Raw genomic sequence first — 57,671 nt, 5'->3', positions numbered from 1 at the left:
AGACCGTTTGTCGCTCATTTCCGCGAACCCTTGAACAGACGATCACCAGGAACCACCATTTCAGCATCATATGTCTGCGAGAGGTGGTGTGCGCCATGGCCGTGGAGACCCTGCTGCCGTCCGTGTCGCCGGTGCGGTTCGTCGCCGAGGACGGGACGCGCGCCGACCAGCACGGCGAGTACGCCGAGCCTGCGAAAGACCGCCTGAAAGCCGCTTACCGGCTGATGGTCCTGGGCCGCCGGTTCGACGTCCAGGCGACCGCGCTCACCAAGCAGGGCCGCCTCGCCGTCTACCCCTCCAGCGCCGGCCAGGAGGCCTGCCAGGTCGCCGCCGCGCTCGCCCTGCAGGACAACGACTGGCTCTTCCCCACCTACCGGGACTCCGTCGCTCTCGTCGCGCGCGGCCTGGAGCCCGGCGAAGTCCTGACGCTGCTTCGCGGCGACGCGCACTGCGGCTACAACCCCACCGAGACGCGCGTAGCGCCCCAGTGCACTCCGCTCGCGACGCAGACTCTGCACGCCGCCGGTCTCGCGCACGCGATGCAGCGACGCGGCGAAGACGCCGTCGCGCTCGCGATGATCGGGGACGGCGCCACCAGCGAAGGCGACTTCCACGAGGCGCTCAACTTCGCCGCCGTCTTCAAGGCGCCCGTGGTGTTCTTCGTGCAGAACAACGGCTACGCCATCTCCGTCCCCTTCGAGAAGCAGAGCGCGGCGCCCGCGTTGGCGTACAAGGGAATCGGCTACGGCATGCGCTCGGAGCAGGTCGACGGCAACGACGCCGTCGCGGTCCTCGCCGTCCTCGACGACGCGGTGAAGCACGCCCGCGAAGGCAAGGGACCGGTCCTCGTCGAGGCCCACACCTACCGCATCGACGCCCACACCAACGCCGACGACGCCACCCGCTACCGCGACGCGGACGAAGTCGCGAAGTGGCGCGAAGCCGACCCCCTCAAGCGCCTCGAGACCTACCTCGGCGACGCCCTCACCGAGAACGAGATCGAGCTCTGCCACGCCGAAGCCGAAGAGTTCGCCCAGTCCGTCCGCGACACCCTGAACGCCGACGCCGAGCTCGACCCGATGTCGCTGTTCGACCACGTCTACGCCGAGCCGACCCGCCAGCTGCAGCGCCAGCGGGCGATGGTCGCGGCCGAACTGGAGGCCTGATGACGACCACGATGGCGCAGGCGCTCAACGCGGCCCTGCGGGACGCGCTCAAGGACGACGACCGGGTGCTCGTGTTCGGCGAGGACGTCGGCACGCTCGGCGGCGTCTTCCGGGTCACCGACGGCATCACCGCCGACTTCGGCGAAGACCGCTGCTTCGACACGCCGCTGGCCGAGTCCGGCATCGTCGGGTTCGCCGTCGGGATGGCGATGGGCGGCTTCCGCCCGGTCGTCGAGATGCAGTTCGACGCCTTCGCCTACCCGGCGTTCGAGCAGATCACCTCGCACGTGGCGAAGCTGCGCAACCGCACCCGCGGCGCGCTCTCGCTGCCGATGGTGATCCGCATTCCCTACGCCGGCGGCATCGGCGGCGTCGAGCACCACTGCGACTCCAGCGAGGTCTACTACACGCACACGCCGGGCCTGCGCGTCGTCACGCCGGGCACCGCGCAGGACGCCTACGACCTGCTCCGCGACGCCATCGAGTCGCCGGACCCGGTCGTCTTCCTCGAGCCCAAGGCCCGTTACTGGTCGGGCGAGGACGTCACCTTCACCCGCAACGGCCCGGCCATGGACAAGGCCGTGGTGCGGCGGCCGGGCAAGGACGTCACGCTCATCGCGTACGGCCCGATGGTCGCCACCGCCATGGAAACCGCCGAAGCCGCGACCGCCGAGGGCTGGGACGTCGAGGTCGTCGACCTGCGTTCCTTGAGCCCGTTCGACGACGAGACCGTGACGGCGTCCGTGCGCCGGACCGGGCGGGCCGTCGTGGTGCACGAGGCCGCCGGTTTCGGCGGCTACGGCGCCGAGGTCGTCGCTCGCGTCACGGAGCAGTGCTTCCACCAGCTGCACGCGCCGGTGCTGCGCGTGACCGGGCTCGACATCCCGTACCCGGCGCCGAAGCTGGAGCGGCACATGCTGCCCGACGTCGACCGGATCCTCGACACGATCGCGCGCCTGCAGTGGCACGACACCCCGGTGGTGGCCGGTGCCTGACTTCCTCCTGCCGGACCTCGGAGAGGGCCTGACCGAGGCGGCGATCCTCAACTGGCACGTCAACGTCGGCGACACGGTCAAGGTCGACCAGATCGTCGTCGAGGTCGAGACGGCGAAGGCGGCGGTCGAAGTGCCCGTGCCGTTCGCGGGCGTCGTGTCGGCGCTGCACGGCGAGCCGGGGCAGCTGCTGCCGGTCGGCGCGCCGCTGCTGTCCGTCGGCGGGTTCGCCGAGCCGGGTGTCACGACGGCAGCGGCGTCGTCGGGGAGCGGCAACGTCCTCATCGGCTACGGCACCGCGCCGGCGACCCGGCGCAAGCGCGTCCGCCGCGTCGAAGCGCCCGCGCCGAAGGCCAAGGCGCCCGGCGTGATCTCGCCGTTCGTCCGGAAGCTGGCTTCCGACAACGGGATCGACCTCGCCCGGCTCACCCCGAGCGGCCCCGACGGGATCATCCGCCGCGCCGACGTGGAGGCAGCCCTCAAGAACGCAACACTGAAGAAGCCCGCCGCGAAGGGCAAGCGCATTCCGCTCACCGGGGTCCGCAAGGCCGTCGCGGACAAGCTCACGACGTCCCGGCGGGAGATCCCCGAGGCCACGGTGTGGGTGGACGTCGACGCGTCCGGGCTGGTCGCCGCGCGGGCGGCCCTGAACGCCAAGACGGACCGGCCGGTCAGCCTGCTCGGGCTGATCGCGCGGTTCGCCGTCGCGGGGCTTCGCCGGTTCCCCGAACTGAATTCGCGCGTCGACGGCGACGAAATCGTGCTGCTGGAAGAGATCCACCTCGGCTTCGCGGCGCAGACCGACCGCGGGCTGGTCGTCCCGGTCGTGCGGGACGCGGGGGAGCTGTCGACCCGGGACCTCTCGGCGGCGATCGGCGACCGCGCCCGCACCGCGCGCGACGGCAAGCTGACGCCCGCGGATCTCACCGGCGGCACGTTCACCGTGAACAACTACGGCGTCTTCGGCGTCGACGGCTCGGCCGCGATCATCAACCACCCCGAAGCCGCGATCCTCGGCATCGGCCGGATCATCGACCGGCCGTGGGTGGTCGACGGCGCGCTGGCCGTGCGGAAGGTCTGCGAGCTGACGCTGGCGTTCGACCACCGCGTCTGCGACGGCGGCACGGCGGGCGGGTTCCTGCGGTTCGTCGCGGACTGCGTCGAATCGCCGGTCACGGCCCTGGGCGAGCTGTAACGACTCACCGCGCGCGTTGGCCGGTGGGGACGCTCGTGGCACTTAAAGTGTTCGCGTGACGACTCCAGCCCAGCACGACCGCGATCAGGCCGAAGCGCGCGTGGGCCGGCTCAAGCAGGACCTGCGGGACGGGCTGGCGACCCCGCCCGCCGACGTCGACGCGATGGACGAGCTCGTCGCGACGGCCCACCGCCTGCTCGACTCCGAGGTGGCGTTCGACGAGGCGAAGCACCGGCTCGCGAACGCCGAGCTCGAGTCGCGGCACGCGGCGACGCAGCGCGCGGTCGTCTACTTCGCGGCCGCGCCGGTGCTGGTGCCGCTGGGCGCCGCGGCGCTCGTGCTGTTCGACGTCCTGTCGCCGGTGTGGCTGCTCGCGCTCGTCCCGCTGTTCGCGGCGGGTGCGTGGATCGGTTTCGGCCCGGTCCGCCGCGTCGGCGACGTCATCCGCGAGCGGACACGGGCGGCGTGGGCGGGCTCCGGCACGGCCGGGGTGCTGGTCTTGGCGCTGGTTCCGTGGTCCGGGGCCGTCGTCTGCACGATCCTCATGGCCCTGGGCGTCGCGGTCACGTGCGGCTTGCTGTGGCGGGAAAGCCGGATCCCATGAGCCACGGCTACGCGACCTACGGCGAAGATCCCGAGTTCACGCAGGAGTACGCGGAGCCCGTCGACTCGACGCGGCGCGACCTCGACGAGCTGTTCGCGGCGGTCGACGGGTTGCGCGCGGCCGTCGAGGAGTCCGACGACCGCTTGCGCCAGGGCGTCGCCGACCTGACCGAGCGGCTCGAGAGCGGCGGCGGCCACCGCCAGGAGGACCGGATCGACCTGCTCGGCCGCCAGCTGGAGCGGCTGCAGCAGCAGGTGCAGGCCCTGGAGCGCGCGGTCCGCGTGGCCGACGGCGTGCCGCGGATCAACCTCGACGACGTCGGCGCGGAGACCCGGGCGCTCGCGAAGGAGGCGGCGCGCTGGGACGACCTGCACAAGGAGCTCGTCACGAAGGAGCAGCGCGCCCGGCACGAGCAGGAAATTGTTCGTTTGGATTCGGTGCTCGCGGCGCACGCGCAGTGCGATGCGGACCTGCTCGAGGTGATGCGCGTCCTGGCGTCGACGGACCGTGCTTCGCGGGCTCGCGGAGATGCGGAGTCCCGGTTGCGGGCGTTGTCGACGCGGCGCCGGACGCTGCTGGACGAGGAGATCCCGGCGGCGGCCGCGGCGGCGGACCAGGCGCGGCTGGCCTTGCGCGAAGCGGACGCGGTCGAGGCGCGGATCGTGCCGCAGCTGGAGCGCGCCGAGCGCGCGTGGCACGACCTGCAGGTGCGGCTGCGGACCCGGATCACGGACGCGCTGGGCTCGAACGCGCTGCTGCCGACGTGGTTCGGCCACGCTCTCGGCGTGTCCCCACCGGCGGGTGCGTCGGGAGACGCGTGGATCCGCACGGCGGCGTCGGTGCTGGCTTACCGGGTGACGTTCGGGATCGTCGACCCGGCGTTGCCCCTGGGCCCACCGGCGGGCGAGGACACGGACACCGGCGACCGGCGCTGGACCTGGCGCGCGAGGCTGGAATCCGACCTCGGCGAACTGGCCCTCTAGCGAATTCCGCCCCGGCCGGCGACGGCGATGAACTACGTTTCGATCATGTCCTACCGCGCCGCAACGGCCCACTACACGTCGCCCAAGAGGCGCGACCCGGTCAAGACGATGCTGGAAGAAATCGTCACCCACCGCGTGCTGCGTGACGCCATCACCCGGCTCCGGCCCGAGCCCGGCCGGCCGCTGCGGGTGCTCGACGTCGGCTGCGGCACGGGAGACGGCCTGGCCCTGCTGACCGAGCCGCACGGCCCCCTCGCCCCGCTGACCGGCGAGAACACCCTCGACTACCTCGGGGTCGACCTCGACCCCGACATGGTCGACACGGCACGTGCGCTCCACGCGGGACGGCCGGCCACGTTCGCCGTCGCGGACATGCGGGCCGAACTCCCCGCGGGCGACTTCGACCTCTACCTGTCCTGCGGCGTGCCCTACTCCCACCTGCCCCACGAGGACGTCGTCGAGGTCCTGACCGGCCTCATGCGGCGGATCGTCGAGACCCGCGACAGCGCCGTGATCATCGTCGACGTCCTCGGCCGCTACTCGGTCGAGTGGACGCCGAAGTGGCCGGAGACCCGCTGGTCGTACAACATGAGCTTCTTCGAGGACGCGACCGAAACCCTGCAGGACCAGATGAGCTTCTTCGACCGCAGGTCGCTCGACGAGGCGCTCGTCGAAGCCGCGACCCGGGCCGGTGCCCGGCTGGGCGGGACGACGTTCACCGACCGGTCCGTCCTCGCCGGCCGGCACACCGCCACCCGGTCGTTCAACCCGGCGATCCCGCCCTACCGCACTCTCCTCAACGAACTCGCCCGCGGCAGCACCGACATCGTCCCCACGCAGCTGCGCTTCGACCCTCCCGCCGGACACGCGCCGCGACAGGTCGAGCTGTTCTTCGCGGCCTTCGCCGAACGCTGGAACCGGATCATCACCACGGCCGCCCGCGACGGGCAGGGCTTGCCGTCGGCCGAGCACGCGAAACAGCTGGCGACGGAACTGTTCGCGTGCGAACAGCAAACGCAGCAAGGCCTCGGCGTCGGGCACTCCCTGATGGCCACCGTGGTCGTCGAACGCCCGACCGTCACCTGATCGCTCAGGCGCGGAGAGCCGACTCCAAGCGGCGGTGCAGTTCGCCCAGGCGGGTCCGGCCGGGCTTGCCTTCCGGGAAGCGGCGCAGGATGTCCCGGACCGCCGGTGGTGCGTGGTCGAGCGCCCAGCCGAGCTCGGCTTCCGCGTCGCCGCCGGCCAGTTCGTGAGCCAGCGCCGACTGCTGCGCGGGGCCGACGATGTGCTTCACCTGGTGCGGCGACTCCAGCGGGTGCAGGTAAGCCGCCCCCGCCGCACCGACGGCGGCGCGGGCCGCGGCGGCCGCCACCGCGTCGGAGGTTTCGCCGGCTGCCGCGAGCGCGGCCCAGGCGACCGTGCGAAGCAGCTTCGTGCGCGGAGCGCCCGAAGCGAACTCCTGCGCAGCCGAGATCGCTTCCCGGGGACGAGGATCGCCGGGGACCCGCGACTCGTACAACGGCAACGCCCGCGAAGCGCAGTCGGCCGCCCAGCCCGTCAAGGCCCGCAGCTCGGCCAAGGTCAGCTCCATGTGCCTGAAGCGTATCTTTGAACCGCCGGTTGAGACTTTCAGGCAGCCGCCTGAACGCGAAGCGGACGTCGGAGCCGGTTGAACAGTTTCGGGTTGTTCAACGCGAACACGCCGACGGTGGCACCTTCGCGCGCCCAGACGGCCACGAACGACGAGGACGCCGGGTCGCCGTCCACGAACGAGAGCGAGTCGCCGGGACGCGGGTGGCCGGCGAGCTGCAACCGCCCCGAATACTGGTCCGACCAGACGTAACCGCTCGGTGTGTAGGTGCGCTCGGTGCGGCCGGCCAGCAGGTTCGCCACCGCGACGGGTGCCTGCTCCGACGCGTTCGTCCAGTGCTCGTGCCGCCGTCCGGCGCCGTCGGCGTGATAGCGCGCGACGTCGCCGATCGCGACCACCTGAGGCAGGTCCGTGACCAGGCCGGCGTCGGTGTGGACGCCGTTGCCGACCTTCAACCCGGACCCGGCCAGCCAGTCCGTCGCGGGGGTCATGCCGACGCCCGTCACGACCACGTCGGCCGGCACGAGCGAGCCGTCGGCCAAGCGGACGCCGGCCGCGTCCATGCCGGTCACCGACACCCCGCAGCGCAGGTCCGTGCCGTGGTCGGCGTGCAGCCGGGCGCACACCGAAGCCAGCTCCGGGCCCAGCACGGGCGCCAAAGGCGCGGCCAAAGCCTCCAAGACGACCACTTCGAGGCCCAGCGAACGACACGTCGAGGCCACCTCGGCCCCGATGAACCCGGCCCCGACGATCGCCACCCGGACTCCGGGCACCAAGGCCGCGCGCAAAGCGAGGGCGTCGTCGAGCGTCCGCAGCGTGTGGGCGCCTTCGAAGCCCGGCAAAGTCCGGGCACGACCGCCGGTGGCGATGACGACGCCGTCCGCGTGCACGGAACCGCCGTCCGACAGCAGTACTCGACGCGCGGCCGGCTCCAGGGCCGTGGCCCGCACGCCGAGCCGGAAGTCCAGCGCCAGCGACGCCAGGTCGCCGGCGTCGAGCAGCTCCAGCGAGGCCCGCGAGGCCGTCCCGGCGAGGAACGCCTTCGACAGCGGCGGCCGGTCGTAGGGCAGGTGGGGCTCGTCGCCGATCAGCACGATGCCGCCGTCGTAGCCCTGCGCGCGCAGCTCTTGCGCGGCGCGGACCCCGGCGAGCGACGCGCCGACGACCGCGACGCGCTTCACGCGGCGTCCTCTTTCGCGGCACTCCGCACGTAGATGACACCGTCGTCGACGACCACGGAGTACGTCCGGACCGGCTCCTTCGCCGGCAGGCAGCTCGGCATGCCCGTGCGCAGGTCGAACATCGCCGCGTGCAGCGGGCACTCGACGAAGCAGCCCTCGAGCCAGCCGTCGGCCAGGGAGGCGTCCTGGTGGGTGCACGTGTCGTCGATGGCGTACAGCTCCCCGTCTTCGGTGTGGAACACCGCGATGGCGGGAGACCCGGGGACTCGGACGGACTCACCCGGGGGCAGCTCGTCCACCGTGCACGCGCGAATCATGGGGTCCTCCGAGACTGTTGCGCATAGGGGAACATCAACTGTGATCCGCAACAAAGTCTGAATCCCGGGAAGGGCGTCGTCAAGGGGGTACGCCCCGGTAGTTTCCGCCCACGTCACCGAGCAATCCGGGCACGCCAAACCCGCCACTTTCGTCCTGAAAGTGGCGGGTTTGGGGGCCGAAGGCGGAGCTTTCCCTAGGAAAGATGCATTTCGTCAGTGACGTAACGGTTCGCCGTGGCGGTAGAACGGCGTCTTGACCGGGGCGAGCGGGGTGTTGCCGAGGATGAGGTCGGCCGCCTTCTCGGCGGTCATCATCACCGGCGCGTAGATGTTGCCGTTGGGGATGTAGGGCATGACCGACGCGTCGACGACGCGCAGGCCCTCGGTGCCGTGCACCCGCATCGTCTGCGGGTCGACGACGGACATGTCGTCCACGCCCATCTTCGTCGTGCACGACGGGTGCAGCGCCGTCTCGGCGTCCTTGGCGACCCAGTCGAGGATTTCCTCGTCGGAGTCCACCGACGGCCCCGGCGAGATCTCCCCGCCGTTGTACGGCTCCAGCGCGGCCTGGTTGAGGATCTTCCGCGCCACCCGCACGGCTTCGACCCACTCGCGACGGTCGTTCTCGGTCGAGAGGTAGTTGAACTTGAGCGCCGGGTGCTGCCGCGGGTCGGTCGAGGTGATCTTCACCGAGCCGCGGGTGTCGGCGTACATCGGGCCGACGTGCACCTGGTAGCCATGCCCTTCCGTGGGTGCCGAACCGTCGTAGCGGATCGCCACCGGCAGGAAGTGGAACATCAGGTTCGGGTACTTCACCTCGTCGTTCGAGCGGACGAACCCGCCGCCCTCGAAGTGGTTCGTGGCAGCGGGTCCGGACCGCAGGAACAGCCACTGCGCGCCGATGTAGGGCCGCTTCCACTTCGCCAGCGACGGCTGCATCGACACCGGTTGCTTGCAGGCGTACTGGATGTACACCTCCAGGTGGTCCTGCAGGTTCTCGCCGACGCCCGGCAGGTCCTTCACGACGTCGATGCCGAGCCTCTCCAGGTCGGCCGCGTTGCCGACGCCGGACAGCTGCAGCAGCTGCGGGCTGTTGATCGCGCCGCCGCAGAGGATGATCTCCTTGCCGTACACCTCACCCGGCACCCCGCGGCCTTCGGCGTACTCGACGCCGATCGCGCGGGTGCCGTCGAAGAGGATCTGCGACACGAACGCGTGCGTCTTCACCGTGAGGTTGGGCCGGTTCTCCACCGGGTGCAGGTAAGCGCCGGCCGCGGACAGCCGCCGTCCTTTTCGGACGTTGCGGTCGAAGGCCGCGAAGCCCTCCTGCCGGTAGCCGTTGACGTCGTCGGTGCGCGGGTAGCCCGCTTGCTCGGCGGCGTCGAAGAACGCCTGGAACAAGGGATTCGACGCCGGGCCGCGTTCCAGTTCGAGGGGCCCGTCGTGGCCGCGCCACTGCCCGTCCGGCGCGTCGGCGAGGCAGTTTTCCATGCGCTTGAAGTACGGCAGGCAGTGCGCGTAGTCCCAAGTGGACATCCCGGGGTCGCTCGCCCAGCGCTCGTAGTCCATGGGGTTGCCGCGCTGGAAGATCATCCCGTTGATGCTGGACGACCCGCCGAGCACCTTGCCGCGCGCGTGGTAGATGCGGCGGCGGTTCATGTGCGGCTCGGGCTCGCTGCGGTAGCCCCAGTCGTAGAACTTCGACCCGATCGGGAAGGTCAGCGCGGCCGGCATGTGGATGAAGACGTCCCACTTGTAGTCGGACCGCCCGGCTTCCAGGACCAGGACCTTGTTCGCCGGGTCCGCGGAAAGCCGGTTCGCCAGCGCGCAGCCCGCCGAACCACCGCCGACGATGACGAAGTCGTAGGTTTCGGAACTCATGGGGCCTCCTCAGCCGGGCAAGGTGTCCGGGGCGTTGTCGGGCATGTGCTCGGGACTCGTGTGCGACGAGCCCCACGTGCCGCGCCGGACGTACAGCATGATCGCACCGATGATCACGATCAGCCCGGTGACGATCACCGCGCCCCACTGGAAGTACCAGTGGTCGTCGCCGTAGACCTCGGCGCGCGGCCAGATCAGGTTGACCGTCATCCCGGCGCCGTAGACGACCGCGACCAGGTTCACCAGCGTGCCCCAGCGGCCGAGCTTGAAGTACGGGCCGTGCCCGGGACGCGGCCACTGCCCGCGCAGGCGGCGCAGCAGCATCGGGCCGGTGACCATCAGGTAGGGGATGTAGAACAGGATGATCGCCGTCGAGGTCAGGATGAAGAACGCGCGCTGGTTGCCGAGGTTGATCAGCAGCACCACGACGGTCAGGCCGCCGGTGAGCAGCGCCGGCAGGACCGGCGTCTTCGACCGCGGCGACACCTTCGCCATCGCCTTGCTGAACGGCAGCCGGCCGTCGCGGGCCATCGCCCACGCCATCCGGATCGCCGCGGTCTGCACGGCGAGGCAGCACACGGTGATCGCGATCGCCGAGCAGATCAGGAAGGCGTTGCCCAGCCCGGTACCGAGCGTGCTCTTCAGCAGGTACGGCATGCCGGACGTGCTCAGCTCTTCGGCGTTGATGTCGCCCACGGCCATCATGCCGACCAGCATCACCAGGCCGCCGACGATGAACGACGCCGTGATCGCCCGCAGGATCGCGCGCGGCGCGTGCTTGCGCGGCTGGGTGGTTTCTTCGGCGAGCGAACCCGCGGTGTCGAAGCCGTAGAAGACGTACGCGCTCATCAGCGACGCCACCAGGAACGCCCCGAGGTACCCGAGCGAGTGACCGTCACCCGTGGCGTGCGTCTCGAAGACCACCTGCGGGCCGCGCTTGATGTGGATCGCCAGCGCGATGATCAGCAGGATGACCGCGGACAGCTCCACCGCGACGCCGAAGTTGTTGATCTTCGCCATCAGCTTGACGCCGATGACGTTCACGATCGTGGCGAACACGACCAGCACCAGGGCCAGGATGATGGCGTTCTGCGCGCCGCCCGGGGTGGACGTCAGCCCGGCGTCGGAGTCGCTGCCGACGATCTGGAACGCGGTCGAGACCTGCGGCAGGATGATCTGGTAGGCGACCGCGACGGCGCCGGCCGTGACGATCGCGCCGATGATCATGATCCAGCCGGCCAGCCACGACGTCGCGGGTTTCGCGATCTGTTTCGCCCATTGGTACACCGAGCCGGCGAGCGGGAACTGGCCCGCGAGTTCGGCGAAGCAGAGCGCGACGGCGAGCTGGCCGATGAAGACCAGGGGCCAGGTCCAGATGAACGCCGGGCCGCCCGCGCCGAAGCCGAAGAAGAACAGCTGGAACACGCCGGTCATGATCGAGATGTAGGAGAACCCGGCGGCGAAGCTGGAGAAGGAGCCGAGGGAGCGTTCGAGTTCCTGCCGGTACCCGAACTTTTCGAGGTCGGAGCTGTCGTCGGGCGCGGCGTCCGGCTTTTCCTGTGTGGTCATCGTGGCGTCCTCACGTGGTGGGAGTCATCCCTTGAACCAGTGCTGCGGAACGGGATCGATGTTCTGGTAGACGTGCTTGCTCTCCTGGTACTCCGCCAGCCCGGACGGTCCGAGCTCGCGGCCGATGCCGGACCGGCCGAACCCGCCCCACTCCGCCTGCGGCAGGTAGGGGTGGTAGTCGTTGATCCACACGGTGCCGTGGCGCAGGGCCCCGGCGACCCGCTGGGCGCGGGACGCGTCCGACGTCCACACGGCCCCGGCGAGCCCGTACTCGGTGTCGTTGGCCAGCGCGATCGCGTCGGCCTCGTGCGCGAAGCGTTCCACGGTGACGACCGGGCCGAAGACCTCTTCCCGGACGATCGTCATGTCCCTGGTACAGCCGGAAAACACGGTCGGGCGGAGAAAGAAACCGTTTTCGTACTCCGGTCCTTCGGGGCGCTTGCCGCCCGCCCGGAGCGTGGCGCCTTCCTTGAGAGCGCTTTCGATGTAGCCCTCCACCTTGGCGCGGTGCTGCGCCGAGACGAGCGGGCCCGTCTCGGTCGCGGGGTCGAGGCCGTCGCCGACCCGGATCTTGTCGGCGCGCGCGGCGAGGTCCGCCACGAACCGGTCATGGATCCCATCCTGGATGATCAAGCGCGCGCCCGCTGAGCAGACCTGTCCCGAATGGACGAACGCGGCCATCAGCGCGTAGTCGAGGGCGGTGTCGTAGTCGGCGTCGTCGAACACCACGTTCGGGTTCTTGCCGCCGAGCTCGAGGGCGACGCGGCGGACGCCCTTCGCGGCGGCCGTCATGATCTTCTCGCCGGTCGCGTAGCCGCCGGTGAAGGAGACCAGGTCGACACCCGGGTGCTCGACCATCGCCGCGCCGACCCGGCCGTCGCCGAGCAGCAGGTTGACCACACCCGGCGGCGTCCCGGCCTCTTCCAGCAGGGCGACGAGCTTGATCGTGGTCAGCGGCGTGACCTCGCTGGGCTTGAGCACGACGGTGTTGCCCGCGGCCAGGGCGGGCGCGACCTTCCAGGACATCTGCAGCAGCGGGTAGTTCCACGGCGCGATGAGCGCGCAGACGCCGACCGGCTCGTGCACGATCCGGCTGACGACGGTCGCGCTGCCCGCGTCGACCAAGCGTCCGGCGTCCTTGCCGGCGAGGTCGGCGTAGTAGCGGAAGACGTTCGTCACGTCGTCGATGTCGATGCGGCCTTCGCCCAGCGTCTTGCCGGTGTCGAGGCTCTCGGTGCGGGCGAGTTCTTCGCGGTCGCGGACGAGCAGGCCGGCTACCTTGCGCAGCAGTTCGCCGCGCTCGGTGGCCGTGGTCCGGCGCCACGGGCCCTCGTCGAAGGCCCGCTCAGCGGCTCTGACGGCGGCGTCGACCTCCTCGCGGCCGGCTTCGGCGACCTGTTCGATCACCTGGCCGGTCGCGGGGTTCAGCACGTCGGAGTGACTTTCGGCGTCAGTCCAGACGCCGTCGACGTAAAGGTCCTTCATGCGGCCCCTTCCGGATCGGTAGTGGCTGCTCGGTGCCTTGAGTGCGTACATTTGTACGCGAAGCGTGTACAGATGTCCACAAGGGGGCTTCGATGACGAAGACCGAACCCGGCGCCCGGCGTCGCGGCCCGAACGACCCCGAGCGGCGGGCGCGGATCGCCAAGGCGGCGATCGAGGTCGTCGCCCAGCGGGGGATCGACGGGGTCACGCACCGGTCGGTCGCGGCGGCGGCGGGGGTGCCGCTGGGCTCGACGACCTATCACTTCGCGACCCTGGACGACCTGCTGGAGGTGGCCCTGCACGAGGCCGCCGAGAAGAACGTCCACGCGTTGAAGGAGTGGGAGTCGGCGCTCCCGCCGGACGCCGACTTCGCCGCGGCCCTCTCCGACCTGGTCATGGGCTACATCAACGAGCAGTACCGGGACACGGTCGTCGAGTACGACCTGTACGTCGCGGCCCTGCACCGGCCGGCGCTCCGCAAGGCGAGCGCGGCCTGGGATGAGGCGCTCATCGCGTTCTTCGGCTCCCGCACCGACCCGCTGACCGGCCGTCTCCTGGCCGGCCTGTTCTGTGGCCTCCTGATGCAGGCGGCCCTCGCCGACCCCCGCCCGACCCGCGAAGAGATCGAAACCCTCTTCCGCCGAGCCATCCACGGCCCGGCCAACTCGTAACCCGCGTGATCGAGCACGGAACTCGCGTGATTGAAGCCGTAACTCGCGAGTTCCGTCTTCGATCACGCGAGTTACGGGTCCGGTCACGCCGTGTGGGTGAAACATGCCCGAAACCTGTGGTGGGCGTTGAAAAACTTGGGTTGACAGCGGTCCTGGGTGGCAGTCACTCTGTTCCGGAGTGAGCAACAAGACGCGTTCTGCGCAACTCCGGAACTGATCCGCGGAGAGGACCACGCCGGTGACCACTACCGATCTCCCGCCGAGCCTGCTGGCCACCCTGCCGGGCTCCGCCTACACCGATCCGGCGGTCTTCGCGCTGGAGCAGGCGAAGATCTTCGAGGCCGGCTGGTTCTGCGCCGTGCGCAGCGCGGACCTCGCGGGGCCCGGGTCGTTCGAGACCGTCCAGGTCGGCAAGGAGAGCGTCCTCGTCTCGCGCGGGCGGGACGGGAAGCTGACCGCGTTCCTCAACGTCTGCCGCCACCGCGGCGCCCGGCTCTGCACGTCCGAAAGCGGCAGCGTCAAGCGTGCTTTCCAGTGCCCGTACCACGCCTGGACGTACGGTCTCGACGGCAAGCTCATCGCCGCGCCCAACCTCACCGGCATGCCGGACGTCGACCGCACCGAGTTCGGCCTGACGAAGGTCCACCTGCGCGAGTGGCTCGGCTACGCCTGGGTCTGCCTGGCCGACGAGCCGCCGTCGTTCGAGGAGACCGTCGTCGGCGCCGTCACCGAACGCCTCGGCAGCGCCGAAGTGATCGACGCCTACGGCATCGACGGCCTGGCGCTGGGCAAGCGCATCGAGTACGACGTGAAGGCGAACTGGAAACAGATCATCGAGAACTTCATGGAGTGCTACCACTGCGCGACGATCCACCCCGAGCTCACCGAGGTCCTCCCGGAGTTCGCGGACGGGTACGCCGCGCAGTACTACGTCGGCCACGGCGCCGAGTTCGGCGGCGAGATCCAGGGCTTCACCATCGACGGCGGCGAAGGCGTCGACCGGCTCCCCGGCGTCACCGACGCCCAGGACCGCAAGTACTACGCCATCACGATCAAGCCGGGCGTCTTCGTCAACCTCGTCCCGGACCACGTGATCCTCCACCGGATGTTCCCGCTGGCCCCCGACCGGACGCTGGTGCGCTGCGACTGGCTCTACCTGCCCGAAGTCGTCGAATCCGGCCAAGACCTGACGCGCTCGGTCGAGCTGTTCCACCGCGTCAACCTGCAGGACTTCGAGGCGTGCGAGCGCTGCCAGCTCGCGATGGACTCACGTTCCTACGTCAACGGCGGGGTGCTCGTGCCCAGCGAGCACCACATCGGCGCGTTCCACGACTGGGTCAAGACGCGGCTGGCGGTCTAGATCAACGCCCGGATGGCGGCCTCGAAGCCGGCGACGTGCTCGAGGGTGAGCGCGGCGGCCTTCTCGGCGTCGCCTTCGATGATCGCGGTGAGGAGCGGGACGTGCTCGTCGACGTGGCCGGCCATCCCGGACAGCCGGGGCACGAACACGCACCAGATCCGGGTCGCGAGGTTGTCGTACCGGATCAGCGTGTCCTCGAGGAACGGGTTGTGCACGCACCGGTAGATCGCCCGGTGCAGGGCGAGGTCGGTGCGCAGCAGTTCGGCGTTGTCCCCCGCGGGGACCCCGGCGTCGAGCTGCGCGCGCAGCTCGGTGAGCGCAGCCCGGTCGGCCTCGGTCGCGCGCTCGGCGGCGGCTGCCGTGGCCATCGGCTCCAACGTCCGCCGCACCTCGGAGATGTGCGCGAGGTCGGAGATGTGGACGTCGGTGGCGAACGTCCCCCGCCGCGGGTAGGCGACGACCAGGCGTTCGGACTCCAGCCGTTTCAGCGCTTCGCGGATCGGCGTCCGGCCCATGCCGAGTTCGCTGCCGAGCTCCTCTTCGTTGAGGGGGGAGCCCGGCGCGATGTCGAGCATGACCAGCCGGTCGCGGATGAAGACGTACGCCTGTTCCGCCAGCGAAGGGGCATTGACCTGTGGGTGCACGCCGCTTAGCCTACATCGACGATTGATATATCAGAAGTCGACCACGAAGGGTGCGCGATGACCGACCTGCCGGAGCACCCGGACTTCCTCTGGGACAACCCCGACCCGAAACCGGCCTACGACGTCGTCGTCGTGGGTGGCGGCGGACACGGGCTCGCCACCGCGTACTACCTGGCCAAGGTGCACGGCATCACAAACGTCGCCGTGCTCGAGAAGGGCTGGCTCGCGGGCGGGAACATGGCCCGCAACACCACGATCATCCGCTCCAACTACCTCTGGGACGAGAGTTCCGGCATCTACGAGCACTCCCTCAAGCTGTGGGAAGGCCTCGAAGAGGACCTCGGCTACCCGATCCTGTTCAGCCAGCGCGGGGTGCTGAACCTGGCGCACAGCCTGCAGGACGTCCGCGACAGCGTCCGCCGCGTGGAGGCCAACAAGCTCAACGGCATCGACGCCGAATGGGTGGACGCGGCCGGCGTCAAGGAGCTCTGCCCGATCGTCAACACCGCCCCGGACGTCCGGTACCCGGTGCTCGGCGCGACCTACCAGCCACGCGCGGGCATCGCGAAGCACGACTACGTGGCCTGGGGCTTCGCCCGCGCCGCCCACGAAATGGGGGTCGACCTCATCCAGAACTGCGAGGTCACCGGTATTTCGACGGTGCAGGGCCGAGTTACCGCGGTCGAGACGTCGAGGGGCCGGATCGTCGCCGGCAAGGTCGCGCTGTGCGCCGCCGGGCACTCGTCGGTGCTGGCCCGCATGGTGGGTCTCGACCTGCCGCTCGTGTCGCACCCGTTGCAGGCGCTGGTGTCCGAGCTGCTGGAGCCGATCCACCCGACGGTCGTCATGTCGAACGCCGTGCACGTCTACGTTTCCCAAGCGCACAAGGGCGAACTCGTGATGGGCGCCGGCATCGACAGCTACAGCGGCTACGGCCAGCGCGGCTCGTTCCACATCATCGAGGAGCAGATGGCCGCCGCGCTGGAGCTGTTCCCGGTGTTCGCGCGGGCGCACCTGCTGCGGACGTGGGCCGGGATCGTCGACGTCAGCCCGGACGCGTCGCCGATCGTCGGGCTCACCCCGGTCGAGAACCTGTTCCTCAACTGCGGCTGGGGCACCGGCGGCTTCAAGGCCACGCCGGGGGTCGGCGACGTCTTCGCGGCCACCATCGCGCGCGGCAAGCCGCACGAGTACGCCGAGCCGTTCAGCCTCGACCGGTTCACCACCGGTGCCCTCGTCGACGAACACGGCGCCGCCGCCGTCGCGCATTAGGAGCTTTGATGCAACTGATTCCCTGCCCGTGGTGCGGGCCACGCGAAGAGGCCGAGTTCCACTACGGCGGCCAGGCCCACGTCGCCTACCCCGAAGACCCGGCCGCACTGTCCGATGAGGACTGGGCGAAGTTCGTCTTCTTCCGCGCCAACCCCAGCGGGCCGCTGGCCGAGCGCTGGAGCCACTCCGCGGGCTGCCGCCGGTGGTTCAACGCCGTCCGCGACACCCGCACCCACGACCTCCTGGCGGTCTACCGCCTGGACGAGCCCAGGCCGGTGATCTCATGACCCGGCTGTCCGGCGTCCCGCTCAAGTTCACCTTCGACGGCCGCGAGCTGACCGGTTTCCTCGGCGACACCCTGGCTTCCGCGTTGCTGGCCAACGGCATCCACCAGGTCGCGACCAGCATCACCTACGGTCGGCCGCGCGGCATCGTCGCGGCCGGCGTCGAGGACTCGAACGCCCTCGTCCAGATCGAAGCGCCGTTCCCGGAGCCGATGCTGAGCGCGACCACCGTCGAGCTGTACGACGGCCTGGAGGCCCGTGGCCTGCGCGGTCGGGGACGCCTCGCCGCCGAACCGGATCCGGCGCGGTACGACGCCAAGCACGCCCACTGTGACGTCCTGGTCATCGGCGCCGGCCCCGCCGGATTCGCTGCCGCGGCCGAAGCCGAGGGCCGGGTGTTGCTCGTGGACGACCAGCCCGACGGCGAAGCTCCGGAGGGTGTCCGGTTCCTCTCGCGCACCACGGCGTTCGGCATCTACGACGACGGGTTCGTGCTGGCTTTGGAGCGCCGAGGCGAGCCCGCCGCGCCCGAACGGATCTCGCGGCAGCGGGTGTGGCGGATCCGGGCTCGAAAGATCGTGATCGCCACCGGTGCCCACGAGCGGCCGATCGTGTTCCCGGACAACGACCGCCCCGGCATCATGCTCGCCGGTGCCGCGCGCACGTACCTGAACCGCTACGGCGTCCTGGCCGGGCGGCGGGTGGTCGTGTTCACCACCAACGACAGCGCGTACGACGCCGCCTCCGACCTGGCCGGCGCCGGCGCCGAGATCGTGCGGATCGTCGACGCCCGCGAGGGCTACGGCGTCATCGGCACCGACGGCGACTCCCGCATCACGGCCGCCCACGTGGCGAAACTGGGGGAGATGCGGGGGGAGCGGGTCGAGTGCGACCTGCTGCTCGTGTCCGGCGGCTGGAACCCGGCCGTGCACCTGTTCAGCCAGGCCCGCGGCAAGCTCCGGTACTCGCCGGAACTCGGCGCGTACGTCCCGGACGGCAACCTGCCGACCGTCAGCGTGGTCGGTGCCGCTGCCGGGGAGGGCCTGCCGGAAGCGAAGATCCTCTGGCAGGTACCCGCACCCGAGTCCGAAGTGGACACCAGGTTCGTCGACCAGCAGCGCGACGCGACCGTGTCGGACGTCCTGCGTGCCACCGGCGCCGGGCTGCGCTCGCTGGAGCACATCAAGCGCTACACCACGATCGGCACCGCCCACGACCAGGGCAAGACGTCCGGCATGCTCGCCGCCGGCATCACCGCGGAAGCTCTCGGTGTCGACTTGGCGACACAGCGGCCGACGACGTTCCGCCCGCCGTACACGCCCGTGCCGTTCGCGGCGCTGGCCGGGCGGCACCGCGGTGAGCTGCACGATCCCGTGCGCGTCACGGCGATCCACCCGTGGCACGTCGAGCACGGCGCCGAGTTCGAGAACGTCGGCCAGTGGAAGCGGCCGTGGTACTACCCGCGACCGGGCGAGTCGATGCACGACGCCGTCCGGCGCGAGTGCCGTGCGGCGCGCAACGACGTGGCCGTCATGGACGGGTCCACCCTCGGCAAGATCGACGTCCAGGGCCCGGACGCCGGCTGGTTCCTCGACATGCTCTACACGAACATGATGAGCACCCTCAAGGTCGGCCGGATCCGCTACGGCGTGATGTGCGGCGTCGACGGCATGGTGATCGACGACGGCACGGTCATCCGCGTCGGCGAGGAGCGCTTCCTCGTCACCACCACGACCGGCAACGCGGCGATGGTCCTCGAATGGATGGAGGAGTGGCTGCAGACGGAATGGCCGCACCTCGACGTCTTCGCGACGTCGGTCACCGAGCACTGGGCCACGATGCCGCTGGTCGGGCCGCGTTCCCGGGAAGTCCTCGGCCGCTTGGCGCCGGACCTCGACGTCTCGAACGAGGCCTTCGGGTTCATGACCTGGCAGGACGCCGAAGTCGCCGGAATCGCCGCCCGCGTCTGCCGGATCAGCTTCTCCGGTGAGCTGGCCTACGAGATCAACGTCCCGTCGTGCTACGGACTCGCGCTCTGGCAGTCCATAGTGGACACAGGCGCCACGCCGTACGGCACGGAGACCATGCACGTCCTGCGCGCCGAGAAGGGCTACCCGATCATCGGCCAGGACACCGACGGCACGGTGACGCCGCAGGACCTCGGCATGTCGTGGGCGGTGTCCAAGAAGAAGGCGGACTTCCTCGGCAAGCGGTCCTTCGCCCGCGCCGAGAACAACCGCCCCGACCGCAAGCAGCTGGTGGGTTTGCTCCCGGTGGATCCGTCGGTGCGCCTGCCGGAAGGCTCCCAGCTCATCGAATCGGAAGTGGTGCCCGAGCCGCCGGTAAGGATGCTCGGCCACGTCACCTCCAGCTACGACAGCGCCGCGCTGGGCCGGACATTCGCCTTGGCCCTGGTGCGCTCCGGGCGTGAGCGCGTCGGCGAAACGCTCTACGTGCCGGTCGGCGACCAGGTGGTGCCGGTGACGGTGACCGAATCCGTGCTCTTCGACAAGGAAGGAGCCCGCCGTGACGGTTGACGCGGTCGAAGAACCGTTTCGCACCCAGTTCACCGTCCGCCTCCGCGACGGCGACACCCTCCTCGGCGTCGCCCTGCCCGCCCCCTGCACCTTCACCACCGGCAACGGCGTCGACATCCTCTGGATGGGCCCCGACGAGTACCTCGTCCTGGGACCGGCACTTTCACGTGAAAGTGCCGACCTGGAGGGCGCACTTTCCCGTGAAAGTGTGGTTTTGGCGGTGGTGGACGTGTCGTGTCAGCGCAACGTCGTGCGGCTGACCGGGGAGCACGCGCGGGATGTGCTGGCGCACGGGTGCTCGATCGACCTCGACCCGGCGGTGTCGCCGCCCGGCACCTGCGTGCAGACGCTGTTCGCGCGCACCGGGATCGTGCTGATGGTGCGGGAAGAGGGCTTCACGATCCTCGTCCGCCAGTCGTTCGCGAACTACTTCGCGGCGTGGCTGGCCGACGCGAGTCTGGAGTACGTCTCGTGACCTTCACCCTGACGCTCAAGTGCCCCGAACGCTCGGGCATCGTGCACGCCGTCACGACGTTCCTCGTCGGGCAGGGCTGCGACATCGTCGAGCACCAGCAGTTCGACGACGACGTCCGCGGCTCGCTGTTCCTGCGCACGTCGTTCACCTGCCCGGGACCGGCCACAGTGGACGATCTCACGCGGGCGTTCGCCCCGGTAGCCGGCGACTTCGGGATGGAGTTCGGGTTCTCCGACGGGACGCCGCCGCGGATCCTCGTGATGGTCTCGAAGTTCGGGCACTGCCTCAACGACCTGCTGTTCCGCTGGCGCGCGGGCAGCCTCGGCGCGGACATCGCCGTCGTCGTGTCCAACCACGAAGACCTGCGGCCGATGGCCGAGGCGGCCGGCGTCCCGTTCGTGCACGTGCCCGTCACGGCGGAGACCAAACCGGAGGCCGAGCAGCGGCTGCTCGACCTGGTCGGGGAGTACGCCGCGGATCTGGTGGTGCTCGCCCGGTACATGCAGGTGCTGTCCAACGAGCTGTGCCAGAAGCTCGAAGGCCGCGCGATCAACATCCACCACTCGTTCCTGCCCGGCTTCAAGGGCGCCAAGCCCTACCACCAGGCCTACGACCGCGGCGTGAAGTACGTCGGCGCGACCGCGCACTACGTCACGCCCGACCTCGACGAGGGCCCGATCATCGAGCAGGAGGTCCAGCGCGTCGACCACACCCACTCGCCGCGCGAGCTCGTGACCGTCGGCCGTGACGCCGAAGCCCTCGCCCTCTCCCGCGCGGTGCGGTGGCACTGCGAACGCCGCGTCCTGCTCAACGGCAACAGCACCGTCGTATTCCGGTAGAAGGAGTTCGCCATGACCGCACCGAAAGTCGTGATCATCGGCGCCGGCATCGTCGGCGCGAACCTGGCCGACGAGCTGACCGCCCGCGGCTGGGCCGACGTCACCGTGCTCGACCAGGGCCCGCTGCCGCGCACCGGCGGGTCGACGTCGCACGCGCCCGGCCTGGTGTTCCAGACGAACGCGTCCAAGACGATGACGGAGTTCGCGAAGTACACCGTCTCGAAGTTCCTGGAGCTGGACTGCTTCCTCCAGGTCGGCGGCATGGAGGTCGCGACGACGCCGGCGCGCTGGGAGGACCTCAAGCGCAAGCACGGCTGGGCGCAGTCCTGGGGCGTCCCGGGTTCCCTCATCGACACCGGCGAGTGCGTCCGGCGCTGGCCGCTGCTCGACGGCTCGCAGGTCTTCGGCGCACTGCACACGCCGGCCGACGGGCTGGCCCGGGCGGCGAAGGCGGTGGCCGTGCTCGCTGAGCGGGCCACCTCGCGGGGTGCCCGGTTCGTCGGCTCGACGCGTGTCACCGACGTCCTGCAGGAAGGCGGGCGGGTCACCGGTGTCCGGACCGACCAGGGCGACTTCCCCGCGGACGTCGTCGTGTCGTGCGCGGGGTTCTGGGGCCGGGAGATCGGCGCGATGGTGGGCATGGACGTGCCGTTGCTGCCCCTGGCCCACCAGTACGTGAAGACCGGGCAGGTCGCGGAGCTCGTCGGGCGCAACACCGAGGAGGTCGAAGCGAGCCTGCCGATCCTGCGCCACCAGGACCAGGACCTGTACTTCCGCGAGCACGTCGACCGGATCGGCATCGGCTCCTACGCGCACCGGCCGATGCCGGTCGATGAGTCCACATTGGACCCCTCGGTGACGGAGACGGCGATGCCGTCGATGCTGCCGTTCACCGAAGACGACTTCGCACCGTCGTGGGAGGAGAGCAAGCTGCTCCTGCCCGCGCTGCGGCAGACCAAGGTCGAGGAGGGCTTCAACGGGATCTTCTCGTTCACCCCGGACGGTCAGTCGCTGGTCGGGGAGTCCGCCGACGTCCGCGGGTTCTGGCTCGCCGAAGCGGTGTGGGTGACGCACTCCGCGGGCATCGCCAAGGCCGTCGCCGAGCTGCTGGTCGACGGGCATTCCGAGACGGACCTGCACGAGGTCGACGTCCACCGCTTCGAGGACGTCCAGCTCGCGCCGTCGTACGTGAGCGAGACTTCGCAGCAGAACTTCGCCGAGGTCTACGACATCCTGCACCCGTTGCAGCCCAAGCTTTCCCCGCGCGACCTGCGCGTTTCGCCGTTCCACGTGCGGCAGCGCGAGCTGGGGGCGGTGTTCCTGGAGGCGGGGGGCTGGGAGCGGCCACACTGGTTCGAGGCCAACGCGCCGCTGCTGAAGAAGCTGCCGCACGACTGGCTCCCGCCGGCGCGGGACGCGTGGTCGGCGCAGTTCCACTCGCCGATCGCGGCGGCCGAGGCGTGGCACACGCGCAACGGTGTGGCGCTGTACGACATGACGCCGCTGAAGCGCGTGGAGGTCAGCGGAAGTGGGTCACTGGAGTTCTTGCAGTCACTGACCACGAACCAGCTGGAGAAATCCGTCGGGTCGGTCACCTACACGTTGATGCTGGACGACGCGGGCGGCATCCGCAGCGACGTCACGGTGGCGCGGCTCGGACCGGAGCGCTTCCAGGCCGGGATCAACGGGAACATCGACGTCGACCACCTCGTGAAGCACGCGCCTCCCGGGGTGCAGATCCGCGACATCACGGGCGGGACGTGCTGCGTCGGCGTCTGGGGGCCGCTCGCGCGCGACCTCGTGCAGCCGCTGAGCCGGGAAGACTTCTCGCACACCGGGTTGAAGTACTTCCGGGCCCGCCAGGCGCGGATCGCCGGGGTGCCGGTCGTCGCGATGCGACTGTCCTATGTGGGCGAACTCGGCTGGGAGATCTACACGAGCGCGGACAACGGCCTGCGGCTGTGGGACGCGCTGTGGGCGGCCGGGCAGTCGCTGGGCGTCATCGCGGCCGGGCGAGCCGCCTTCAACAGCCTGCGGCTGGAGAAGGGCTACCGGCTGTGGGGCACCGACATGACGACCGAGCACGACCCGTACGAGGCCGGTGTCGGCTTCGCGGTGCGGCCGGCCAAGGGCGAGTTCCTCGGACGGGCGGCGATCGAAGGCCGCGGTGAAGACACCGCGTCACGGCGGCTGCGGTGCCTGACGATCGACGACGGCCGCACGGTCGTGCTGGGCAAGGAACCGGTGTTCGTCGACGGGGTCGCTTCGGGCTACGTCACGAGCGCGGCCTACGGCTACACGATCGGCCGGCCGATCGCCTACGCCTGGCTCCCGGCGTCGGCGGACGTCGGCAGCGGCGTCGAGATCGAGTACTTCGGCCGCCGGGTCGCGGCCACCGTGGCCGCCGAGCCGCTGGTCGACCCCGGCATGGACCGGATCCGGCGATGAGCCCCCGTCAGGTGGTCGCGGCGTAACTTCGATCACGTCGGCATGCCGGCCGGGCTCCTCGGGTACATCCACAGCAACTCCATGGAAGCGCGCCAGGAAATTCTCAGGAACCAGGCGTTTCCTGGAACGGCCGGAGGCTTGTCGAGGGCTGGAGCTGTGCATGAGCGAGTACGACCGAGGACCGCGGGGCGGCGGCGAGTACCCGTACGGCTACGGCCAGGGCGACTACCCGCAGGGTCAGGGCTACTACGACCAGCAGTCCCACGGCCGGCAGCAGTACTACGGGCAGCAGCCCCACGACCAGCAGTACTACGGGCAGCAGCCGTACGGCCAGGCCCGTGACCAGTGGGGCCGCCCGTACCCGCCGCAGTACACCCAGCCCCAGGGCTTCTACGGCCACGAGGGCGCCCCGCACGGCTACGGCTACCCGCCGCCGGTCCCGCAGCCGCCGCGCAGGCGTCCGCTGCGGGCCCTGACCTTCGCCGTCGTCGCGGTCGCCCTCGCCGTGGTCGCCGGGCTCGGCATCGGGCACTTCATCTCCGCCTCGAACAGCTCCACCGCCGGCGGCAACCAGAACTTCGGCTACTCCGGGCAGCCCAGCGCGTCGGCCACGGCACTCGACGCCGACGCCGTCGCCGCGAAGGTCAACCCGGCCATCGTCAACATCAACACCGAGCTCGGCCTGCAGGGCGCCGCCGCGGCCGGCACGGGCATCGTGCTCACCGCGGACGGCGAGGTGCTGACGAACAACCACGTCGTCGCCGGGGCGACCAGCATCAAGGTCACCAGCATCGGCACCGGGGACACGTACAAGGCGGAAGTCGTCGGCTACGACCGCAGCGAAGACATCGCGGTCCTGCAGCTCGAAGACGCGTCCGGCCTGCCCACCGCGAGCATCGGCGACTCGTCCACCGTCAACGTGGGCGACCAGATCCTCGGCCTCGGCAACGCCGGCGGCCGCGGCGGCGACCCCGTCCCGGCGCCCGGCACGGTGACCGCGCTGGACCAGTCGATCACCGCCTCCGACGAGTCCAGCGGCTCGTCCGAGCAGCTCACCGGACTGATCCAGGTCCGCGCGAACATCGAGTCCGGCGACTCCGGCGGCCCGCTCGTCAACGCGAACGCGCAGGTCATCGGCGTCGACACCGCCGCGTCCACCGGGTACCAGCTCAACGGCCGCCGCAGCGGTGCCGGTGGTCAGGGCTTCGCCATCCCGATCAACCAGGCCGTCGACATCGCGCACCGGATCGTCGCGGGCACCGCGTCGGACAAGATCCACATCGGCAAGACGGCGTTCATCGGCGTCTCGGTGTCGGACGCGCAGGGGCAGGGCGCCCAGGTCCGCGAGGTCGTCGCCCGCGGTCCGGCGCAGCAGGCGGGCCTCGCGGCGGGGGCCGTGATCACCGCCATCGACGGCACGGCGATCGACTCGGCGACGACGCTGACGAACGTGATGGACACCCACCACCCGGGCGACAAGCTGACCCTGACGGTCACCAGCGCCGCCGGCGGCCAGCAGCAGCTCCAGGTGACGGCGGCCGAGGGGCCCGTGGGCTGACGCGTCAGCGCAGGGTCTCGCTGAGCACTTCGCGGTGCGTCCGCTTGGCCGCGAGGTACTTCTCCCGGCCGGCGTCGGTGAGGGTGACGAAGATGCCGCGCCGGTCCACCTCGCACAGCGCGCGCTCGACCAGGCCCTCCTTCTCGAGGCGGGCGACCAGCCGCGAGGTGGCGCTCTGGCTGAGGTGGATGGCTCCGGTGAGGTCGGCCGAGCGGCACTTGAAGTCGCAGGTCGCGAGCCGTTCCAGGGCCTCGAACTCGTTCGCGCCGATCCCGTGGCGCTCCTGCAGGCGGCACTCGAGCGTGGTGAACACGGCCGAGTAGCGGGCCAGCAACTCGTGCCACTCCTGGACCAGGCCCTGCTCGGCGACGTCGCTCACGGCGGCCAACTTAGCATGCACGGGCATCAGATGCAAACGCATTAAATGCTTAGACATTAGATGCGTGTGCATGTACTGTCGCCGACATGAGTTCTTCCGTGTCCTTGTCCACCACCTCGACCCGGTGGGACGCACGTCTCTGGGGTGTCCTGCTCACCGTTTCGATCGTCATCGGTCTCGACGCGCTCGACGTGTCGATGGTCGGGGTCGCGCTCCCCGCCATCCAGGCCGACCTCGGCCTGTCCACCAACGCGCTGCAATGGGTCGTCAGCGGCTACGTCCTGGGCTACGGCGGGCTGCTGCTGCTCGGCGGGCGCACCGCCGACCTGCTCGGCCGCCGCCGCGTGTTCCTCGTCGCCGTCGCCGTGTTCGCGCTGGCCTCGCTGCTCGGCGGGCTCGTCGACGACGGCGCGCTGCTCATCGCGAGCCGCTTCATCAAGGGCCTGGCCGCCGCGTTCACCGCCCCGGCGGCGCTGTCCATCATCACCACGACGTTCCAGGAGGGCCCGGCCCGCAACAAGGCGATCAGCATCTTCGCCGTGTTCGGGGCGAGCGGGTACTCCGCCGGGCTCGTGTTCTCCGGCCTGCTGACCGAGGTCGGCTGGCGCTGGACGTTCCTGCTGCCCGCGCCGATCGCCCTGGTCGCGTTCGCCGCCGCGTGGAAGCTGATCCCGGCCTATCGGCGGGAAGAAGGCCGCGGCTACGACTTCCCGGGCGCCATCACCGGCGCCGCCGGCTCGCTGCTGCTGGTCTTCGGCGTCGTCGAGGCGCCCGAGGTCGGCTGGGCCGCGCCGCGCACGCTGATCACGTTCGCCGTCGCGCTCGCCCTGCTCGTGACGTTCGTGGTCATCGAGAAGCGCAGTCCCCACCCGCTGCTGCGCCTGGGCATCCTCCGCGCCGGCCCGCTGGCCCGCGCGAACCTCGGCGGCGCGCTGTTCTTCGGCGCGTACATCGGGTTCCAGTTCGTCGTGATGCTGTACCTGCAGCGGGTGCTCGGCTGGTCGGCGCTGCAGACAGCGCTCGGCTTCCTGCCGGCGGCGCTGATCGTGGCGTTCGGCTCGCCGCGCATCGAGCCGCTGATCGACCGGATCGGCACCCCGCGCACGATCTTCGCCGGCGTTGTCGCGCACGTCATCGGCTACACGCTGTTCCTGCGGGTGGACGAGCACTCGGGGTACGCGGCGTTCGTGCTGCCCAGCATGATCCTGCTCGGCATCGGCTTCACGCTGGCGTTCTCCTCGCTCAACATCCAGGCCACGGCCGGGATCGCGGACAGCGAGCAGGGGCTCGCGGGCGGCCTGCTGAACACGTCGCTGCAGGTGGGCGGCGCGATCGGGCTCGCGGTGGTGACGGCGGTCCTGACCGCCAACGGCGGCCGTGAGGCCTCCCCGGCGGCGCTGCTCACCGGGTTGACGCCGGCGTTGAGCGTGGTCACCGGCATCGCGGTGCTGGGGTTGCTGATCGCGATCAGCGGCCTGGTCGCCCGCAAGCAGCCGGTCACCGAAGAGCCGGTGGCCTCGGAGCCGGAGGCCCTGCTGGCTCTCGCTGACTGACGCAAGCCTCTGAAGGCCACCATGAGGGCACTGGATGCCCTCATGGTGGCCTTCAGAGGCTTTGACGCGGGGTCAGTCGGTGCCGAACTCCATCGCGGCGTTGTCGAGCAGCTCGACGTCATCGGTCTTGCCGCGCGAAGCGATCACCTCGGCGCCGCCCTCGGGCATCGCGCCGATCAGGCCGGTCGAGGCCGCCTGGGCCGCGCCGATCAGCTTCGGGTGCGAGTTGCCGCCGACCATGCCGAGGCTCGCGTACTGCTCGAGCTTGGCCCGCGAGTCCGCGATGTCGAGGTTGCGCATGGTCAGCTGGCCGATCCGGTCGACCGGGCCGAACGCCGAGTCCTCGGTCCGCTCCATCGACAGCTTGTCCGGGTGGTAGCTGAACGCCGGGCCCGTGGTGTCCAGGATGGAGTAGTCCTCGCCGCGGCGCAGCCGCAGCGTGACTTCGCCGGTGATCGCGGTGCCGACCCAGCGCTGCAGCGACTCGCGCAGCATCATCGCCTGCGGGTCCAGCCAGCGGCCTTCGTACATCAGGCGGCCGAGCTGCCGCCCGTGGTTGTGGTAGCTGGCGAGGGTGTCCTCGTTGTGGATGGCGTTGACGAGCCGCTCGTAGGCCGCGTGCAGCAGCGCCATGCCCGGGGCCTCGTAGATGCCGCGGCTCTTGGCCTCGATGATCCGGTTCTCGATCTGGTCGGACATGCCCAGGCCGTGGCGGCCGCCGATGGCGTTGGCCTCCAGCACCAGGTCGACGGCGGAGGCGAACTCCTTGCCGTTGATCGTCACCGGCCGGCCCTGCTCGAAGCCGACCGTCACGTCCTCGGCCGCGATCTCGACCTCGGGGTCCCAGAACGCCACGCCCATGATGGGCTTGACGATCTCGATGCCGGTGTCCAGGTGCTCCAGCGACTTGGCCTCGTGCGTGGCGCCCCAGATGTTGGCGTCGGTCGAGTAGGCCTTCTCGGTGCTGTCGCGGTAGGGCAGGTCGTGGGCCAGCAGCCACTCCGACATTTCCTTGCGGCCACCGAGTTCGGTGACGAAGTCCGCGTCGAGCCACGGCTTGTAGACGCGCAGGGAAGGGTTGGCCAGCAAGCCGTAGCGGTAGAACCGCTCGATGTCGTTGCCCTTGTAGGTGGAGCCGTCGCCCCAGATCTGGACGTCGTCCTCGAGCATGGCGCGCACCAGCAGCGTGCCGGTGACCGCGCGGCCGAGCGGCGTGGTGTTGAAGTAGCTGCGGCCGCCGGTGCGGATGTGGAACGCGCCGCACGTCAGCGCCGCGAGCCCCTCTTCCACGAGGGCTTCCTTGCAGTCGACCAGCCGCGCGATCTCGGCGCCGTACTGGCCGGCCCGCCCGGGCACCGAGTCGATGTCGGGCTCGTCGTACTGGCCGATGTCGGCGGTGTAGGTGCAGGGGACCGCGCCTTTGTCGCGCATCCACGCGACCGCTACGGAAGTGTCGAGGCCACCGGAGAAGGCGATACCGACACGCTCGCCGACGGGCAGGGAAGTGAGCACCTTGGACATGCGAATGATTATGCACGCCCATGCATCGTCGTGCAATCCGGGGTGCCCGGGGTCACGGAAACCCCGTTGACGTGCGTGGTTCGGTGATCACATGGGCCGGATGCACGCCGACGAGCACGCCATCGACACCGACCTCGTCGGGCGGCTGGTGTGCGGGCAGTTCCCGGCGTGGGCCGGCCTGCCGGTCGCTCCCCTGGCCTCCGGCGGCACGGTCAACGCCGTGTACCGCTTGGGTGACGACCTGACGGTCCGGCTCCCGCTGACCGCGGGCGGCGCCGGAGACATCACGAAGGAAGCTCGGGCCCTCACCGCGCTCGACGGGTTGCCGGTGGCGGTCCCGGCCGTCGTCGCCGTGGGCGAACCGGCCGAGGGGTATCCGTGGCCGTGGGCGGTGCACGGCTGGCTCGACGGCGAACCGGCGCTCGAAGGCCGGGACGCACCGGCCCGCGACCTGGCGGAGTTCGTGTGCGCACTGCGGGCGCGCCAGGCGGACGGTCCTCCGGCCTTCCGCGGACAGCCGCTGTCCACAGTGGACACGGCCACCCGCCGGGCGATCGAGGAGCTGAGCCGCACCGACGAGCCGTTCGACGCGGCGGCGGCCCTCGCCTGCTGGGCGGCGGCGCTCGATGCTCCACCGTGGACCGGGCCGCCGAGCTGGGTGCACGCGGACCTGATGCCGAGCAATCTCCTGCTGCGCGATGGCCGCCTGAGCGGTGTCCTCGACTGGGCCACCGCCGGGGTCGGCGATCCGGCGTGCGACCTGATCCCCGCGTGGAACCTGCTGTCCGGGACCGCGCGAGAGGTGTTCCGCGACCACATCGGCGCCGACGACGCGACGTGGGCGCGGGGCCGCGGCCGCGCGCTGTCGATGGCGGTGATCCAGCTGCCGTATTACCGGCACACGAACCCGGTGATCTCGGCCAACGCCCGCTACGTGCTCACGGAGCTGGGGTGCGTCCCCGCTCCGTGAGCACGCCGGATCAGCTCGGTAGGAGCGCCGGGGCCGCGAGGCGGGTGGCGTTCGCCGCCTCGTCGTCCGGGGCCTCCTGCGCCGAGCGCTCCGCCTCGACCCGCGCCAGGTAGTTCGCCACCTCGCGGTCCGTGCGGTGGGAATCCCAGCCCAGCAGCGGGGCGATCAGCCCGGCGACCACCGGGGCCGCCGCCACGCCGCGGTCGCGTTCCTCGATCGAGATCCGCGTCCGCCGGGTCAGGACGTCCTCGAGGTGCAGCGCGCCCTCGTGCGAAACCGCGTAGACGGCTTCCACGCGAAGGTATTCCGACGTCTCCGTGATCGGCTCACCGAGCGCGGGCTGGTCCTCGATCAGGGAAACGAGGTTCCAGATCCGCGTGCCGTACCGCTGCAGCAGGTGCTCGACCCGCGGCAGCGGCAGCCCCGTCTTCGAAGCGACCGAACCGCGGTCGGCCCACAGCTCGTGGTACCCCTCGGCGCCCACGATCGGCAGCCGGTCGGTCCACGACGGCGGCGCGGGCCGGCCGAGTTCCTCGACCACGACGTCGACGGTGTCCGAGGCCATCACCCGGTACGTCGTGTACTTGCCGCCGGCCACGATCACCAGGCCCGGCACCGGGTGCGCCACCGCGTGCTCCCGCGACAGCTTCGTCGTCGCGGCCGCCTTCGCCGCCAGCAGCGGACGCAGTCCCGCGTAGACGCCCTCGATGTCGTCGTGCGTCACCGGCGTCCGGAGCACGGCGTTGAGGTGCTCCAGCACGTAGTCGACGTCCGCGCGGCTCGCCGCCGGGTGCTCGCGGTCGAGGTCCCACTCCGTGTCGGTGGTGCCGACGAGCCAGTGCTTGCCCCACGGGATGACGAACAGCACGCTCTTCTCGGTGCGCAGGATCAGCCCGGTGTCGAGGTCGATCTTCTCCCGCGGCACCACCAGGTGGATGCCCTTCGACGCGCGCACGGTGAACGGCGCGGGGATCCCGGCCGCCTCCGCCATGTCGTCGCTCCAGACGCCGGTCGCCGCCACCACGGTGCGAGCGCGCACCTCGATCTCGGCGCCGCTCTCGCGGTCGAGGACCTTCGCCCCGACCACGCGCTCGCCGTCGCGGAGCAGCGACGTCACGCGGGCCCGCGTCAGCACCGAAGCGCCCTGCTCGGCGGCCGTCCGCGCGATGGTCATCGTGTGGCGGGCGTCGTCGACCTGGGCGTCGTAGTACTGGATCGCGCCGATCAGCGCGTCGTCCGCCAGGCCGGGCGCCACCTTGGCGGCACCGCGCTTGGACAGGTGCCGGTGCCGCGGCAGCGCGCGGGCGCCGCCGAGCGTGTCGTACAGCGTGACGCCGGCGCCGATGTAGCCGCGCTCCCACACCCGGTGCTTCAGCGGCACCAGGAACTTCACCGGCCGCACCAGGTGCGGGGCCAGCTTCTGCAGCAGCAGCCCGCGTTCCTTGAGCGCTTCGCGCACCAGCTTGAAGTCCAGCTGCTCCAGGTAGCGCAGGCCGCCGTGGATCAGCTTGGACGACCGGCTGGACGTGCCGGCGGCGAAGTCGCGGGCCTCGACCAGCGCGACGGACAACCCGCGCGAAGCCGCGTCGAGCGCGACGCCGGCGCCGGTCACTCCCCCGCCGACCACCAGGACGTCGACCTCTTCGCGCACCAGCTTCCGCAGTGCGTCCGCGCGGTACTGCGGGGAAAGTGCTGTCACGGTGCTCCTCCTCATCATCACTCCACGTCCACCCAGTCGAGCGTCCGGCCGACGGCCTTCTGCCAGCCCGCGTAGCCCTCGGCGCGCTGCTCTTCCGTCCACGACGGCTGCCAGCGCTTGTCCTCGTTCCAGTTCTGCTCGAGCTCGTCGGTCGACCGCCAGAAGCCGACGGCCAGCCCGGCCGCGTAGGCGGCGCCGAGCGCGGTGGTCTCGGCGACGACCGGCTTCGACACCGGGACGCCGAGGATGTCCGCCTGCAGCTGCATGCACAGCTCGTTGGCGGTGACGCCGCCGTCCACGCGCAGCACGTCGAGCGTGACGCCGGAGTCGTTCTGCATGGCCTCGACGACGTCGCGGGTCTGGTAGCAGATCGCTTCCAGGGTGGCCCGCGCGAGATGAGCGTTGGTCGTGGCGCGGGTGAGCCCGACGATCGCGCCGCGGGCGTCCGAGCGCCAGTACGGCGCGAACAGGCCGGAGAACGCCGGGACGAAGTAGACGCCGCCGTTGTCCTCGACCTGGCGGGCCAGGCTTTCGCTCTGCGACGCACCACTGATGATGCCGAGCTGGTCGCGCAGCCACTGCACGGCCGACCCGGTGACGGCGATCGACCCCTCCAGCGCGTAGACGGGCTTCTCGGCGCCGAACTGGTAGCACAGCGTCGTCAGCAGGCCGTGCTTCGAGCGGACCAGCTCGTGCCCGGTGTTGAGCAGCAGGAAGTTGCCGGTGCCGTAGGTGTTCTTGGCCTCGCCGGGCCGGAAGCAGACCTGCCCGACGGTCGCCGCCTGCTGGTCGCCGAGGACGCCGGTGAGCGCGACCTCGCCGCCGAGCGGGCCGTCCGCCCGGGTCGTGCCGAAGAAGCCGGGGTTCGACGACGGCCGGATCGCGGGCAGCATCTGCCGCGGGACGCCGAAGAACGACAACAGCTCGTCGTCCCAGTCGAGGGTTTCGAGGTCCATCAGCATGGTGCGCGAGGCGTTGGTCGGGTCGGTGACGTGGACGCCGCCGTCCGGGCCGCCGGTGAGGTTCCAGATGAGCCACGAGTCGGTGGTGCCGAAGAGGGCGTCGCCCTTTTCGGCGTCCTCGCGCACGCCGTCGACGTTCTCGAGGATCCACTGCAGCTTGCCGCCGGAGAAGTACGTCGCGGGCGGGAGGCCGGCCTTGCGGCGGATGACGTCGCCTTTCCCGGAGCGCTCCAGCGCCGAGGCGATCCGGTCGGTGCGGGTGTCCTGCCAGACGATCGCGTTGTGGTACGGGCGGCCGGTGCGGCGGTTCCACACGACGGTGGTCTCGCGCTGGTTGGTGATGCCGAGCGCGGCGAGGTCGCCGGCGGTCAGGTTGGCCTTGTTCAGCGCGGTCGCGATGACCGAGCGGGTGCGTTCCCAGATCTCGGTGGCGTCGTGCTCGACCCAGCCGGGCTTGGGCAGGATCTGCTCGTGCTCGAGCTGGTGGCGGGCGATCTCGTTGCCGCCGTGGTCGAAGATCATGAAGCGGGTGCTGGTGGTGCCCTGGTCGACGGCACCGACGAAGTCCGGCATGGTCGTGCTCCTTCTCAGGCGGCGGTCTCGAGGTCCTTGGCGGGCATGGCGTCCAGCGGGTCCCCGGCGGGCAGGAAGCGCTCGATCAGGTACTTGTAGATCGCGCCGCCGACGAGGGCGCCGATGATCGGGCCCACGATCGGGATCCACCAGTAGGGGAAGCCGTACTGGTCGGACCACGCCGTGTCGTAGCCGGTCAGCCAGGAGGCCAGGCGCGGTCCGAAGTCGCGGGCGGGGTTGATCGCGTAGCCGGCGTTGGTGCCCCAGGCCATGCCGATGGCGACGACGAGGAAGCCGACGACGACCGGGGCCAGGTTCGCGCCCGGCGAGGTGTTGCGCAGGTCGGTGATGGCGAACAGGACGATCAGCAGGATCGCGGTGCCGATGATCTGGTCGCGGAAGGCACCCCAGTCACCCACCGGGAGCGTCCCGTTACCCGGAAGGGTGGAGAACACGCCCTGGGTCTTGATCGTGAGGCCGGGGTCCTTGGCGTTGAGCACCTCGGTGTAGTTCCAGCGCACGAGCAGCGCGGCGAGGAACGCGCCGGCGGTCTGCGCCAGGGCGTAGGGGGCGACCTTGCGCCACTCGAAGCCCTTGAACACCGCCAGCGCGATGGTCACGGCGGGGTTCAGGTGCGCGCCGCTGATCCGCGAAGCGACGTAGACGCCGAGCGTGACGCCGAGTCCCCAGGCCCAGGCGATGCTGTCGTGGTCCCCGATGCCCGCGGCGACGACCTGCGCCACCACCCCGCACCCGAACAGGATGAGGATCATCGTCCCCACGAACTCGGCGGCCATCTCGCCGGCGAGTCCGCGGGCCTTGAGGTTTCGCACCATTGCTTCCTCCACAAAGGACCGTTCTTCCCCCTGGTGAGTGAAAGCTAGGTTCGGGAAAACACCCGGTCAACGCGACCGGGTCGGCATTGTCGAACGCGCGGAGACGATGTTCGACATTGTCGAATCGGAGCCGGTCGGGCTAGGGTCGCGGACGTGCCGGGTCCGATCCAGTCCATCGAGCGCGCCGCTGCCATCCTCAAGCTGCTGGCGCGCGGCTCGGGCCGACTCGGGGTCGGCGAGATCGCCGAGTCCCTCGAACTGGCGAAGGGGACGGCGCACGGCATCCTGCGGACGCTGCAGGGCGTCGGGTTCGTCGAGCAGGACCGCGACACGGGCAAGTACCAGCTCGGGGCCACGCTGCTGCACCTGGGCACCAGCTACCTGGACGTCAACGAGCTGCGCTCCCGCGCGATCAACTGGGCCGACGCGCTGGCGTCCCGCAGCGGCGAAGCGGTCCGGATCGGCGCGCCCCTGGAGGGCCGGGTGCTGGTCGTGCACCACGTGTTCCGCCCGGACGACAGCCTGCAGACCCTGGACGTCGGCACCCTGCTGCCCCTGCACGCGACGGCGCTGGGGAAGGTCCTGCTGGCCTACGACACGACGTTGAAGGCCACGCCGGAGCCGTACACGCGCCGCACGCTGGTCACCCAAACGGCGATCAAGCGCGCGTGTGCGAAGGTACGCGAGGCAGGCTGGGCGGTGGAGAACGGCGAGATGATCTCGGGCGAGGCGGGGATAGCGGCCCCGATCCGCGGCCACGGCGGCATCGTGGTGGGCGCGATCGGTGTGTTCGGCGCGGTGGAGCGCATCTGCGAGCCGGACGGTGGCCCGAACGCGAGGTTGCTGGGTCACGTCCGCGACGCGGCCCGCGCGGTGTCCCGCGACCTGGGCGCGTCCCGATGGTGAGGGAGGTGCGGGTGCCCGACGACGCCCCTCGGCTCGAGCACCCCGTTCGCCCTCGCGCCGAGCGCACCCGGCCGCCGCTCTCGCCGCCGACCGTCGACATCGCCGGCCTGAGGAAGGTGAGTACGTGGTCCAGCGGTACGTGATGTCCATCGACCAGGGCACCACCTCCACCCGGTGCATCCTGTTCGACGCGCGCGGCCGGCTCGTCTCGGTCGTGCAGCGGGAACACCAGCAGCACTTCCCGCGGCCCGGCTGGGTGGAGCACGACGCCGTCGAGATCTGGCGGAACGTCGCGCGGATCGTGCCGCAGGCCCTGGCCGACGCCGGCGCCACCGCGGAGCAGGTCGTCGGCCTCGGGATCGCCAACCAGCGCGAAACCACCGTCCTCTGGGACCGGCACACCGGCAACCCGATCGGGCGGGCCATCGTCTGGCAGGACACCCGCACCGACGCCATGCTCGAACAGCTGGCCCGCGAACCCGGCGCCGACCGCGTCCGGCAGCTGTGCGGCCTCCCGCTGGCGACGTACTTCTCCGCACCGCGCGTGCGCTGGCTGCTCGAACGCACGCCCGGCCTGCGCGAACGCGCCGAGCGCGGGGACGTCCTCTTCGGCACCGTCGAGAGCTGGCTGATCTGGAACCTCACCGGCGGCGCCGAAGGCGGTGTGCACATCACCGACGTCACCAACGCCTCGCGCACCATGCTGATGAACCTGCGCACCCTGAACTGGGACGACGAGCTCCTCGACTTCTTCGACGTCCCACGCGCGATGCTGCCGGAGATCCGCTCGTCGACAGAGGTCTACGGCACCACGAGCCGCGTGGTGCCCGGCATCCGGATCGCGGCGGCGCTCGGCGACCAGCAGGCCGCGCTGTTCGGCCAGACGTGCTTCGCGCCCGGTGAGGCGAAGTGCACGTACGGCACCGGCAGCTTCCTGCTGCTCAACACCGGTTCGACGCCGGTGCTGTCCACCCACGGCATGCTCACCACGGTGGGGTTCAAGATCGGCGACGAGCCCGCGGTGTACGCGCTGGAAGGCTCGATCGCCGTCACCGGGTCGCTGGTCCAGTGGTTCCGCGACGGCCTCGAGCTGATCGGCAGCGCCCCCGAGATCGAGACGCTGGCCCGGACGGTCGAGGACAACGGCGGCTGCTACATCGTGCCCGCGTTCTCCGGGCTGTTCGCGCCGCACTGGCACAGCGAGGCCCGCGGGGTGATCGCCGGGCTGACGTCGTACATCACGAAGGGCCACCTGGCGCGGGCGGTGCTGGAGGCGACCGGCTGGCAGACCCGCGAGGTCGTCGACGCGATGAACGCCGACTCGGGCCTGGCGCTGAAGACGCTCAAGGTCGACGGCGGGATGACCGCCGACAACCTGCTCATGCAGTTCGTCGCGGACGTCCTCGACGTGCCGGTGGTCCGCCCGATGGTCGCGGAGACGGTGTCGCTCGGCGCCGCGTACGCGGCCGGGCTGTCGGTCGGGTACTGGCCGGACCTGGAGGGGCTGCGGCGCAACTGGCACCGCGCCGGGCAGTGGCTGCCCGCGATGGAGCCGGCCCGCCGCGACTCCGAGTACGCGCACTGGCGCCAGGCCGTGGAGCTGACGTTCGGCTGGATGCGTCCCGGTCCGGCCGCGGTCGCGCCGGGGTCCGACCTGGTCGAAGTGCTGCTGGCCGACCACCGCCGGTTCGAGCAGCTGTTCCGGGACCTGCGCAACACCGAGGCCGACCGCCCGGCCCTGGTCGCGGAGCTGGCGGCCCTGCTGGTCGCCCACGCGACGGCGACCGAGCGGATCGTCCGCCCGGACTCCGCAGGGGATCCCTTCGCCGACGACCTCTTGGCCGTCCTCGAAACCGATGACTTCGAGAAGGCGTTGCCGCGTTTGGAGAACGTCGTGGACGCGCACGTCCGCGGCGAGGAACGCGGGCTGCTGAACGAGCTGCGCCGCACGATGTCCACATCGGACCGCACCGGCCTGGGCCGCGCGTTCGTGGCGGAGCGCCGCCGCCAGCTGGACCTCGGCTGCGGCACCGCGGACCACGTCCGCGAACTCGGGAACCGCCTGACGCTCTAGCGGTACCACTCACGACCGGGTCGGCCGGCTGCTTTCCCGGACCACCAGCTCGGCGTCCACTGTCGTGCGCGGCAGCGGTACCACGCCGTCCATCGCGGCGGCGAGCACCACCAGCGTCTGCCGGCCGGCGGCGACGAAGTCCTGGCGGACGGTCGTCAGCGGGGGCGGGAAGTAGGCCGCCTCGGGGACGTCGTCGAAGCCGACCACGTGGGCGTCGCGCGGGACCCGCACGCCCGCTTCGGTGAACGCCGCGAGCAGTCCGAGGGCCATGTGGTCGTTGGCCGTGAACACCGCGCACATCCGGACTTCGACGGCGAGCGACTGCCCGGCCCGGTATCCGGACCGGGCCGACCAGTCGCCGCGGACCACCGGCGGCACGTCCGCGCCGTGCCGTTCCAGGGTCTCGCGCCAGCCGCGTTCGCGGGCGCGGGCGATCGGCGCGTCCTCCGGGCCGCCGACGTGCCAGACCGTCGGGTGGCCGAGGTCGAGGAGGTGCTCGGTGGCCCGTCTGGCGCCGTCGTACTGGTCGGCCGCCGCGGCCGGGACGAGCGGGACGCCGACGACCGGCGGGTGCTCGGCGAACAGGTGCGGGTCGAGCAGGATGATCCCCGCCACGCCCTGCAGCCGCAGGCCGGCCACCGCGGCCGGGACCGCCGAGCGGCCGCGGCCGGGCACGCTGAAGACGACGAGGGCGTACCCGTGTTCGCGCGCGGCCGCGCGCAGGCCGTTCAGGACCGGGCCCGACGCGGCGGTTCCCGTGGCGATCACCCCGAGCGTGCCCCGGTGCTGCCGGGCTCGCGTGCGGAGGGGACCTGCGTCGTCCACGGGCATGAGCCGATGTTAACGATCACATCGATGGACGTGAACTTCCTTCACTTTCCATAAATAACGAAACGATAACGCGAAAAGGCGCCGCTGAACCGGGCTCGCGCCGGAGCCGTTTCAGCCAGTGCCGGAACCAGTGACACCGGGCGCGGTCCCCCGACCCTCCGCGGCCGCGGTGCCACTCCCCGGGTTCCGCGCGTCTCCCCCGCGGGCACGCAGCCGTACCCCGTCGTGCCCGGAAAACCGAAGAAGGTGACCATGCCCCGGAAAACCTCCCCCGCCACGGGCAGACATCGCATCACCCGCCGCACCAAGATCGCGACCGGCGGCCTCGCCCTCGCGCTCGCCGTCGGCGGCATCGTCGTCGCGACCACCGCCGGGCGTACCGGCGAGGCCAGCGCGGACCCCGCCGACGAGTCGTTCTTCCTCGACATCGCCAAGGTCCCGGCCGGTGTTAACGTGAACAGAGCGCTGCAGCAGAAGGGCGCGCGCGGCACGTTCACCGTGGACTGCGGGCGCAACGAGAACCAGCACTTCAACCCCGACAACTTCATCGCGCAGCCCGGCGTCAAGAACGGCGCCCAGCACCTGCACGACTACGTCGGCAACCTTTCGACGAACGCAGATTCGAACAACAAGAGCCTGGCCAAGGCCGGCACGACGTGCAAGAACGGCGACAAGTCCGCCTACTTCTGGCCCGTGGTCCGCATCGACACCGGCGAAGAGGACGAAAACCCGCCCGCCACGCAGCCCGACCGCACCGGCAGCGCGAAGGACAAGGCGAGCAGCCAGGTCGACTGCCCGGACGTCGCGAGCAAGCTCCCCGACGTCCCGGACCAGGCGATGGACGAGGTGGACCGCAACCTCGACCTGCTCGACAAGCAGATCGACGAAGCGAACGCCCGCATCGCCAACGGCGACCTGAAGACCCCGCAGGACATCCAGAACGCCGTGGTCGGCCCGCTGAAGGACAAGCGCGCCGCGACGATCGACCGGATCGCCATCGCGATCGGCCGCCGGGCGGCGAAGCCGACGAACCTCGGTGGGCTCGCGGCGTGCGTGCTCAAGCAGAACGGCCAGGGCGGCCTCGACAACGGCGGCCAGAACAGCACCGGCCAGCCCGCCGAGCTGCCCGGCGTCAACGACCAGAACGAGGTCGCCGGCAACGACGGCGAGATCCAGCGCGTCCGTTCGGCGACGATCACGTTCACCAGCGGCGGCGCGAGCAAGGTCGTCGCGATGCCGCAGTTCCTCCGCATCCTCTACGGCGACGCCAAGCAGAGCACCAACGGCCCGGCCAACGCCCGGCCCAGCTGGACCTGCACCGGCTTCGAGGACCGGCTCACCGACCACTACCCGATCTGCCCGGCGAACAGCAAGGTCGAGCGCATCCACGCCTTCCCGAACTGCTGGGACGGCAAGAACATCGACAGCGCGAACCACCGCACGCACATCGTGTTCGCCGACCAGCAGGGCAAGTGCCCGCAGGGGTTCAAGAACGTGCCGCAGCTGGTCATCAAGCTGGTCTACGACATCCCGCACGATATCCAGGTCAAGGGCCAGTACAAAGTGGACGCCTTCCCGCAGGAGAGCCACAACCCGCGCTCGGACCACGACGACTTCGCCAACGTCATGGGCCAGCGGCTGATGAACCAGGTCGTCAAGTGCATCAACACCGGCCAGCGCTGCAAGCAGTAGGAAAAGCCGTGAATGTCGCATTGAGGGACTTGAAGTCCCTCAATGCGACATTCGCGGACTTCGCGGTCAGGAACTGGTGACCGAATAGCTGTTCGCGGCGAAGTCCAGTCCACCGGCGGACGAGGTGATCTCGAAGCCGAACTGGACTTCGCCCAGCGTCACGTCGCCGAACCACCCGCGGGCGCGGATCCAGTTCAGCACCGCCAGGACGTCGACCGTGCCCGCGTTCGTGTTCGACGTCCGGACGAACGAGAACACCGCGTTCGAGCCGTTCGATCCCTTGTAGACGTCCCAGGTGTGGCCGCCGACGGTCGCGGTGGCCTGCTTGCTGCCGAGCGGGCCCACCGCGCCCTGCTTGTTCATCCACAGCATGGTTTCGTAGGCGTTGTTGTCGGCCCAGATGTCGTAGGCGGTCTCGTAAGCGCCGCTTCCCGGGCGCGTCACGGAGAAACTGCTGGAGACCCGGCTCAGCGCGCTGAGCTTCTTGCCGACGTTCTTCGCCGAATGCGGGTACGTCTTCACCCCGCCGGTGTTCGGCTGGTCGGACCAGACCCCGAAGTTCGAATACGAATTCGCCCAGATGGTCTGCGGGCCGGCACCGCTGCCCCAGACGTCGTTGCGGACGGTGTACCCGCCGTTGGACCAGGTCGCCCATTTGTCCGAGGACGACCACGTCGCCGCCGTGGCGACACCGGCCGAGGTGACCACGGAAGCGGCCACGGTCAAGGAAACCACAAGGGAACGCACGGCTTTGTGCATGGGAATGTCCTCCACTGGTGAGGGAATCACCAGCACTATGACCGTCCCGTTACCACCCGGTCAAGCAATTCGAGAACTTCGAAAAAGAAAGGGGCTTTCCCGTCGAACGGGAAAGCCCCTTTCGACGTCGTCGACTAGGAAGCCGCGCGGCGTTTCGTCCAGATGTCGTACGCCACCGCTGCCAGCAGCACGACGCCCTTCACCAGCATCACCCGCTCGCTCGGCGCGCCGATCAGGGACATGCCGTTGTTGATCACGGCCATGATCAGGCCGCCGGTGATCGCCCCGACGACCTTGCCCACGCCGCCCTGGACCGCCGCGCCGCCGATGAACGCCGCCGCGATCGCGTCCAGCTCGAAGTTGACGCCGGCTGTCGGGCCCGCCTGGTTGAGCCGGCCCGCGAAGATGATCCCGGCCAGGGCCGCCAGCACGCCCATGTTGACGAAGATCCAGAACGTCACCGACTTGACCTTGACCCCGGACAGGGTCGCGGCCTGCAGGTTGCCGCCGACGGCGTAGATGTGCCTTCCGAACACCGACTTGCCCGCCACCAGCGAGTAGCCGAGCACGAGCACCGCCAGCAGGATCAGCACCCACGGCAGGTTCTTGAACCGCGCCAGCTGCACCACCAGGGCGAGCACCAGCACCGCGATCCCGGCGATCTTCAGCACGAAGATGCCGAGCGGGTCGACGTCCTGGCCGTAGCCCAGGCGCGCCGAGCGCTTGCGCCACTGGGTGAACGCGATCCCGGCCACCGCGACGACGCCGGCGAGCAGCGACACCAGGTCGGCGCCGCCGAGCGGGCCGAGGCCGATGTTGCCCAGGTAGCCGTCGGTGAAGCCGTTGGACAGCGTGCGGATCGCGTCCGGGAACGGGCCGATGCCCTGGTTGCCCAGCACCGTCAGGGTCAGCGCCCGGAACGCCAGCATCCCGGCCAGCGTCACGATGAACGCCGGGATCCCGAAGTAGGCGACCCAGTAACCCTGCCACGCGCCGATCACCGCGCCGACGACGAGGGTGATCAGCACCGCCCAGAACCACGGCAGCTGCCAGTTCACCATCAGCACCGCCGACACCGCGCCGGTCATCGCGACGACCGACCCGGCGGACAGGTCGATGTGCCCGGAGATGATCACGAGGATCATCCCGATCGCGAGGATCAGCACGTAGGAGTTCTGCACGATGATGTTGGAGATGTTCTGCGGTTCCAGCAGCGCACCGCCGGTGAGCACCTCGAACAACACGACGATCAGCGCGAACGCGACGTAGATGCCGCTCTGGCGCGGGTTGATCGAGATCCGCCGGGCGGAGCGCTCGGCCGGGGGCGCGTCGGGACGCGCTTCGGTCGTGGTCATTGCCGTTCCTTGGTCATGTACTGCATGAGCAGTTCCTGGGTCGCTTGTTCGCGGGTCGCTTCACCGGTGATCCGTCCCGCCGACAGCGCGTAGATCCGGTCGCAGAGCCCGAGCAGTTCCGGCAGCTCGGAGGAGATGACCAGCACGGCCTTCCCCTGCGCGGCCAGCTCGTTGATGATCGTGTAGATCTCGAACTTCGCGCCGACGTCGATGCCGCGGGTCGGCTCGTCGAGGATCAGCACGTCCGGGTCGGTGAAGATCCACTTGGCCAGCACGACCTTCTGCTGGTTGCCGCCGGAAAGCTTCCCGGTCACGCTGCGCACGGTCGGTGCCTTGATCCGCAGGTCCCGGCGGAACCCGACGGCCGTGTCGTGCTCGGCGTGCTCGTTGACCCAGCCGTGCTTGGCCAGCTTGCCCAGTCCCGCCGCGGACACGTTGCGCTGGATGTCCTCGATCAGGTTGAGCCCGTAGCGCTTCCGGTCCTCGGTGGCGTAGGCGATGCCGTGGCGGACGGCGTCGCGCACCGACCGGACGTCGATCTCCTCGCCGTGCTTGAGGATCCGCCCGGAGATGTCCTTGCCCCATGACCGGCCGAACACGCTCATCGCGAGTTCGGTGCGGCCGGCGCCCATCAACCCGGCGAGGCCGACGATCTCCCCGCGCCGCAGCGAAAGCGACGCGTGGTCGACGACGACCCGGCCGGCCTGGGTGGGGCTGTGCACCGTCCAGTCCTCGATCCGCAGCACCTCTTCGCCGATGTCCGGCTCCCGGGGCGGGAACCGGTGCTCGAGGTCGCGCCCGACCATCCCGGTGATGATGCGCTCTTCCGTCAGCCCCGCCGCGTCGAGCGTCTCGATCGTCTTGCCGTCACGCAGGATCGTGACGGTGTCGGCGATCGCCGTCACCTCGCCGAGCTTGTGCGAGATGATCACGCACGTGACGCCCTCGTCCCGCAGCCCGCGCAGCAGGTCGAGCAGGTGGGCCGAGTCGTCGTCGTTGAGCGCCGCGGTGGGCTCGTCGAGGATCAGCAGCTTGACCTCTTTGGACAGTGCCTTGGCGATCTCGACGAGCTGCTGCTTGCCGACACCGAGTTCCTGCACCGCCCGCGTGGGGTTTTCGGCGAGGCCGACGCGCTTGAGCAGCGCGCCGGCCTCGTGGTTGGTGCGGTTCCAGTCGATCCAGCCCCGCTTGCCGCGTTCGTTGCCGAGGAAGATGTTCTCGGCTATCGAGAGCTGCCCGCACAGCGCGAGCTCCTGGTGGATGATCACGATTCCGCGCCGCTCGCTGTCGCGCACCGAACCGAACTCACACCGCTGCCCGTCGAAGTGGATCTCACCGTCGTACGTCCCGTGCGGGTAGACGCCGGAAAGCACCTTCATCAAGGTGGACTTCCCGGCGCCGTTCTCCCCGCAGATCGCGTGGATCTCGCCGCTGTTCACGGAGAGGGTGACGTCCGACAGCGCCTTGACCCCGGGGAAGGTCTTGGTGATCCCGCGCATGCCGAGCAGTTCGGTCATTTCAGCTGACCTGCCGTGTAGTAGCCCGAGTCGACGAGTTCCTTCTGGTAGTTGGCCTTGTCGACGGTCACCGGCTGCAGCAGGAACGACGGGACGACCTTCTTGCCGTTCTCGTAGTCGGTCGTGTTGTTGACCTCGGGCTTGCCGCCCTTGAGGACCGCGTCGGCCATCTTCACCGTGGTGTCGGCGAGGATGCGGGTGTCCTTGAAGACCGTCGAGTACTGCTCACCGGCGATGATGGACTTGACCGAGGCGACCTCGGCGTCCTGCCCGGTGACGATCGGGTACGGCTGGCCGGCGGTGCCGTAGCCGTTGCTCTTCAGCGCCGAGAGGATGCCGATCGACAGGCCGTCGTACGGCGAAAGGACGCCGGCGACCTTGGCGCCCCCGGTGTAGGTCTTGGTGAGCAGGTCCTCCATGCGGCGCTGCGCGGTGGCCGGGTCCCAGCGCAGGATGGCCGCGCGGGCGAAGTCGGTCTGCCCGCTCTTGACCACCAGCTTGCCGCTGTCCATCAGCGGCTTGAGGACGGACATCGCGCCGTTGAAGAAGAACGTCGCGTTGTTGTCGTCCGGCGAACCGGCGAACAGCTCGACGTTGAACGGACCCGGGCCGTTGCCCAGGCCCTTGACCAGCGAATTCGCCTGCTCGACGCCGACCTTGAAGTTGTCGAAGGTGGCGTAGTAGTCGACGTTGGGCGAGTTGCGGATCAGCCGGTCGTAGGCGATGACCGGGATCTTGCGGTCGGCCGCCTCCTGCAGCTGCGTGGTGATGGCGGTGCCGTCGATCGAGGCGATGACCAGGAGCTTCGCACCCTTGGTGATCTGGTTCTCGATCTGGTTGACCTGCGTCGGGATGTCGTTCTCGGCGTACTGCAGGTCGACCTTGTACCCGAGCTTCTCCAGCGCCGACTTGATGTTGTCGCCGTCGTGGATCCAGCGCTCCGACGACTTCGTCGGCATGGTGACGCCGACCAGGGCTCCCGCCGCGCTCGTGGCGCCCGGTGCCGCCGCCTGGTCGGCGGTCTTCTGGCTCGAACCGCACGCCGAGAGCGTGAGCACGAGCCCCGCGGCGGCGATCCCCGCCATTGTTCTGGTGAACTTCATTGTTCTTTCTTCCTTTCTCAGAAGCCTTTGTCCGAAGCCTGTGTCAGAAACCCTGGGCGAGGCGGTGGTAGGCCTGGTTCCAGCGGATGCGGTCGGCGAAGCCGTGCGGCGTGGTGTCCTTGTCGATCACCAGCAGCTCGACCCCGAGCAGGTTCGCGAAGTCGCGAAGGGTTTCGGTGCTCACGGCCTGGGTGAGCACGGTGTGGTGCGGGCCGCCGGCCGTGATCCACGATTCGGCGGACGTCGACAGCGACGGCGCCGGCTCCCACACCGCCCGCGCCACGGGCAGGTTGGGCAGCGGCTCGTCGGGCGCGACGACCTCGATCTCGTTGGCCACCAGGCGGAACCGGTCGCCGAGGTCGACCAGGCCGAGGGTGACACCGGGGCCGGGCGCGGCGTCGAACACCAGCCGGACGGGGTCCTCGCGACCGCCGATGCCGAGGGCGTGGATCTCGCACGACGGCTTCGCGGCCGCGATGCTGGGGCAGACCTCCAGCATGTGCGCGCCGAGGATCTTCGGCGTGCCCGGCCCGAAGTGGTAGGTGTAGTCCTCCATGAACGACGTGCCGCGCTCGGCGCCCACGCCCATCGCCTTGACCGCGGCCAGCAGCGCCGAGGTCTTCCAGTCGCCCTCGCCGCCGAAGCCGTAGCCGTCGGCCATCAGCCGCTGCACCGCGAGGCCGGGCAGCTGGCGCAGGCCGCCGAGGTCCTCGAAGTTCGTGGTGAACGCGCCGAACCCGCCGTCGGTGAGAAACTTGCGCAGGCCCGCTTCGATCCTGGCCGCGTACCGGAGCGACTCGTGCCGCGCTCCCCCGGCCGCCAGCTCCGGGACGACGTCGTAGTCCTCGGCGTACTGGGCGACGAGCGAGTCCACATCGGCAACTTGATCGACCAGCTCCACCAGGTCGTTGACGCCGTAGGTGTTGACCGAGACGCCGAACCGCAGCTCGGCCTCGACCTTGTCCCCCTCGGTGACGGCGACGTCGCGCATGTTGTCGCCGAACCGGGCCAGGCGCAGGTTCCGCAGGTGGTCGGCGCCGATCGCCGCGCGCGCCCACGCGTCGATCCGCGCGACGACGGCCGGGTCGGACACGTGGCCGGCGACGGTCTTGCGCGGCACGCCGAGGCGGGTCTGGATGAACCCGAACTCGCGGTCGCCGTGCGCGGCCTGGTTGAGGTTCATGAAGTCCATGTCGATGGTGGACCACGGCAGGGCTTCGTTGAGCTGGGTGTGCAGGTGCAGCAGCGGCTTGCGCAGCGCGTCCAGCCCGGTGATCCACATCTTCGCGGGCGAGAAGGTGTGCATCCACGCGATGACGCCGACGCAGGCGGCGTCGGCGTTGGCTTCCTGCAGCACCCGCCGGATCGACGAAGCTTCGGTCAGCACCGGCTTGCCGACGATCTCGGCCGGCAGCCCACCGGCGGCCGCCAGGAGCTGCTGGATCCGCAGGGACTGGCCGGCGACCTGCTCGAGGGTCTCTTCGCCGTAGAGGGCCTGGCTCCCGGTGAGGAACCAGAGCTGGGGTTTCGACGCGCGGGTCATCGTTCTCCTCGGAAGTTCAGTGCTGGCCGTAGACGTTCTGGTACCGGGCGTAGAGCCGGTCGACGTCCTCGGGCGGCAGGGGTTCGGGCGTGCCGAGCTCGAAGGCCTTGTGCACGGTGCGGGCGACGTCCTCGACCATCACCGCGGCCTTGACGGCGTCGCGGGCGGTGCGGCCGACGGTGAACGGGCCGTGGTTGCGCATCAGCACGGCCTTGGAGCGGCTCGTGCGCAGCGTTTCGACGATGCCGCGGCCGATGGAGTCGTCCCCGATCAGGGCGAACGGCCCGACCGGGATCTCCCCGCCGAACTCGTCGGCGATCATCGTGAGCACGCACGGGATCGGCTCGCCGCGCGCGGCCCACGCGGTGGCGTACGTCGAGTGCGTGTGGACGACCCCGCCGATCTCCGGCATGTGCCGGTAGACGTAGGCGTGCGCGGCGGTGTCCGACGACGGCGCGAGGTCGCCGTGGACGAGTTCGCCGTGCAGGTCGGTGACGACCATGGTGTCGGCCGACAGGTCGTCGTAGGACACGCCCGACGGCTTGATCACCATCAGCTCACGGCCGGGCACCCGGGCCGAGACGTTGCCCGCGGTCCAGATGACCAGCGCGTTGCGGGTCAGCTCGCCGTGCAGGTTCGCCACGGTTTCCCGCAGCTCGGCGACGGTGTCGAGGACTTCTCCGGTCAGGGAGGACATCAGGATCGTCCTTTCGCGACGGCGCGACGGCGAGCCGCCAGGCGGTGCATGACATCGTTGGCGCCGCGGCCGAAGTAGTCGTGCAACGCCGTGTATTCGGCGTACAGCTCGTCGTAGGCGACGACGTGCGCGGGCACCGGCCGGTACACCGCGCGTTCGACCGAACCCATCGCCGCGGCGGCCGCGCGGATGTCCGGGTGGGCCCCGGCCGCGACGGCCGCGTGGATGGCCGACCCCAGCGCGGGCCCCTGGTCGGAGCCGATGACCGACAGCGGCAGGTTCGTGACGTCGGCGTAGATCTGCATCAGCAGCGCGTTCTTGACCAGGCCGCCGGCGATGATCAGCTCGGTGACCGGGACGCCGGCCTCGCCGAAGGTCTCGATGATCTTCCGGGTGCCGAAGGCGGTGGCCTCCAGCAGCGCCCGGTAGGTGTCCTCGGCACGGGTGGCCAGCGTCTGGCCGACGATGACGCCGGACAGCTCGTGGTCGACCAGGACCGACCGGTTGCCGAGGTGCCAGTCGAGCGCGACCAGGCCGTGCTCGCCGATCTCCTGCCGGGCGGCGAGCCGGGTGAGGTGCTCGTGGCCCTCGTAGGACGCCGGGACGCCGTGCTCGACGAACCAGCCGAAGATGTCGCCGACGCCGCTCTGCCCGGCTTCGTACCCCCACAGCCCGGGGACGATGCCGCCGTCGACGACCCCGCACATGCCGGGGACCTCGTGCAGCTCGGCGCCGTTCATCACGTGGCACGTCGAGGTGCCCATGATCGCGACCATCTGCCCGGGCTCGACGGCTTGGGCGGCCGGCGCCGTGACGTGCGCGTCGACGTTGCCGACCGCGACCGCGATGCCTTCGGGCAGCCCGGTCCAGGCGGCGGCTTCGGCGGACAGGGAACCGGCACGGGAACCCAGCTGGCCCAGCGGGTGTTCGAGCTTGTCGGCCACGAAGGACTCGAAGCCGGGCGCGAGCTCGCGGAGGAAGTCGCGGCTCGGGTACTGGCCGTCCTGCAGGATGCCCTTGTAGCCGGCCGTACAGGCGTTGCGGACGTAGGTGCCGGTCAGCTGCCAGACGATCCAGTCGGCCGCCTCGACCCAGTGCCGCATCGCCGCGTAGACGTCCGGGGCCTCTTCGAACACCTCGAGTCCCTTGGCGAACTCCCACTCCGACGAGATCAGCCCGCCGTAGCGCGGCAGCCACTTCTCGCCGCGGGTGCGGGCCAGCTCGTTGATCCGGACGGCCTGCGGCTGCGCCGAGTGGTGCTTCCACAGCTTGACGTAGGCGTGCGGGTTGCCCTCGAACTCGGGCAGCTCGCACAGCGGCGTGCCGTCGGCGGTCGTCGGGACCATGGTGCACGCGGTGAAGTCGGTGCCGATGCCGACGACGTCGGCCGGGTCGGCGCCCGCGTCCCGCAACGCCGCCGGTACGGCGTGGCGAAGGACTCCGACGTAGTCCGCGGGCACCTGCAGTGCCCAGTCCGGCGGCAGTGCGCGGCCGGTCGCGGGCAGCGTCTCGTCGAGCACCCCGTGCGGGTACTCGAACACGGCGGAGCCGAGTTCCGCTCCGTCACGGACCCGCACGACCACCGCGCGGCCCGACAGCGTGCCGAAGTCGACGCCGACGGTGAGTGGTTCAGCCACGGTGTCCTCTCCCTCCTGGTGTGGTGACCGGGACGCGGCGCGGGCGGCGGTGGACGCGCCGCGCCCCGGGGGTCTAGCGGCCGGTGATGACGAGCGTCGTCACCGAGTTGGCGGGCAAAGTCAGCTTCGAGGTCGCCGCCAGCCCGGTGATCTCCCTGGTCTGCGGCACGATGGCGGTCGGCGCGGCGAGACTGTTGCGTCCCGCCGGGTCGCCGGTGAGCGTGGTGAGCGTCCCGGTGCCGTCGACCGCCGTGACGCCGGTGAGCGCCAGCCGCGCGGTCTGCACCTGCCCGGTCGGGTTGACCAGCTTGACCGTGAACGTCTTCTTCCCCGCCTTGGTGGTCACGTTGACCACCTGCCGCAGCGGGCTGCCCTGGTTGAGGCGGCTGGTCACGATCTGCTTGCCGAGCGTGCTGGAGAACATCTGCTGCACCCAGTACGACGGCGAGCCGTAGCTGCTCCCGGCGTCCAGGCCGATCAGGTTGACCGGCCAGTTGGACTGGTTCTCGTGCACCAGCACCGGCGCGTACATCGAGCCGATGACGATGTCGCTGTTGCGTTCCAGGCCGGTGAGGAATGCGGCCTCGCCGATCGCGGCGGCCAGGGTGCCGGTGGGCCGGCCGTCCTGGGCGCCGTACTCGCCGACGAGGATCTCCGGGCCGCTGCGATCAGCCGTGTCGTAGCGGGTCGAGTTGTCGGTGAACCACTGCGGCGACTGGTAATAGTGGTCGTCAGCGGCGTCCGGGCGCACGCCCGTCAGGGTGCTCGACGCGGCCCCGCCCTGCAGCCCGCCGGTCGTGGCGATGACCGTCAGCTGCGGGTACTTCGCCTTGATGGCGGTGTACATGTCGGTGAAGCGCCAGGCGTAGCTGCCCGAGGTGTCGAACCAGTCCTCGTTGCCGACCTCGACGTAGCGCAGGTCGAACGGCGCCGGGTGCCCGTCGGCGACGCGCTTGGCGCCCCACGTCGTCGAAGCGTCGCCGATGGCGTACTCGATCTCGTCGAGGGCTTCCTGGACGTACTGCGGGTAGTCGGCCTGGTCGACGTGCTGGCCGTTGAGGGTGTAGCCGGCGAACAGCCCGAGCAGCGGCTGGGCACCGATGTCCTCGGCCAGCTTGAGGTAGTCGAGGATGCCGAAGCCGTCGGTGGACCAGTAGCCCCACGCGGTGTTCTGGTGGCCGGGCCGCTGTTCCAGGGAGCCGATGGTGTTCTTCCACGCGAACCGCGTGTCGAGGGTGTTGCCCTCGAGGTAGTTGCCGCCCGGGACGCGGAAGAGGCCGAGCTTCATCGCCGCGAGCTTCTGGCCGAGGTCCAGGCGGACGCCGTGGTTCTTGAAGGTCGGCGGGAAGAGCGACACCTGCTGGAACCAGGCGTCCCCGGCGAGTGCCTTCTTCCCCTTGTTCACCAGCGAGACGACGATCCGGTTGTCGGTGGATGCGGTGATCGTCGACGGCGTGGTGAAGCTGAACGTCTGCTGCGCCCACGTGGCGCCGGCCGGCTGGACGTCCTTGCTCGCCAGCACGGTGCCGTCCGGCTTCTCCAGGCTGACCCGGACCGCGCCGGTCCAGGTGCCCTTGGCGAAGAAGCTGCCGGTGTACTTGGTGGACGGCTTCGCGGCGACGCCGTAGTAGCCGACGTTGACGGCCGCGACCCGGCCACCGGCCGGAACGGCGTCGGCGTGCAGCTTCAGGGACCGGTCGAGCGCGGTGTTCAGGGGGGTCGCGGTGTCGATGCCGTAGGTGCCGGTGGCGCCCGCCGAGGTGAGCAGGGACCAGTACGGGACCGGCGTGTTGCCCGCGCCGCTGCCGGGCTGGTAGCCCTCCTTGAAGGTGCGGTTGCGGACGAGTTCGGCGTAGAGGCCGCCTTCGACGGAGTGGCTGATGTCTTCGAGGATGGAGCCGTAGGTGGTCGGCCGGGTGTTGGCGCGGACGACGTTGGCGTCGACCGCGAGCTGGTTGGCGCCGGCGAGGGTGCCGATCTGGGCCGCGGTCAGGGGGAAGCGGCGCAGCTCGACCTCGTCGATCGCGCCGGTGAACCCGGCCCCCACGGTGAACGGCGCCGCGGCGGTGCCCGAGGCCGGGCAGGCGGAGACGTCGAGTGTGGTCCCCGACGGCGTCCCGCAGGTGCTGGTGACCGCGGCCGCGTCGCCGTCGGCGTAGACGGTGAGCCGCTGCGACGCGCGGTCCAGGACGACGGCGGCGTGGTGCCAGTTGCCGTCGGCGAGCCCGCCGCCGGTGGTGGTCACCTGGATGGTGCCGACGCGGGCGGTGAGCTTGCCGCCGGTCACGCCGAGCGCGTAACCGTCGCCGTGGTCCACGAGGGTGCCGTCGCCGGTGGTGCGGAACCACGCGGCCAGCGAGAGCGAGCCGGTGCCGGTGTCGAACGCGGGCGAGGTGCCCATGTCCACAGTGGACTTCCCGTCGAGCTGCACGGCCTTGCCCGAGGCGCCCGCGGTCCAGGTCGCTCCGCGAAGAGTGCCGTCGGCGGCGTTCGCGCTCGAGTCGCGGGTGATCGTGCCGGCGCCCTCGTCGAAGTGCCACGTCCCGCTCGCGGCCAGGGCGGCAACGGCGGACGCGCTCAGCGGTGTCGGGTACGCGCGGACGTCGTCCACGCCGCCGGCGAACCAGTCGGCCGGGCTGCCCGCCCACTTGCCGCGGCCGATGACGAGGTGCCCGCCCGCGGTCCACGGCGTGGTGAACGGGACGCTCTGCTGCAGGGTTCCGTTGACGTACAGGGAAAGCGTGCCGGCCGCGCGGTTGTAGACGCCCACCACGTGCTGCCACTGGTCGGCCTGCGCGGGCAACGTGGAGACGGCCGAGGACGACGCCGAGTCGCCGTCGGACGCGCGGCGGGTGAAGGCGAAGCGGCCGTCGGCGGCGCGCTGGAGGTAGAAGCCGCTGATCGCGGCGCCGTCGACGCTGACCGCCGTCCGGAAGCCGGTGGCCGCGGTCGGCTTGACCCATGCGGAGACGGAGAAGCTCTGCGCGGTGTCGATCACCGGGGCCGGGGCCTCGACGGCGGCATCGGTGCCGTCGAGTGTGACGCCGTGCGGGCCGACGACGCCGTCGCCCCAGGTGGCGCCCCCGGTGAGGGTGGCGGTGCGCGCGTCGAGGGAGTCGTCGGCCGCGGTCGTGCCGGTGCCTTCGTCGAGGGTCCAGTGCCCGGCGATCGCCAGCCGGGCGGCGTCGGCCGCGGTCAGCGCGCCGGAGTAGGCGCGGACGTCGTCGATCGACCCGTCGACGTAGTCCACCGGGTTGCCGCCGTACTTGCCGCGGCCGATCACCAGGTGGCCGGTACCGGCCCAGCCGGCCGGCGCGGACACCGTCGCCTGGCGGGTGCCGTCCACGTAGAGGGCGAGGGTCGACGCGGCCGCGTCGAACACGCCGGTGAGCTGGTACCACTGGCCGGCGACGGGATCGAAGTTCGCCGAAGCGACGACGCCGTCGGCCGGCGCGTCCCCGGCGAGACGGGTGAAGGCGAAGCGGCGGGAGTCGTCGCGGAACTGCAGGAAGAAGTTGCTGACCTGGGTGCCGTCGATGCTGACGAACGTCTGGAAGCCGGTCGTCTTGTCGAGCTTCACCCAGCTGTTGACGGAGAAGCTCTTCGTGGTGTCCAGCACCGGCGCGCCGGCATCGGCGAACCCCCCGGACCCGTCGGTCGTCAGGGCTCCCCCGCGGATCCCCGGCCCCCAGCCCGCGCCGCCGTTCAGCGTGGCGGGGTGTTCACCGGCGCTGTCGGCGGCCGTCGTCCCGCTGCCCTCGTCGAACGTCCAGTGCCCGGCGAGCGCCGAAGCGGGATCGGCCGCGGCGGCCGTCACCGGGACGGCGCAGCACAGCGCCAGGGCGGCGAGCACGGCCATGGGCCGCCGCAGTCTGCGGAGCATGACTCTCCCTCGAGTGGGTGCGGAAGCCGCACTTTCACGTGAAAGTGCGGCTTCCGCGTTAGCGGGTCCGTCGGGTGACGAGGCGTTGCAGGACGATGAAGACGAACAGGAGGGCCCCGGTGATGATCGAGGTCCACCACGAGTTGAGGGTGCCGTCGAAGGTGATCAGCGTCTGGATGATGCCCAGCACCATGATCCCGAGCACGGTGCCCAGCACGTAGCCGGAGCCGCCGGTGAGGATGGTGCCGCCGATGACCACCGCGGCGATCGCGGTCAGCTCCAGGCCGACGCCGTTGAGCGGATCGCCGGACGACTTGTACAGCACCAGCAGCAGCCCGCCGAGCGCCGAGCAGAAGCCGCTGATCGTGTACACCGCGATCTTCGTGCGGCCGGTCTTGAGGCCCATCAGCATCGCCGACTGCGCGTTGCCGCCGATCGAGTACACCGTGCGCCCGAAGCGCGTGAAGGCCAGCACGTAGGCGGCCACGGCGACGACGATCAGCGCGGCGACCACGCTGATCGAGATGTGCAGCTCCCCGCCGAGCGGGATCTGCGTCTGGGCGAGCGTCGCGATCGTCGCGTTGTCGATCGAGTAGGCCTCCGTGCTGATCGTGTAGCAGAGCCCGCGGGCGAAGAACATCCCGATCAGCGTGGCGATGAACGGCTGGATCTCGAAGAAGTGGATGAGCGCGCCCATCCCGGCGCCGAGCAGCGCGCCGACCACCAGCACCACCGCGATCGCCGCGTACGCGGGCCAGCCGTGCTTCTGCAGCAGGTCGCCGGAGATCACCGTGGACAGGGCGACGACCGAGCCGACGGAGAGGTCGATGCCGCCGGTGAGGATCACGAACGTCATCCCGACCGCGACCACGAGCAGGAAGGCGTTGTTGATGAACAGGTCGAGCACGACCTGCCCGGACCCGAACGCCTCATAGCTCGACGCGCCGAAGATGTAGGCCCCGATCAGCAGCGCCATCGTCGCCAGGATCGGCAGGTGCCGCTGCTGCGGCCGGTAGCCCTTGATGCGGGTGAGCGTGGTCATGCGCCGACCTCGACCTTCTCCGGGGCCGGTGCCGGCTCCGGGCTGACCGGATGGGCCCGCTGCCGCCCGCGGAGCTTGCGGCGGAACGCGGGCGACTGCAGGAGGCACACCGCCAGCACGACCACGGCCTTGAACAGCATGATCGCCTCGGGCGGGATGCCGAGGGCGTAGACGGTGGTGGTCAGCGTCTGGATGAGCAGCGCGCCGATCACCGCCCCGCCGAGGGAGAACCGGCCGCCGGTCAGCTGCGTGCCGCCGACGACGACGGCGAGGATGGCGTCGAGCTCGATGAACAGCCCGGCGTGGTTCGCGTCGGCGCTGTGCACGTTCGCGCTGATCATCAGCCCGGCGATGCCCGCGCACAGCGCGCAGAAGACGTAGACGAGCCAGGTCAGGCGAGCCGACCGGAGCCCGGCCAGCCGGCTGGCCTCCGGGTTGCCGCCGACGGCCTCGACGAGCAGGCCGAGCGCGGAGCGGCGGACCAGCAGCGAAGCGAGCACGAACACCGCCAGCGCGATGAGGATGGCGCCGGGCAGCGTGAACAGGAACCCGCTGCCGATCCATTCGAACGAGTGGGAGTTGACCGTGATGATCTGCCCGCCGGAGATCAGCTGCGCGATCCCCCGCCCGGCGACCATGAGGATCAGCGTGGCGATGATCGGCTGGATGCCCAGCACCGCGACGAGCCAGCCGTTCCACACCCCCAGCAGGAGCGAAAGGCCGAGCGCCAGCCCGAACGCGACCAGCGTGGTGCCGACACCGTCCGGGTTGTCGCTGACCCAAAGGCAGGCGAGCGCGCCGCTGATCGCCACGACCGAGCCGACCGAGAGGTCGATGCCCCGGGTCGCGATGACGAGCGTCATGCCGATCGCGATGAGGATCAGCGGGGCGCCGTTCTTCAGGATGTCGACGAGGTTCCCGTAGAGGTGACCGTCGCGCAGCTCGATCTTGAAGAACGACGGGCTCGCGATCAGGTCGCCCAGCAGCAGCACCAGCAGGGCCACCACCGGCCAGAAGAGCCGGTGTTTCGTCAATCCCGTCAAAGCTGTCATGCCTGCACCCCCTCGGCCATCGTGGCCATGACGTCGTCCGCGGTGAGTCCCTGGTTTTCCCGTTGCGCCACCACTTTCCGGTCGCGCAGCACCACGACCCGGTGGCTCAGCCGGAGCACCTCCTCCAGCTCGGCGGAGATGTAGACGACGGCCATCCCGTCGGCCGAGAGCTGGGTGACCAGCCGCTGGATCTCCGTCTTGGCGCCGATGTCGATGCCGCGGGTCGGCTCGTCGAGGATGAGCAGCCGCGGCTCGGTGATGAGCCAGCGCGCCAGCAGCACCTTCTGCTGGTTGCCGCCGGAAAGGTTGCCGACCAGGGCCTCGGGGTCGGCGGGGCGGATGTCGAGGGTCTCGATGTACTTCCGCGCGATTTCGTCCTGGCGCCGGCGGGACAGCGGCCGCGCCCAGCCGCGAGAGGCCTGCAGCGCGAGGACGATGTTCTCGCGGACGGTCAGTTCCTCGACCAGCCCCTCGGACTTGCGGTTTTCCGAGAGGAAGGCGATCCGGTGGTCGAGCCCGGCGCGCGGGGTGCGCAGGTTCGTGAGCTCCCCGTCCACGCGCACCGACCCGCTGTCGGCGTGGTCGGCGCCGAAGAGCAGCCGGGCGAGCTCGGTGCGCCCGGACCCGAGCAGCCCGGCCAGCCCGACGACCTCGCCGGCGTGGACGTCGAGGCTGAACGGCTCGACACCGCCCTTGCGGCCGAGGTCTTCGGCGGACAGGAGCACCGGAGCGCCGGCGACCTCGGCCCGGGTGGGCCCGGAGTCCTCGAGCGTCTCCAGGACCCGCAGCTCCTTGCCGATCATCTTGGTGACCAGTTCGACGGGCGTGATGTCCGCCGTGCGGTACTCGCCGATCAGCTTTCCGTTGCGCAGCACGGTCATCCGGTCGGCGACAGCGAAGACCTGATCGATGAAGTGGGAGACGAACAGGATCGCCAGCCCCTGTTCGCGCAGAGACCGGACGACTTTGAGCAGCTGCTCGACCTCGCCGGTGTCCAAACTGGACGTCGGCTCGTCGAGCACCAGGACCCGCGCGTCGACGTCGAGCGCGCGGGCGATGGCGACGAGCTGCTGCACGGCGATCGAGCAGGTGGACAGCTCGGCCGAGACGTCCACGTGGACGTCCAGCCGCGCGAGCAGTTCCTCGGCCCGCCGCCGCATCGGGCCCCACTGGATGCGGCCGAAGCGGCGGGGTTCCCGGCCGAGGCAGACGTTCTCCGCCACGGACAGGTTCGGGCAGAGGTTGACTTCCTGGTAGACCGTGCTGACGCCGGCCTGCTGGGCCTCGCCGGGCCCGCTGAAGGCGACGGCGCCGCCGTTCAGCTCGATCGTGCCCGCGTCCACCCCGTACACCCCGGTGAGCACCTTGATGAGGGTGGACTTGCCGGCGCCGTTCTCGCCCATCAGGGCGTGGACCTCGCCGGGGAACATCCGGAACGCGACGTCGTCCAGGGCGAGGACGCCGGGGAATTCCTTGCGGATACCGCTCATCCGCACCATGGGCTGCGGTTCAGGCATGTGGTGTGCTCCGGGGTGGACGCGGGGGTCGTGGGTGGTCAGCCGGGTCGGAACCCGCCTGACCACTCACGACCTGCGGGCTGCGGTCAGTACTGGCGCTGCGGCAGCGCGGCCTTGGCCGACGCCTGGTCGAACTCGGTCTCCTGGGTCTCGATGCGGGCGGGCACCTGCTCGCCGGCGGAAACCTTCTTCACCAGGTCCATCAGCTGCGGGCCGAGCAGCGGGTTGCACTCGACGACGTGGTTGATCTTGCCGTCGGCCAGTGCCTGCAGCGCGTCCTTCACGCCGTCGACCGAGACGATCTTGATGTCCTTGCCCGGGACCTTGCCCGCCGCCTCGATCGCCTCGATGGCGCCGAGCGCCATGTCGTCGTTGTGGGCGTAGAGGACGTCGATCTTGGGCTGCGACTTCAGGAAGGCCTCCATGACCTCCTTGCCCTTGGCGCGGGTGAACTCACCGGTCTGCGACGCGACGATCTTGTACTTCGGGTCCGCCGCGATGACGTCCGCGAAGCCCTTCTTGCGGTCGTTGGCCGGCGCCGAACCCGTGGTGCCCTGCAGTTCGACGATGTTGACCTGGCCGGTGGCGCTGCCGTACTCCTTGGTCAGCCACTCCCCCGCCTTCTTGCCCTCGGCGATGAAGTCGGAGCCGAGGAAGGTCTTGTAGAGCGACTTGTCCGGCGAGTCGATCGCCCGGTCGGTGAGGATGACCGGGATGTTGGCCGTCTTGGCCTCCTTCAGCACGGTGTCCCAGCCGGACTCCACGACCGGCGAGAAGGCGATGACCTTGACCTTCTGCTGGATGTAGGAGCGGATCGCCGAGATCTGGTTCTCCTGCTTCTGCTGCGCGTCGGAGAACTTCAGCTCGATGCCCGCGGTCTTCGCCGAGTCCTGGATCGACTTGGTGTTGGCCGTCCGCCACCCGCTCTCGGCGCCCACCTGGGCGAAGCCGAGCGTGATCGCCCCGCCGGAGCCACCGGAGGAACCACCACTCCCGCAGGCGGTGAGCAGCACGAGTCCGGCCGCCGCGGCCGCCGCGGCGGCCCATCGCTTCTTCAGCACGTTCACTCCTCGATCGACGGTGATCATTTTTGTTAGCGTTAACATCCGGAGCTGGTCTTCTTCTGTTCGGCGCGCGTACGGCGCTAACGCGGCCCGGTGCTTTCGCGGACGATCAGCTCGGGCACGACCAAGGCGCGCGCGTGCCGGTCGCCCCCGCCCATCCGCTGGGTGAGCAGGCCGAACGTACGCCGGCCGACTTCGATGAAGTCCTGGCGCACCGTGGTCAGCGGCGGCGTGAAGTACGCCGCCTCGGGCACGTCGTCGAAGCCCGCGACACGCACGTCCCGCGGCACCGAAACGCCGGCCTCGGCGAACGCGCGGAGCAGGCCGAGCGCCATCTGGTCGTTGCCGGCGAAGACGGCGTCGAGGTCGCCTTCCTTGGCGAGGGATCGCCCCGCCTCGTAGCCGGAGCGCGAGCTCCAGTCGCCCCGGATCACCTCGGGCACGTCCACGCCGTGGCGTTCCAGGGTCTCCCGCCAGCCGAGCTCGCGGTCGCGGGCCTCCAGCCAGTCCTCCGGCCCGGCGACGTGCCAGACCGTGCGGTGCCCCAGGGCGAGGAGGTGCTCGGTGGCGCGGCGGGCACCGTCGCGCTGGTCGACGGAGATCACCGGGACCGGCGCGGCCTCCCCGCCGCCGACGGCGACGACCGGGAAGTCCGCGGGCGCGGCTTCCAGGGCGCGGCCCGCGGTGACGTGCGGGGCGATGACGATGATGCCCTCGACGGCTTGGCGGCGGAGGTTCTCCACCGCGTCGGCGATCGACGACCGCCCGGGCCGGCTGACACTGGAGATCGTGATCGCGTACCCGGCTTCGCGGGCGGCGTTCTCGATGCCGTAGAGCGTGCTGGCCGGACCGTACAGATTGGACTCGAGCGCGACGACACCGAGCGTGCCGGTGCGTCCGGTGACGAGCGCGCGGGCCGCCGAGTTCGGGCGGTAGCCCAGTTCTTCGATGGCGGCGAGCACCCGGGCGCGGGTTTCGGGGCGCACCGGGCCGGTCCCGTTGATGACCCGGGAGACGGTCATGTGCGACACGCCCGCCACGCCCGCGACATCGGTCAGGCTGGGCTGCCGCGTACCGGCGGCGTTCACCCTGACAGGGCCGCCGGAGCGGGGTCGTTCGGCCACCGGCGTCCCCTTTCGTCCGCTTCGACGTGGTCGCCGTCACCCATCCGGGTGGCGGCGAGGAGTCAGTGTTAGCGATAACACCAGCGGGGTCAAGACCGGGGTGCGTAACGGTCTAGTCACGTGCGCCGGAGGGCCCGGTGTTCGTGGCTTCGCGGCCCGACCTGCGGGAAGGGTCGTGGGAAATTCACCGGGCGCGGGAGACGGCGGTGTTCAGGGGGCATGTTCGGCCCCCGCGCCGGACGCAGTGAATGACTCATTCCTGGCGTCCGGCGCCTGGAATGAGTCATTCACTGCACCGGAGGCGACCCTGCTCCGGTCGGCGGCTCGCGG

At 70.4% G+C, this 57,671-nt stretch carries 46 protein-coding genes; 20 read left to right on the top strand and 26 right to left on the bottom strand.

The annotated features are described in order from the left end of the window. Positions 1-95: 95 nt before the first annotated feature. From pdhA to AB0M83_RS20020, 6 genes are read left to right on the top strand one after another with little or no spacing between them, the layout of a single operon-like run. Positions 96-1,166, top strand: a complete 1,071-nt coding sequence (pdhA, locus tag AB0M83_RS20045) for a pyruvate dehydrogenase (acetyl-transferring) E1 component subunit alpha (protein ID WP_364519033.1) — start codon at positions 96-98, stop codon at positions 1,164-1,166. Beyond that, positions 1,166-2,161, top strand: coding sequence for an alpha-ketoacid dehydrogenase subunit beta (locus tag AB0M83_RS20040; protein ID WP_364519031.1), 996 nt, complete (start codon positions 1,166-1,168; stop codon positions 2,159-2,161). Before pdhA ends, AB0M83_RS20040 begins: the two co-directional genes overlap by 1 nt. Further along, positions 2,154-3,353 (top strand): dihydrolipoamide acetyltransferase family protein, encoded by a 1,200-nt coding sequence (locus tag AB0M83_RS20035; RefSeq protein WP_364519029.1) that lies wholly within the window; start codon positions 2,154-2,156, stop codon positions 3,351-3,353. Before AB0M83_RS20040 ends, AB0M83_RS20035 begins: the two co-directional genes overlap by 8 nt. Before the next feature lie 55 nt (positions 3,354-3,408). Next, positions 3,409-3,957 carry a hypothetical protein gene (locus tag AB0M83_RS20030; protein WP_364519027.1) on the top strand — a complete coding sequence of 183 codons (549 nt, stop codon included), beginning with the start codon at positions 3,409-3,411 and terminating at the stop codon, positions 3,955-3,957. Next, positions 3,954-4,940, top strand: coding sequence for a hypothetical protein (locus AB0M83_RS20025; protein ID WP_364519025.1), 987 nt, complete (start codon positions 3,954-3,956; stop codon positions 4,938-4,940). The genes AB0M83_RS20030 and AB0M83_RS20025 overlap by 4 nt, the downstream gene beginning before the upstream one ends. A gap of 45 nt (positions 4,941-4,985) precedes the next feature. After that, entirely contained in the window at positions 4,986-6,026 is a 1,041-nt protein-coding gene (locus AB0M83_RS20020; RefSeq protein WP_364519024.1) for a class I SAM-dependent methyltransferase, read from the top strand. Between the two features lie 4 nt (positions 6,027-6,030). On the opposite strand, the gene AB0M83_RS20015 is transcribed toward AB0M83_RS20020, so the two are convergent. The 6 genes from AB0M83_RS20015 to AB0M83_RS19990 all read right to left on the bottom strand — a co-directional run bounded on the left by AB0M83_RS20015 (position 6,031) and on the right by AB0M83_RS19990 (position 12,964). After that, complete coding sequence (locus AB0M83_RS20015; RefSeq protein WP_364519022.1) at positions 6,031-6,531, bottom strand: putative immunity protein; 501 nt, start codon at positions 6,529-6,531, stop codon at positions 6,031-6,033. 38 nt (positions 6,532-6,569) lie between these two features. Continuing rightward, positions 6,570-7,712: an FAD-dependent oxidoreductase gene (locus AB0M83_RS20010; protein ID WP_364519020.1), complete on the bottom strand. Its 1,143-nt coding sequence runs from the start codon at positions 7,710-7,712 to the stop codon at positions 6,570-6,572. Next, entirely contained in the window at positions 7,709-8,029 is a 321-nt protein-coding gene (locus AB0M83_RS20005) for a bifunctional 3-phenylpropionate/cinnamic acid dioxygenase ferredoxin subunit (protein ID WP_364519018.1), read from the bottom strand. Before AB0M83_RS20005 ends, AB0M83_RS20010 begins: the two co-directional genes overlap by 4 nt. A 213-nt stretch (positions 8,030-8,242) precedes the next feature. Then, positions 8,243-9,910 carry a choline dehydrogenase gene (gene betA, locus AB0M83_RS20000; RefSeq protein ID WP_364519016.1) on the bottom strand — a complete coding sequence of 556 codons (1,668 nt, stop codon included), beginning with the start codon at positions 9,908-9,910 and terminating at the stop codon, positions 8,243-8,245. Between the two features lie 9 nt (positions 9,911-9,919). Next, complete coding sequence (locus tag AB0M83_RS19995) at positions 9,920-11,479, bottom strand: amino acid permease (protein WP_364519014.1); 1,560 nt, start codon at positions 11,477-11,479, stop codon at positions 9,920-9,922. A 24-nt stretch (positions 11,480-11,503) separates the two neighbouring features. Next, positions 11,504-12,964 (bottom strand): aldehyde dehydrogenase family protein, encoded by a 1,461-nt coding sequence (locus AB0M83_RS19990; RefSeq protein ID WP_364519012.1) that lies wholly within the window; start codon positions 12,962-12,964, stop codon positions 11,504-11,506. A 92-nt stretch (positions 12,965-13,056) separates the two neighbouring features. On the opposite strand from AB0M83_RS19990, the gene AB0M83_RS19985 reads away from it, so the two are divergent. Together AB0M83_RS19985 and AB0M83_RS19980 are read left to right on the top strand one after the other, a co-directional pair. After that, on the top strand, positions 13,057-13,635 hold the full coding sequence (locus AB0M83_RS19985) for a TetR family transcriptional regulator (protein ID WP_364519010.1): 579 nt from the start codon (positions 13,057-13,059) through the stop codon (positions 13,633-13,635). Between the two features lie 238 nt (positions 13,636-13,873). Continuing rightward, entirely contained in the window at positions 13,874-14,995 is a 1,122-nt protein-coding gene (locus AB0M83_RS19980; protein ID WP_364519008.1) for an aromatic ring-hydroxylating dioxygenase subunit alpha, read from the top strand. On the opposite strand, the gene AB0M83_RS19975 is transcribed toward AB0M83_RS19980, so the two are convergent. Continuing rightward, positions 14,992-15,639 (bottom strand): GntR family transcriptional regulator, encoded by a 648-nt coding sequence (locus AB0M83_RS19975; RefSeq protein WP_364519006.1) that lies wholly within the window; start codon positions 15,637-15,639, stop codon positions 14,992-14,994. The genes AB0M83_RS19980 and AB0M83_RS19975 overlap by 4 nt on opposite strands. Before the next feature lie 57 nt (positions 15,640-15,696). Between AB0M83_RS19975 and AB0M83_RS19970 the strand changes: the two genes are divergently transcribed. The 7 genes from AB0M83_RS19970 (at position 15,697) to AB0M83_RS19940 (ending at position 25,052) form a co-directional block, all read left to right on the top strand. Further along, positions 15,697-16,911: a sarcosine oxidase subunit beta family protein gene (locus AB0M83_RS19970; protein WP_364519004.1), complete on the top strand. Its 1,215-nt coding sequence runs from the start codon at positions 15,697-15,699 to the stop codon at positions 16,909-16,911. A gap of 8 nt (positions 16,912-16,919) precedes the next feature. Beyond that, positions 16,920-17,198: a sarcosine oxidase subunit delta gene (locus AB0M83_RS19965; protein ID WP_284746047.1), complete on the top strand. Its 279-nt coding sequence runs from the start codon at positions 16,920-16,922 to the stop codon at positions 17,196-17,198. Beyond that, positions 17,195-19,732 (top strand): 2Fe-2S iron-sulfur cluster-binding protein, encoded by a 2,538-nt coding sequence (locus AB0M83_RS19960; protein WP_364519002.1) that lies wholly within the window; start codon positions 17,195-17,197, stop codon positions 19,730-19,732. The genes AB0M83_RS19965 and AB0M83_RS19960 overlap by 4 nt, the downstream gene beginning before the upstream one ends. Continuing rightward, complete coding sequence (locus tag AB0M83_RS19955) at positions 19,722-20,207, top strand: sarcosine oxidase subunit gamma family protein (RefSeq protein WP_364519000.1); 486 nt, start codon at positions 19,722-19,724, stop codon at positions 20,205-20,207. Before AB0M83_RS19960 ends, AB0M83_RS19955 begins: the two co-directional genes overlap by 11 nt. Beyond that, positions 20,204-21,046, top strand: coding sequence for a formyltetrahydrofolate deformylase (gene purU, locus AB0M83_RS19950; RefSeq protein ID WP_364518998.1), 843 nt, complete (start codon positions 20,204-20,206; stop codon positions 21,044-21,046). The genes AB0M83_RS19955 and purU overlap by 4 nt, the downstream gene beginning before the upstream one ends. A gap of 12 nt (positions 21,047-21,058) precedes the next feature. Then, the gene (locus AB0M83_RS19945; protein WP_364518996.1) at positions 21,059-23,494 is read left to right on the top strand and encodes an FAD-dependent oxidoreductase; all 2,436 of its coding nucleotides are present in this window, start codon (positions 21,059-21,061) and stop codon (positions 23,492-23,494) included. A gap of 160 nt (positions 23,495-23,654) precedes the next feature. Beyond that, complete coding sequence (locus AB0M83_RS19940) at positions 23,655-25,052, top strand: S1C family serine protease (RefSeq protein WP_364518994.1); 1,398 nt, start codon at positions 23,655-23,657, stop codon at positions 25,050-25,052. A gap of 4 nt (positions 25,053-25,056) precedes the next feature. On the opposite strand, the gene AB0M83_RS19935 is transcribed toward AB0M83_RS19940, so the two are convergent. Beyond that, the gene (locus AB0M83_RS19935) at positions 25,057-25,431 is read right to left on the bottom strand and encodes a MarR family transcriptional regulator (RefSeq protein WP_364518992.1); all 375 of its coding nucleotides are present in this window, start codon (positions 25,429-25,431) and stop codon (positions 25,057-25,059) included. Between the two features lie 86 nt (positions 25,432-25,517). On the opposite strand from AB0M83_RS19935, the gene AB0M83_RS19930 reads away from it, so the two are divergent. Next, on the top strand, positions 25,518-26,984 hold the full coding sequence (locus tag AB0M83_RS19930; RefSeq protein WP_364518990.1) for an MFS transporter: 1,467 nt from the start codon (positions 25,518-25,520) through the stop codon (positions 26,982-26,984). Between the two features lie 72 nt (positions 26,985-27,056). On the opposite strand, the gene argG is transcribed toward AB0M83_RS19930, so the two are convergent. Then, the gene (gene argG, locus AB0M83_RS19925; protein WP_364518988.1) at positions 27,057-28,505 is read right to left on the bottom strand and encodes an argininosuccinate synthase; all 1,449 of its coding nucleotides are present in this window, start codon (positions 28,503-28,505) and stop codon (positions 27,057-27,059) included. Positions 28,506-28,596: 91 nt separating this feature from the next. On the opposite strand from argG, the gene AB0M83_RS19920 reads away from it, so the two are divergent. Further along, on the top strand, positions 28,597-29,475 hold the full coding sequence (locus tag AB0M83_RS19920) for an aminoglycoside phosphotransferase family protein (RefSeq protein WP_364518986.1): 879 nt from the start codon (positions 28,597-28,599) through the stop codon (positions 29,473-29,475). 10 nt (positions 29,476-29,485) lie between these two features. Here AB0M83_RS19920 and glpD read toward each other — a convergent pair whose 3' ends face one another. Genes glpD through AB0M83_RS19905 form a run of 3 tightly spaced genes read right to left on the bottom strand, consistent with a single transcriptional unit; the run spans position 29,486 to position 33,545 of the window. Next, a complete protein-coding gene (gene glpD / locus AB0M83_RS19915; RefSeq protein WP_364518984.1) occupies positions 29,486-31,192 on the bottom strand; it encodes a glycerol-3-phosphate dehydrogenase in 1,707 nt (568 codons plus the stop codon). Continuing rightward, positions 31,192-32,709 (bottom strand): glycerol kinase GlpK, encoded by a 1,518-nt coding sequence (glpK, locus tag AB0M83_RS19910; RefSeq protein ID WP_364518983.1) that lies wholly within the window; start codon positions 32,707-32,709, stop codon positions 31,192-31,194. The genes glpD and glpK (AB0M83_RS19910) overlap by 1 nt, the downstream gene beginning before the upstream one ends. A gap of 14 nt (positions 32,710-32,723) precedes the next feature. Continuing rightward, the gene (locus tag AB0M83_RS19905) at positions 32,724-33,545 is read right to left on the bottom strand and encodes an MIP/aquaporin family protein (protein ID WP_364518982.1); all 822 of its coding nucleotides are present in this window, start codon (positions 33,543-33,545) and stop codon (positions 32,724-32,726) included. A 153-nt stretch (positions 33,546-33,698) separates the two neighbouring features. On the opposite strand from AB0M83_RS19905, the gene AB0M83_RS19900 reads away from it, so the two are divergent. Together AB0M83_RS19900 and glpK (AB0M83_RS19895) are read left to right on the top strand one after the other, a co-directional pair. Continuing rightward, positions 33,699-34,451, top strand: a complete 753-nt coding sequence (locus AB0M83_RS19900) for an IclR family transcriptional regulator (protein WP_364518981.1) — start codon at positions 33,699-33,701, stop codon at positions 34,449-34,451. 124 nt (positions 34,452-34,575) lie between these two features. After that, the gene (gene glpK, locus AB0M83_RS19895; RefSeq protein WP_364518980.1) at positions 34,576-36,525 is read left to right on the top strand and encodes a glycerol kinase GlpK; all 1,950 of its coding nucleotides are present in this window, start codon (positions 34,576-34,578) and stop codon (positions 36,523-36,525) included. 9 nt (positions 36,526-36,534) lie between these two features. Here glpK (AB0M83_RS19895) and AB0M83_RS19890 read toward each other — a convergent pair whose 3' ends face one another. Next, positions 36,535-37,356, bottom strand: a complete 822-nt coding sequence (locus tag AB0M83_RS19890; RefSeq protein WP_364518979.1) for a substrate-binding domain-containing protein — start codon at positions 37,354-37,356, stop codon at positions 36,535-36,537. Between the two features lie 252 nt (positions 37,357-37,608). Between AB0M83_RS19890 and AB0M83_RS19885 the strand changes: the two genes are divergently transcribed. Next, the gene (locus AB0M83_RS19885; protein ID WP_364518978.1) at positions 37,609-39,048 is read left to right on the top strand and encodes a DUF1996 domain-containing protein; all 1,440 of its coding nucleotides are present in this window, start codon (positions 37,609-37,611) and stop codon (positions 39,046-39,048) included. A 66-nt stretch (positions 39,049-39,114) separates the two neighbouring features. Here the strand turns inward: AB0M83_RS19885 and AB0M83_RS19880 are convergent, their stop codons facing one another. The 13 genes from AB0M83_RS19880 to AB0M83_RS19820 all read right to left on the bottom strand — a co-directional run bounded on the left by AB0M83_RS19880 (position 39,115) and on the right by AB0M83_RS19820 (position 57,341). Beyond that, positions 39,115-39,807: a hypothetical protein gene (locus tag AB0M83_RS19880; RefSeq protein WP_364518977.1), complete on the bottom strand. Its 693-nt coding sequence runs from the start codon at positions 39,805-39,807 to the stop codon at positions 39,115-39,117. A gap of 134 nt (positions 39,808-39,941) precedes the next feature. After that, positions 39,942-41,162, bottom strand: coding sequence for a multiple monosaccharide ABC transporter permease (gene mmsB / locus AB0M83_RS19875; RefSeq protein ID WP_364518976.1), 1,221 nt, complete (start codon positions 41,160-41,162; stop codon positions 39,942-39,944). After that, positions 41,159-42,679 carry a multiple monosaccharide ABC transporter ATP-binding protein gene (gene mmsA / locus AB0M83_RS19870; protein WP_364518975.1) on the bottom strand — a complete coding sequence of 507 codons (1,521 nt, stop codon included), beginning with the start codon at positions 42,677-42,679 and terminating at the stop codon, positions 41,159-41,161. The genes mmsB and mmsA overlap by 4 nt, the downstream gene beginning before the upstream one ends. Continuing rightward, positions 42,676-43,782 (bottom strand): multiple monosaccharide ABC transporter substrate-binding protein, encoded by a 1,107-nt coding sequence (gene chvE / locus AB0M83_RS19865; protein WP_364518974.1) that lies wholly within the window; start codon positions 43,780-43,782, stop codon positions 42,676-42,678. The genes mmsA and chvE overlap by 4 nt, the downstream gene beginning before the upstream one ends. A 43-nt stretch (positions 43,783-43,825) precedes the next feature. Further along, positions 43,826-45,325, bottom strand: a complete 1,500-nt coding sequence (gene araA, locus AB0M83_RS19860) for an L-arabinose isomerase (protein WP_364518973.1) — start codon at positions 45,323-45,325, stop codon at positions 43,826-43,828. A gap of 16 nt (positions 45,326-45,341) precedes the next feature. After that, on the bottom strand, positions 45,342-46,022 hold the full coding sequence (locus AB0M83_RS19855) for an L-ribulose-5-phosphate 4-epimerase (RefSeq protein WP_364518972.1): 681 nt from the start codon (positions 46,020-46,022) through the stop codon (positions 45,342-45,344). Beyond that, positions 46,022-47,659: a ribulokinase gene (gene araB / locus AB0M83_RS19850; protein ID WP_364518970.1), complete on the bottom strand. Its 1,638-nt coding sequence runs from the start codon at positions 47,657-47,659 to the stop codon at positions 46,022-46,024. The genes AB0M83_RS19855 and araB overlap by 1 nt, the downstream gene beginning before the upstream one ends. Positions 47,660-47,732: 73 nt before the next feature. After that, a complete protein-coding gene (locus tag AB0M83_RS19845; RefSeq protein ID WP_364518968.1) occupies positions 47,733-51,542 on the bottom strand; it encodes a LamG-like jellyroll fold domain-containing protein in 3,810 nt (1,269 codons plus the stop codon). Positions 51,543-51,600: 58 nt separating this feature from the next. Next, positions 51,601-52,584 carry a galactofuranose ABC transporter, permease protein YjfF gene (gene yjfF / locus AB0M83_RS19840; RefSeq protein ID WP_364518967.1) on the bottom strand — a complete coding sequence of 328 codons (984 nt, stop codon included), beginning with the start codon at positions 52,582-52,584 and terminating at the stop codon, positions 51,601-51,603. Beyond that, the gene (locus AB0M83_RS19835; RefSeq protein ID WP_364518965.1) at positions 52,581-53,636 is read right to left on the bottom strand and encodes an ABC transporter permease; all 1,056 of its coding nucleotides are present in this window, start codon (positions 53,634-53,636) and stop codon (positions 52,581-52,583) included. The genes yjfF and AB0M83_RS19835 overlap by 4 nt, the downstream gene beginning before the upstream one ends. Beyond that, positions 53,633-55,135, bottom strand: a complete 1,503-nt coding sequence (locus tag AB0M83_RS19830; RefSeq protein ID WP_364519099.1) for a sugar ABC transporter ATP-binding protein — start codon at positions 55,133-55,135, stop codon at positions 53,633-53,635. The genes AB0M83_RS19835 and AB0M83_RS19830 overlap by 4 nt, the downstream gene beginning before the upstream one ends. A 104-nt stretch (positions 55,136-55,239) precedes the next feature. Then, on the bottom strand, positions 55,240-56,220 hold the full coding sequence (locus tag AB0M83_RS19825; RefSeq protein WP_364519097.1) for an ABC transporter substrate-binding protein: 981 nt from the start codon (positions 56,218-56,220) through the stop codon (positions 55,240-55,242). Between the two features lie 77 nt (positions 56,221-56,297). Further along, entirely contained in the window at positions 56,298-57,341 is a 1,044-nt protein-coding gene (locus AB0M83_RS19820) for a LacI family DNA-binding transcriptional regulator (protein WP_364518963.1), read from the bottom strand. Positions 57,342-57,671: the final 330 nt, after the last annotated feature.

It is taken from the genome of Amycolatopsis sp. NPDC051106 (assembly GCF_040682775.1).
Classification (GTDB): Bacteria; Actinomycetota; Actinomycetes; order Mycobacteriales; family Pseudonocardiaceae; genus Amycolatopsis.
This window is presented reverse-complemented; position numbering and strand designations above follow the sequence as displayed.

Bases quoted from the DNA above. Each gene is read 5' to 3' on its own strand.
- AB0M83_RS19905 (WP_364518982.1), bottom strand. From the start codon at position 33,545: ATGGTGCGAAACCTCAAGGCCCGCGGACTCGCCGGCGAGATGGCCGCC.
- AB0M83_RS19920 (WP_364518986.1), top strand. From the start codon at position 28,597: ATGGGCCGGATGCACGCCGACGAGCACGCCATCGACACCGACCTCGTC.
- AB0M83_RS19835 (WP_364518965.1), bottom strand. From the start codon at position 53,636: ATGACAGCTTTGACGGGATTGACGAAACACCGGCTCTTCTGGCCGGTG.
- AB0M83_RS19940 (WP_364518994.1), top strand. From the start codon at position 23,655: ATGAGCGAGTACGACCGAGGACCGCGGGGCGGCGGCGAGTACCCGTAC.
- AB0M83_RS20020 (WP_364519024.1), top strand. From the start codon at position 4,986: ATGTCCTACCGCGCCGCAACGGCCCACTACACGTCGCCCAAGAGGCGC.
- AB0M83_RS19890 (WP_364518979.1), bottom strand. From the start codon at position 37,356: ATGCCCGTGGACGACGCAGGTCCCCTCCGCACGCGAGCCCGGCAGCAC.
- AB0M83_RS20025 (WP_364519025.1), top strand. From the start codon at position 3,954: ATGAGCCACGGCTACGCGACCTACGGCGAAGATCCCGAGTTCACGCAG.
- chvE (WP_364518974.1), bottom strand. From the start codon at position 43,782: ATGAAGTTCACCAGAACAATGGCGGGGATCGCCGCCGCGGGGCTCGTG.
- AB0M83_RS19970 (WP_364519004.1), top strand. From the start codon at position 15,697: ATGACCGACCTGCCGGAGCACCCGGACTTCCTCTGGGACAACCCCGAC.
- argG (WP_364518988.1), bottom strand. From the start codon at position 28,505: ATGTCCAAGGTGCTCACTTCCCTGCCCGTCGGCGAGCGTGTCGGTATC.
- AB0M83_RS20005 (WP_364519018.1), bottom strand. From the start codon at position 8,029: ATGATTCGCGCGTGCACGGTGGACGAGCTGCCCCCGGGTGAGTCCGTC.
- yjfF (WP_364518967.1), bottom strand. From the start codon at position 52,584: ATGACCACGCTCACCCGCATCAAGGGCTACCGGCCGCAGCAGCGGCAC.
- AB0M83_RS19830 (WP_364519099.1), bottom strand. From the start codon at position 55,135: ATGGTGCGGATGAGCGGTATCCGCAAGGAATTCCCCGGCGTCCTCGCC.
- AB0M83_RS19845 (WP_364518968.1), bottom strand. From the start codon at position 51,542: ATGCTCCGCAGACTGCGGCGGCCCATGGCCGTGCTCGCCGCCCTGGCG.
- AB0M83_RS19990 (WP_364519012.1), bottom strand. From the start codon at position 12,964: ATGAAGGACCTTTACGTCGACGGCGTCTGGACTGACGCCGAAAGTCAC.
- AB0M83_RS19885 (WP_364518978.1), top strand. From the start codon at position 37,609: ATGCCCCGGAAAACCTCCCCCGCCACGGGCAGACATCGCATCACCCGC.
- glpD (WP_364518984.1), bottom strand. From the start codon at position 31,192: ATGATGAGGAGGAGCACCGTGACAGCACTTTCCCCGCAGTACCGCGCG.
- mmsA (WP_364518975.1), bottom strand. From the start codon at position 42,679: ATGACCGAACTGCTCGGCATGCGCGGGATCACCAAGACCTTCCCCGGG.
- AB0M83_RS19930 (WP_364518990.1), top strand. From the start codon at position 25,518: ATGAGTTCTTCCGTGTCCTTGTCCACCACCTCGACCCGGTGGGACGCA.
- pdhA (WP_364519033.1), top strand. From the start codon at position 96: ATGGCCGTGGAGACCCTGCTGCCGTCCGTGTCGCCGGTGCGGTTCGTC.
- AB0M83_RS19855 (WP_364518972.1), bottom strand. From the start codon at position 46,022: ATGTCCTCCCTGACCGGAGAAGTCCTCGACACCGTCGCCGAGCTGCGG.
- AB0M83_RS20040 (WP_364519031.1), top strand. From the start codon at position 1,166: ATGACGACCACGATGGCGCAGGCGCTCAACGCGGCCCTGCGGGACGCG.
- AB0M83_RS20015 (WP_364519022.1), bottom strand. From the start codon at position 6,531: ATGGAGCTGACCTTGGCCGAGCTGCGGGCCTTGACGGGCTGGGCGGCC.
- betA (WP_364519016.1), bottom strand. From the start codon at position 9,910: ATGAGTTCCGAAACCTACGACTTCGTCATCGTCGGCGGTGGTTCGGCG.
- araA (WP_364518973.1), bottom strand. From the start codon at position 45,325: ATGACCCGCGCGTCGAAACCCCAGCTCTGGTTCCTCACCGGGAGCCAG.
- AB0M83_RS19945 (WP_364518996.1), top strand. From the start codon at position 21,059: ATGACCGCACCGAAAGTCGTGATCATCGGCGCCGGCATCGTCGGCGCG.
- AB0M83_RS19995 (WP_364519014.1), bottom strand. From the start codon at position 11,479: ATGACCACACAGGAAAAGCCGGACGCCGCGCCCGACGACAGCTCCGAC.
- AB0M83_RS19960 (WP_364519002.1), top strand. From the start codon at position 17,195: ATGACCCGGCTGTCCGGCGTCCCGCTCAAGTTCACCTTCGACGGCCGC.
- mmsB (WP_364518976.1), bottom strand. From the start codon at position 41,162: ATGACCACGACCGAAGCGCGTCCCGACGCGCCCCCGGCCGAGCGCTCC.
- AB0M83_RS19965 (WP_284746047.1), top strand. From the start codon at position 16,920: ATGCAACTGATTCCCTGCCCGTGGTGCGGGCCACGCGAAGAGGCCGAG.
- AB0M83_RS19985 (WP_364519010.1), top strand. From the start codon at position 13,057: ATGACGAAGACCGAACCCGGCGCCCGGCGTCGCGGCCCGAACGACCCC.
- AB0M83_RS19880 (WP_364518977.1), bottom strand. From the start codon at position 39,807: ATGCACAAAGCCGTGCGTTCCCTTGTGGTTTCCTTGACCGTGGCCGCT.
- glpK (WP_364518983.1), bottom strand. From the start codon at position 32,709: ATGCCGGACTTCGTCGGTGCCGTCGACCAGGGCACCACCAGCACCCGC.